42 protein-coding genes and 5 pseudogenes (1 of these 47 running past the window's edge) are annotated in these 57,671 nt (G+C 71.9%); 31 read left to right on the top strand and 16 right to left on the bottom strand.

Annotated elements, in window-relative coordinates:
- Positions 1–531 (bottom strand): annotated as a pseudogene (locus tag K4G64_RS00225) (ATP-binding protein); its annotated part reaches 285 nt to the left of the window's first position; the annotation flags it as partial.
- A gap of 296 nt (positions 532–827) precedes the next feature.
- Between K4G64_RS00225 and K4G64_RS00220 the strand changes: the two are divergent.
- Positions 828–1,076 (top strand): hypothetical protein, encoded by a 249-nt coding sequence (locus tag K4G64_RS00220; protein WP_260459776.1) that lies wholly within the window; start codon positions 828–830, stop codon positions 1,074–1,076.
- 257 nt (positions 1,077–1,333) lie between these two features.
- Here the strand turns inward: K4G64_RS00220 and K4G64_RS00215 are convergent, their stop codons facing one another.
- The 3 genes from K4G64_RS00215 to rpmF all read right to left on the bottom strand — a co-directional run bounded on the left by K4G64_RS00215 (position 1,334) and on the right by rpmF (position 3,590).
- Positions 1,334–2,155, bottom strand: a complete 822-nt coding sequence (locus K4G64_RS00215) for a class I SAM-dependent methyltransferase (RefSeq protein ID WP_260459775.1) — start codon at positions 2,153–2,155, stop codon at positions 1,334–1,336.
- Positions 2,156–2,231: 76 nt separating this feature from the next.
- Complete coding sequence (locus tag K4G64_RS00210) at positions 2,232–3,413, bottom strand: GTP-binding protein (RefSeq protein ID WP_221753971.1); 1,182 nt, start codon at positions 3,411–3,413, stop codon at positions 2,232–2,234.
- 6 nt (positions 3,414–3,419) lie between these two features.
- Positions 3,420–3,590, bottom strand: coding sequence for a 50S ribosomal protein L32 (gene rpmF / locus K4G64_RS00205; protein WP_221753970.1), 171 nt, complete (start codon positions 3,588–3,590; stop codon positions 3,420–3,422).
- A 202-nt stretch (positions 3,591–3,792) separates the two neighbouring features.
- Here rpmF and K4G64_RS00200 point away from each other — a divergent pair, with 202 nt between their 5' ends.
- Positions 3,793–4,434: an iron chelate uptake ABC transporter family permease subunit gene (locus K4G64_RS00200; RefSeq protein ID WP_308122158.1), complete on the top strand. Its 642-nt coding sequence runs from the start codon at positions 3,793–3,795 to the stop codon at positions 4,432–4,434.
- Between the two features lie 7 nt (positions 4,435–4,441).
- On the opposite strand, the gene K4G64_RS00195 is transcribed toward K4G64_RS00200, so the two are convergent.
- From K4G64_RS00195 to K4G64_RS00180, 5 genes and pseudogenes are all read right to left on the bottom strand, one after another.
- Complete coding sequence (locus K4G64_RS00195) at positions 4,442–4,753, bottom strand: metalloregulator ArsR/SmtB family transcription factor (RefSeq protein WP_221754077.1); 312 nt, start codon at positions 4,751–4,753, stop codon at positions 4,442–4,444.
- A 741-nt stretch (positions 4,754–5,494) separates the two neighbouring features.
- A complete protein-coding gene (locus K4G64_RS39680) occupies positions 5,495–5,857 on the bottom strand; it encodes a GTP-binding protein (RefSeq protein ID WP_308122157.1) in 363 nt (120 codons plus the stop codon).
- Between the two features lie 85 nt (positions 5,858–5,942).
- Positions 5,943–6,116, bottom strand: a pseudogene (locus K4G64_RS39675) (GTP-binding protein); the annotation flags it as partial.
- Entirely contained in the window at positions 6,094–6,330 is a 237-nt protein-coding gene (locus K4G64_RS00185) for a hypothetical protein (protein WP_308122156.1), read from the bottom strand. The pseudogene K4G64_RS39675 and the gene K4G64_RS00185, both read right to left, overlap by 23 nt.
- 8 nt (positions 6,331–6,338) lie before the next feature.
- Positions 6,339–6,806 (bottom strand): Fur family transcriptional regulator, encoded by a 468-nt coding sequence (locus K4G64_RS00180; protein ID WP_221753968.1) that lies wholly within the window; start codon positions 6,804–6,806, stop codon positions 6,339–6,341.
- Between the two features lie 343 nt (positions 6,807–7,149).
- Between K4G64_RS00180 and K4G64_RS00175 the strand changes: the two genes are divergently transcribed.
- Genes K4G64_RS00175 through K4G64_RS00160 form a run of 4 tightly spaced genes read left to right on the top strand, consistent with a single transcriptional unit; the run spans position 7,150 to position 12,888 of the window.
- Positions 7,150–8,721 (top strand): ABC transporter substrate-binding protein, encoded by a 1,572-nt coding sequence (locus K4G64_RS00175; RefSeq protein WP_221753967.1) that lies wholly within the window; start codon positions 7,150–7,152, stop codon positions 8,719–8,721.
- Positions 8,718–9,683 carry an ABC transporter permease gene (locus K4G64_RS00170; RefSeq protein WP_221753966.1) on the top strand — a complete coding sequence of 322 codons (966 nt, stop codon included), beginning with the start codon at positions 8,718–8,720 and terminating at the stop codon, positions 9,681–9,683. The genes K4G64_RS00175 and K4G64_RS00170 overlap by 4 nt, the downstream gene beginning before the upstream one ends.
- Complete coding sequence (locus tag K4G64_RS00165; RefSeq protein ID WP_260459772.1) at positions 9,680–12,142, top strand: ATP-binding cassette domain-containing protein; 2,463 nt, start codon at positions 9,680–9,682, stop codon at positions 12,140–12,142. Before K4G64_RS00170 ends, K4G64_RS00165 begins: the two co-directional genes overlap by 4 nt.
- Positions 12,139–12,888 (top strand): thioesterase II family protein, encoded by a 750-nt coding sequence (locus K4G64_RS00160; RefSeq protein ID WP_221753965.1) that lies wholly within the window; start codon positions 12,139–12,141, stop codon positions 12,886–12,888. The genes K4G64_RS00165 and K4G64_RS00160 overlap by 4 nt, the downstream gene beginning before the upstream one ends.
- On the opposite strand, the gene K4G64_RS00155 is transcribed toward K4G64_RS00160, so the two are convergent.
- Positions 12,875–14,497 carry an MFS transporter gene (locus tag K4G64_RS00155; RefSeq protein WP_221753964.1) on the bottom strand — a complete coding sequence of 541 codons (1,623 nt, stop codon included), beginning with the start codon at positions 14,495–14,497 and terminating at the stop codon, positions 12,875–12,877. The two genes, K4G64_RS00160 and K4G64_RS00155, sit on opposite strands and share 14 nt — an antisense overlap.
- Positions 14,498–14,625: 128 nt before the next feature.
- Here K4G64_RS00155 and K4G64_RS00150 point away from each other — a divergent pair, with 128 nt between their 5' ends.
- From K4G64_RS00150 to K4G64_RS00095, 12 genes and pseudogenes are all read left to right on the top strand, one after another.
- Positions 14,626–22,182 (top strand): non-ribosomal peptide synthetase, encoded by a 7,557-nt coding sequence (locus tag K4G64_RS00150; protein WP_221753963.1) that lies wholly within the window; start codon positions 14,626–14,628, stop codon positions 22,180–22,182.
- The gene (locus K4G64_RS00145; protein ID WP_221753962.1) at positions 22,179–23,279 is read left to right on the top strand and encodes a saccharopine dehydrogenase NADP-binding domain-containing protein; all 1,101 of its coding nucleotides are present in this window, start codon (positions 22,179–22,181) and stop codon (positions 23,277–23,279) included. The genes K4G64_RS00150 and K4G64_RS00145 overlap by 4 nt, the downstream gene beginning before the upstream one ends.
- Positions 23,276–25,486 (top strand): bifunctional Gfo/Idh/MocA family oxidoreductase/class I SAM-dependent methyltransferase, encoded by a 2,211-nt coding sequence (locus tag K4G64_RS00140; protein ID WP_221753961.1) that lies wholly within the window; start codon positions 23,276–23,278, stop codon positions 25,484–25,486. The genes K4G64_RS00145 and K4G64_RS00140 overlap by 4 nt, the downstream gene beginning before the upstream one ends.
- Positions 25,487–25,506: 20 nt before the next feature.
- Complete coding sequence (locus K4G64_RS00135) at positions 25,507–26,211, top strand: VOC family protein (protein WP_221753960.1); 705 nt, start codon at positions 25,507–25,509, stop codon at positions 26,209–26,211.
- Positions 26,212–26,214: 3 nt separating this feature from the next.
- Positions 26,215–27,612, top strand: a complete 1,398-nt coding sequence (locus tag K4G64_RS00130) for an FAD-binding oxidoreductase (RefSeq protein ID WP_221753959.1) — start codon at positions 26,215–26,217, stop codon at positions 27,610–27,612.
- Positions 27,609–33,041 (top strand): non-ribosomal peptide synthetase, encoded by a 5,433-nt coding sequence (locus tag K4G64_RS00125; RefSeq protein ID WP_221753958.1) that lies wholly within the window; start codon positions 27,609–27,611, stop codon positions 33,039–33,041. The genes K4G64_RS00130 and K4G64_RS00125 overlap by 4 nt, the downstream gene beginning before the upstream one ends.
- Positions 33,042–33,062: 21 nt before the next feature.
- Positions 33,063–34,379, top strand: a complete 1,317-nt coding sequence (locus K4G64_RS00120; RefSeq protein WP_221753957.1) for a salicylate synthase — start codon at positions 33,063–33,065, stop codon at positions 34,377–34,379.
- Between the two features lie 2 nt (positions 34,380–34,381).
- Positions 34,382–35,977, top strand: a complete 1,596-nt coding sequence (locus K4G64_RS00115) for a (2,3-dihydroxybenzoyl)adenylate synthase (protein WP_221753956.1) — start codon at positions 34,382–34,384, stop codon at positions 35,975–35,977.
- Positions 35,974–37,761, top strand: a complete 1,788-nt coding sequence (locus tag K4G64_RS00110; protein ID WP_221753955.1) for an ABC transporter ATP-binding protein — start codon at positions 35,974–35,976, stop codon at positions 37,759–37,761. Before K4G64_RS00115 ends, K4G64_RS00110 begins: the two co-directional genes overlap by 4 nt.
- Positions 37,758–39,518, top strand: coding sequence for an ABC transporter ATP-binding protein (locus tag K4G64_RS00105; RefSeq protein ID WP_221753954.1), 1,761 nt, complete (start codon positions 37,758–37,760; stop codon positions 39,516–39,518). The genes K4G64_RS00110 and K4G64_RS00105 overlap by 4 nt, the downstream gene beginning before the upstream one ends.
- Before the next feature lie 106 nt (positions 39,519–39,624).
- A pseudogene (locus tag K4G64_RS00100) lies at positions 39,625–39,813 on the top strand (hypothetical protein); the annotation flags it as partial.
- Complete coding sequence (locus K4G64_RS00095; protein ID WP_308122154.1) at positions 39,810–39,938, top strand: hypothetical protein; 129 nt, start codon at positions 39,810–39,812, stop codon at positions 39,936–39,938. The pseudogene K4G64_RS00100 and the gene K4G64_RS00095, both read left to right, overlap by 4 nt.
- 63 nt (positions 39,939–40,001) lie before the next feature.
- Here K4G64_RS00095 and K4G64_RS00090 read toward each other — a convergent pair whose 3' ends face one another.
- The 5 genes from K4G64_RS00090 to rpmG all read right to left on the bottom strand — a co-directional run bounded on the left by K4G64_RS00090 (position 40,002) and on the right by rpmG (position 42,539).
- The gene (locus K4G64_RS00090) at positions 40,002–40,562 is read right to left on the bottom strand and encodes a GNAT family N-acetyltransferase (RefSeq protein WP_221753953.1); all 561 of its coding nucleotides are present in this window, start codon (positions 40,560–40,562) and stop codon (positions 40,002–40,004) included.
- A 74-nt stretch (positions 40,563–40,636) separates the two neighbouring features.
- Complete coding sequence (gene rpsR, locus K4G64_RS00085) at positions 40,637–40,873, bottom strand: 30S ribosomal protein S18 (protein ID WP_221753952.1); 237 nt, start codon at positions 40,871–40,873, stop codon at positions 40,637–40,639.
- A 65-nt stretch (positions 40,874–40,938) separates the two neighbouring features.
- The gene (locus K4G64_RS00080) at positions 40,939–42,090 is read right to left on the bottom strand and encodes a GTP-binding protein (protein WP_221753951.1); all 1,152 of its coding nucleotides are present in this window, start codon (positions 42,088–42,090) and stop codon (positions 40,939–40,941) included.
- Positions 42,090–42,344, bottom strand: a complete 255-nt coding sequence (locus tag K4G64_RS00075; RefSeq protein ID WP_221753950.1) for a type B 50S ribosomal protein L31 — start codon at positions 42,342–42,344, stop codon at positions 42,090–42,092. The genes K4G64_RS00080 and K4G64_RS00075 overlap by 1 nt, the downstream gene beginning before the upstream one ends.
- 30 nt (positions 42,345–42,374) lie before the next feature.
- Positions 42,375–42,539, bottom strand: a complete 165-nt coding sequence (rpmG, locus tag K4G64_RS00070; RefSeq protein ID WP_221753949.1) for a 50S ribosomal protein L33 — start codon at positions 42,537–42,539, stop codon at positions 42,375–42,377.
- A 68-nt stretch (positions 42,540–42,607) separates the two neighbouring features.
- On the opposite strand from rpmG, the gene rpmB reads away from it, so the two are divergent.
- The 5 genes and pseudogenes from rpmB to K4G64_RS00045 all read left to right on the top strand — a co-directional run bounded on the left by rpmB (position 42,608) and on the right by K4G64_RS00045 (position 45,125).
- Complete coding sequence (gene rpmB / locus K4G64_RS00065) at positions 42,608–42,844, top strand: 50S ribosomal protein L28 (RefSeq protein WP_221753948.1); 237 nt, start codon at positions 42,608–42,610, stop codon at positions 42,842–42,844.
- Positions 42,844–43,149: a 30S ribosomal protein S14 gene (gene rpsN, locus K4G64_RS00060; RefSeq protein ID WP_221753947.1), complete on the top strand. Its 306-nt coding sequence runs from the start codon at positions 42,844–42,846 to the stop codon at positions 43,147–43,149. The genes rpmB and rpsN overlap by 1 nt, the downstream gene beginning before the upstream one ends.
- 134 nt (positions 43,150–43,283) lie before the next feature.
- A pseudogene (locus tag K4G64_RS00055) lies at positions 43,284–43,586 on the top strand (transposase); the annotation flags it as partial.
- Positions 43,587–44,139: 553 nt separating this feature from the next.
- A pseudogene (locus tag K4G64_RS00050) lies at positions 44,140–44,385 on the top strand (ABC transporter ATP-binding protein); the annotation flags it as partial.
- Entirely contained in the window at positions 44,382–45,125 is a 744-nt protein-coding gene (locus K4G64_RS00045) for a hypothetical protein (protein ID WP_221753946.1), read from the top strand. The pseudogene K4G64_RS00050 and the gene K4G64_RS00045, both read left to right, overlap by 4 nt.
- Before the next feature lie 340 nt (positions 45,126–45,465).
- Here K4G64_RS00045 and K4G64_RS00040 read toward each other — a convergent pair whose 3' ends face one another.
- Positions 45,466–45,945, bottom strand: coding sequence for an RICIN domain-containing protein (locus tag K4G64_RS00040; RefSeq protein ID WP_037673862.1), 480 nt, complete (start codon positions 45,943–45,945; stop codon positions 45,466–45,468).
- 444 nt (positions 45,946–46,389) lie between these two features.
- On the opposite strand from K4G64_RS00040, the gene K4G64_RS39665 reads away from it, so the two are divergent.
- The 8 genes from K4G64_RS39665 to K4G64_RS00005 all read left to right on the top strand — a co-directional run bounded on the left by K4G64_RS39665 (position 46,390) and on the right by K4G64_RS00005 (position 57,555).
- A complete protein-coding gene (locus K4G64_RS39665; RefSeq protein WP_260459771.1) occupies positions 46,390–46,521 on the top strand; it encodes a hypothetical protein in 132 nt (43 codons plus the stop codon).
- Between the two features lie 153 nt (positions 46,522–46,674).
- The gene (locus K4G64_RS00035; RefSeq protein ID WP_221753945.1) at positions 46,675–48,411 is read left to right on the top strand and encodes an ABC transporter ATP-binding protein; all 1,737 of its coding nucleotides are present in this window, start codon (positions 46,675–46,677) and stop codon (positions 48,409–48,411) included.
- Positions 48,408–50,222, top strand: a complete 1,815-nt coding sequence (locus K4G64_RS00030; protein ID WP_221753944.1) for an ABC transporter ATP-binding protein — start codon at positions 48,408–48,410, stop codon at positions 50,220–50,222. The genes K4G64_RS00035 and K4G64_RS00030 overlap by 4 nt, the downstream gene beginning before the upstream one ends.
- A 172-nt stretch (positions 50,223–50,394) precedes the next feature.
- Positions 50,395–51,132, top strand: coding sequence for a class I SAM-dependent methyltransferase (locus tag K4G64_RS00025; protein WP_221753943.1), 738 nt, complete (start codon positions 50,395–50,397; stop codon positions 51,130–51,132).
- Positions 51,133–51,193: 61 nt separating this feature from the next.
- On the top strand, positions 51,194–52,792 hold the full coding sequence (locus K4G64_RS00020; protein WP_221753942.1) for an ABC transporter substrate-binding protein: 1,599 nt from the start codon (positions 51,194–51,196) through the stop codon (positions 52,790–52,792).
- A 32-nt stretch (positions 52,793–52,824) separates the two neighbouring features.
- On the top strand, positions 52,825–53,787 hold the full coding sequence (locus tag K4G64_RS00015) for an ABC transporter permease (protein WP_221753941.1): 963 nt from the start codon (positions 52,825–52,827) through the stop codon (positions 53,785–53,787).
- Positions 53,784–55,760: a dipeptide/oligopeptide/nickel ABC transporter permease/ATP-binding protein gene (locus tag K4G64_RS00010; RefSeq protein ID WP_221753940.1), complete on the top strand. Its 1,977-nt coding sequence runs from the start codon at positions 53,784–53,786 to the stop codon at positions 55,758–55,760. The genes K4G64_RS00015 and K4G64_RS00010 overlap by 4 nt, the downstream gene beginning before the upstream one ends.
- Positions 55,753–57,555, top strand: a complete 1,803-nt coding sequence (locus tag K4G64_RS00005; protein WP_221753939.1) for an oligopeptide/dipeptide ABC transporter ATP-binding protein — start codon at positions 55,753–55,755, stop codon at positions 57,553–57,555. Before K4G64_RS00010 ends, K4G64_RS00005 begins: the two co-directional genes overlap by 8 nt.
- The last annotated feature ends 116 nt before the right edge of the window (positions 57,556–57,671 follow it).

The following is a 57,671-nucleotide window of genomic DNA, read 5'->3' as shown; positions in this document are numbered from 1 at the left end:
CGTCATGTCGAAGCGGGTGAACAGGCCGGAGGCGAAGGCGTCGGCGCCGGCGGTCATGTCGACGACGACGTACTCGCCCGCCTCGTCGACCAGGTGGTTGAGGTAGAGCTCGACCGCGCCCAGCTTGGAGTGGTAGCAGGCCACTCCTAGGTCGCTCTCGTCGAAGGCGCCGGTGACCATCAGCGGGACGCCGGCCACTTCCTGTACGTGAGGGGAGTGGACCTCGTCCTCGCCCAGCAGCCGCAGCAGACGGGAGCCGCGGCCCGGCGGGGTCGTCTTGACCATGGCGTCACGGGACGGGATCCGCGGGTTGCGGCCCCGCAGGTAGTCCTTGATCTCCCCGGTCCGCGCGCTGAGCGGCGGTGCGGTGAACAACTCGTCCTCGTCGAGGCCGAGCGCGTAGGCCAGGTGCTGGTTGATGTCGCCGTCGATCGCGACGACCGGCGCGCCCGAGCGCGCGAGGTGGCGGGAGAAGAGGGCGGACAGGGTGGTCTTGCCGCTGCCGCCCTTGCCCACGAAGGCAACGCGCATCGCTAGCGACCCCTATTGAAAATGGATGTCATGAGCATAGGCTGGTGGTGCAACGGAACCGGTGTCAAATCACTCGCGGCTCAACTTCTCCACCTGCCAGGTGAGTTGGGGTGCTCGTGACGCAAACAGGGGGTCTCTTTGGCCATCGCGAAGGAGGGGCGGAGATGAGTGACGCCGTACGCGACCCTCGGGCTCGTCCGTTCACGCTCGTCGTCTGCTGGGCATGTGACGATGCCCTTTCCGGACGAGTGAGAGGGGCGTTGCGCCGGGTGGTCCGGGGCTGCCCGCACGCCGTCATGGTTTCCACGGGCTGCCTGGAGAAGGTGCTGCACTGCCGGAGCGGGCGCGGTCTGTACGCCGCCGTGCAGCCGTGCGCGGCCGACCGCAGGCCCACCGGTGCCGTTGTGCGCCTGGGCCCGCTCGTCACCGAGGCCGATGCCGAGGAGGTCGGGAGCTGGCTGCGGGCCGGAATGCCCGACGACGGCACGCTGCCCGACCGGCTCCGCGCGGCCCCCGCTCCAGGGCGGGTGGCCCACCTCAACTGACGGGCAGTTCCTGGGCATGCCGGATGGCGTCCAGCACGATGTGGGCGACGTGCTCGTCGGTAAGGGCGCACGGCCATGGTGCCCTCGGGGCCGCCGCCGGCGAGGTTCCCGGCGTTGCCCGACCGCCGGGAGCCTGTCGGGCGCGGCCCTCCTCGGCGACACCGAGCTGCCGGGGCGGGACGGCTGGACGTCCCGCCCCGGCTCCCTTCTCAGCGGTCAGCGGCCCGGACTCGCCCTGACTGCCGGCCGACTGATACTCAGGGCAGTTGAACAAGGTTGAGCCGGTACTCCTCGACCTGCGGCAGCCGCTGCTCGGCGAGGCCGGCCAGCATCTCCCGGTATGCGGCGGGCAGCTCGTCGTACATCCGGGGTGGGAGAGCGCTGAGCCTCTGGGACGCGAGGATCCGGGCTCCCGGTCGCCACATGGTGAGTTCGGCCGGATCCGCGCAGGTCCACTGCATCCGGGCCTCGACCTTGCCCAACGCGTCGTGCTGGTCCTGGGTGTCGATGATGCCGGGGCCGGCGGTGTCCAGGGCCAGCAGCGAACCGGGGAAGCGCCCGGCGATCAGGTCGACGACGTGGCGGACCTGTGCCTCGCTCAGGAACGGCAGCACGGCCTCGGCGGAGAAGAAGTACGGGCCCGGGGACTTCACCGCGTCGGTCCATGCCTCGTCCGTCACCGACGCGGCGATCATCGTCCGGCGCGGGCTGTCGGTGAAGAAGGTCCGGCGCAGGTCGATCACGTCGGGCAGGTCGAGGTCGAACCAGTGTGCCTGGCCGTTGTCGAGGCGTTCGTGGCGGGTGTTGAGTCCGACGCCGATCTCCACCACGGTTCCGGTGGGGTGGGACGTGAGGAAGTCCGCGACCCACCGGTCGAACAGGCTGGTGCGTAGCACCGTGCCGACCAGACTGGGCAGGTTGTCGAAGCGCGCGAAGTCGTAGTCGATCGACGCGACGATGTCCTCAGCCCGGGGGTCGCGCAGCGCTGGTTGCGGTTTGCGGTTCTCCACCGCGCGGCCGTACAGCGGGATGAGGAGTGTCTCCTGGACTGTACCCAGGTGCACACCGCGTTCTGTCATGGTGGGCCTCCCTCGCTCGGGCGTGTACCGGGCCGGGCGGCGCCGTGGCTGCGAACCCCCGCCCGGCCCGGAGTCTTCAGGCCTGTGCCATCGGCACTGGCGTCTGCTGCGTGTGCTCGTGCTCGCAGGTGTCGTCGATGCCGTAGGTGTCCCATGCGGGGAACGGATCGCCCGACACGTTCTCGCCGTCCGCCATGAGACAGTCGGTGAGGGCGGATCGGAGCGCCTCGGCGTGCAAGTGCGTGCCGATGAAGACGAGTTCCTGACTGCCAGGGCTGTCGTCGTCGCGGGCGGCGGACGGCTCGAAGCGGGCGACGGAGCCGGCCTGCGACCACAGGCCCGTCACGTGCGGGCGGCTGGCGAGCGTGAAGAAGCCCTTCGAGCGCAGGATCTGCCCGTACGCGCCGCTGTCGAGCTCCTTGGTCACGAACGACCACAACCGGCCGGGGTGGAAGGGGAGTTCGGAGCGGAAGACGGTGGAGGAGATACCGTACTCCTCCGTCTCGGGGACGTGGTCGCCGTTGAGTTCCATGACCCAGCCGGGTGCCTGTTGGGCGCGTTCCAGGTCGAACAACCGGGTGCCGAGGACATCCCGGACACCGATCCGGCCGTGGACGGCGGGGACGATCCGGGCGACGGGGTTGAGGCGCGTGAGCGTCGCCCGCAGCCGGTCGGCGGTGTCGGCGTCCACCAGGTCGAGCTTGTTGAGGACGATGACGTCGGCGAACTCGATCTGGTCCATCAGCAGGTCGCTGACGGTACGTTCGTCGTCCTCGTACTGGTCGAGGCCGCGCTCGACGAGTTCGTCGCCGCCCGCCAGCTCGGGCAGGAAGTTCGCGGCGTCGACGACCGTGACCATGGTGTCGAGGCGGGCCAGGTCGTCGAGCGTGGCGCCGTCGTCGCGGGCGAAGGCGAACGTGGCGGCCACCGGCATGGGCTCGGAGATGCCGGAGGACTCGATGAGGAGGTAGTCGAAACGGCCCTCGCGGGCCAGCCGGTCGACCTCCTCCAGCAGGTCGTCGCGCAGGGTGCAGCAGATGCAGCCGTTGGTCATCTCGACCAGGCGTTCCTCGGTGCGCGAGAGGGCCGCCTCGCCGCCGCGCACGAGGGCGGCGTCGATGTTGACCTCGCTCATGTCGTTGACGATGACCGCGACGCGCAGGCCCTCACGGTTGCCGAGGACGTGGTTGAGGAGGGTGGTCTTGCCCGCGCCGAGGAACCCGGACAGGACGGTGACGGGCAGTCGTTCGTACGTCATCGCCGGTCAGTCCTCGGGGTGCAGCAGCCCGCGCTCGTACGCCTTGGCCAGCCGCTGGGGGACGAGGTAGGTGGAGCCGTCGACCGTGATCGGCACGAGTTGCGGTGTGGCGGCCTTCCACTGGGCGCGGCGGTGGCGGGTGTTGCTGCGGGACATCTTCCGCTTGGGGACGGCCATGAGAATCTCCTCGATCGGTGGGGCGCCACCAGACGCTACATGAAAATGGGATCCATTACTAAGTGGTAGGTCAAGAGCCGGCAGTGATTCGCGGGGGAGGGTGCCCATGGAATGGGTTTGAAAATCATGTTCATCTATCCTGTGGCGTCCCGCCCACAGAAGGAGATCCCCGCCATGCGCCCCGCCCTGATCCGCCGCACCCGTGTTCGCAGCCACCATCGGGGTGGCGGTGCTCATCGGGGTCCTGGGCCGCCGGGGGCGGGCCGACGACGTGGCCATCGGCAGCGCCCTGTCATGGCTGCTGGGCCTGGGGGCCTTCTTTCTCACCCTCTACACGACCTCGCGCGGCGCCGGACACGGCACGGCGGGGGTGAGCGTACTGTTCGGATCGATCTTCGGCCTGTCGGACGGTCAGGCGGGTGTCGCGGTGCTGGTGGCCGCCTGCATCTGCGCGGCCGTGCTGCTGTTGGCCCGACCACTGCTGTTCGCCTCGCTGGACGAGGCGGTCGCGGCGGCGCGCGGGGTGCCCGTACGGGTCCTGGGCATCGCCTTCCTGGTCCTGGTCGGCGCGTGTGCCGCCGAGGCCACCCAGGCCGTCGGCTCGCTGCTGCTCCTCGGCCTGCTCGCCGCACCCGCGGCACCGCGCACCGGGTCACCCCACGTCCGTACCGCGCCCTGCTGTTGTCGGCCGGGCTCGCGGTCGTGGAGATGTGGGTTGGCCTCGCCCTCAGCTGGGCCGTGCCGTCCCTGCCGCCCAGCTTCGCGATCCTCGCGGTGGCCACTGCTGTCTACACGGGTGTGCTCGCTCTCGGGCGACCGCGTCCGCGTGGTGCTGCCGCGGTGACCTGAGGTCAGCCGGGGTCATGGATGCCCAGGCGCAGGTGCTCGATGTGGTGGACGGCCTGGTCGAGGAGCTGGGCGACATGCTCGTCGTAGAGGCGGTAGACGACGCGGCGGCCGGTGACCAGGCCGAGGGCGCGCAGCAGACGCAGCTGGTGGGAGACAGCGGACTGCTCCATGCCGATGGCGGCGGCGAGTTCGGTGACCGGGTGCGGGGCCTGGCGCAGGGTGGTCAGGATCAGCAGCCGCGACGGGGTGGCAAGGGCCTGGAGCGTGGCGGCCACCGTGGCGGCGGTGGTCTCGTCGAGCGCAGCGCAGCGCAGACAGAGCGAACGGGAGTAACGCCCGCGTCCGAAGGGCTACGGGGGACGGCGGCCGCGAGGACATCGCGGCCGCCGTCGGCCTCGTAAGGGAAGTGGTACCCGGTCTCGTCGAAGGCGAGGCGGGAGACCTTCTCCGGGTAGCCGGACATGGTCAGTTCGCTGCCGATGGGGGTCCCCCGGTCGAGCGAAGCCGAGACTGGGGGAGGGTGCGCCAGATGTGGATGGAGGCGTCCTGGTTGCCGCTGCAGATCCACCTTCCGGTGGGCGCGACGGCGAGCGCGAGGTGCGAGCCGATGCAGGGGTACGTCACTACGGGCTTGGGCGTGTGCCGACTGCCGAGGCGGCCGGGTCCGTACGCCACAACTCCCCGCCGTCGGCGTCGAGTACGAGCGCACGGCGGCCGGAGGCGACCGCGATCCGCTCGTGGTCCGCCCATGCGGCGCCGCGGACCAGGCGCCGGACTCACGCATCGTCGTCCGGCCGTCCGCGCGCCGCCACAAAGCGCGTACCCCATCGGCCCGATGACCGCCAAGTGCCGTGCATCCGGCGCGAGTTCGACCCTCAGTGCGCCGCCTGGCAGGTCGAGGGCGCCGAGCTCGGCGCCCATGGCCGCGTCGAGGACGCGGACCGTTCCCTCGGCCCCGGCGACGGCCACGAGGTCGCCGCGGGCGCTCAGCGCGACGGGCGCGTCGCCGACGGTGACCTCCCAGGCGGTGGCGAGGCCGGAATCCATGGTGAGGCTCACGCGGCGGCTCCCGCCGTGGCCAGGCAGTCGGCGAAGCCGCGCTCGAGTGCATCCCGGTCGAGGTTGCGGCCGATGAAGACGAGCCGGTTGCGCCGCTCCTCGCCCTCGCGCCAATCCCGCCCGAACTCGCCGTCCAGCATGTGCACGCCCTGGAAGACGTACTGCTTGGGTGCGCCCGCGATGGCGAGGATGCCCTTGGACCGGAAGAGGTCCACACCCTTGGTGCGGAGCAACTGTCCGAGCCATGCGTTGAGCAGGTTCTCGTCCAGCTCGCCCGGCAGATCGATGCCCACCGAGGTGACGGTGAGGTCGTGCTGATGCTCGGTCTCGGTCAGGAAGGACGGGTCGTCGGCGAGCACCCGCTCCAGATCGAACGCGCCCCCGTTCGAAGATCTCTTCCTCGGCGTCGGGGACGAGGGCGTCGTCGATGCCGACCTCGCCGAACTCGTTCTCGATCACGGCGATCCGCAGGCCGTGGTTCTCGGTGAGGATGCGGTTGAGGAGGGTGGTCTTGCCCGAGCCGAGAAAGCCGGTCAGGACGGTGACGGGCACGCTCCCCCAGTCTCGGCTTCGCTCGACCGGTGGGACCCCCACGTCACGGAGTTCGGGGGCGGTCATTGACAGGTTCCTTCGTACGGGTGTCGAGCAGGGCGGCCCGCAGGTCGTCCTCGGTGAGCTGTTCGGCGGGGCGGTGCAGGGTCCAGCGGCGGGCCTCGCCGTCCATGGGCAGGACGGCGACGACCGTCTCCAGCGGCGGGCAGCCCGGCTCGGTGCAGGCGAGTTCCCGGATCACGACCGCGGTGTCCTCGTCGAGGCCGAGCAGCGTGCGCACGGTCTCCTTCAGCTCGCGCAGGCGCGGGCTCGGCCAAGGTCGTCCCGGGCGGGCTCCCAGTGGCATGGCGGCGGTTCTCCTTCGTCCGGGGCGGGTTGGCAGCCGGCGCAGATGCCGGTGAGTTCGACGGTGTGCTCCACCGCGGTGAAGCCGGTGTCGGAGGCGATCCGTCCGGCCCACCGCTCGACGACCTCCGAGTCGACCGGCCGACTGCGGCCGCAGCAGCGGCAGATCAGGTAGTGGCGGTGGCCGTCGTCGGGCCGCCGACGGTAGAGCCGCTCGCCCGCCTCGTCGCGTACGACGTCGACACCGCCGGACGACTCCAACTCCCGCAGGGCGCGGTAGACGGTGGTCAGCCCGATCCGGGTCCCGTCCGTGGTCAGCAGGCCGTACAACTCCTGGGCCGATACGAAGTCCTGGCAGCCGGTCAGGACGCGTAGGACCGCTGCTCGCTGCCGGGTCGTCCGGCCGCTCACACAGATCACCCCCAGGTGCTCGCCGACTGGTGGACTTCCCAAGTTACATGAAAATGAAATCCATTACCATATAGGGACCGGCCATCCGTCGCCGAGTTTCGGACCGGGGTCTTCGCGACTGGGGCGGCCCCGTTCTCGGGCGTTTCGCGGGGTGCTGGCCGCCGGAGGTGGCTGCTGGCGGGCGCGGCCATTGCGGGCGGCGTCGTCGAGGCGGTCGTCGCAGGCGGGCCCGAAGCGGGCGGAGTTGACTCGTGATACTTATTGAAAACCGTTTTCGTTTCCTGTTAGCTTGCGCTCGACGGCTGGACGCACTGGCTGTCCGGTTCGAGGAAAGGGAACGACGGTGGGGGAACGGCATATTGCGCGCAGGACGGTACTGCGAGGGGTCGGCGGCTCCGCGGCGGCGGTCGCGGCCGCGGGTCTGGTGACCGCCTGCGGTGGGGACGGCGGTGGCGCGACGCCGGCGGCAGACAACGGAAAGCCCCGGCACGGCGGGCGGCTGCGGGCGGCCTTCACCGGGTCCAGCGCGGAATCGGCGAGCGTGCTTCAGGCGACCTCGACGCCCGTCGACTACGTGCGGGCGCGGATCGTCTGGGACACGATCGGCGAGATCGAGAACAGCAAGCCGGTATGGCGGGTCGCCGAGTCCGTCGAGCCCAACGACGACGCGACGGTGTGGACGGTGCGCGTCCGGGACGGCATCACCTTCAGCGACGGCAAGGCCCTCACCGCCGACGACGTGCTGTTCACCCTGCGGACCTTCGCCACGCAGCCCACCACCCAGAGCGCCTTCCTGGCCGGACTCGACACCAAGGCGTCCAAGGCCCGCGACAAACGCACGGTCGAACTGCACCTGAAGGGCGCGGACGGCTTCTTCGACCTCGCGCTCGCCCAGTCGATGTTCGTGTTCCCGGACGGTACGAAGGACTTCGCGAAGGCGCCGGGCTCCGGGCCCTTCGTGCTCAAGACATGGTCCCGGGGCAAGAGCAGTCTGCTCACGGCCCGCAAGGACTACTGGGGGAGCGGCGGACCGTATCTCGACGAGATCGAGCTGCTGTCCGTCACCGAGGCCGAGGCCCGCCTGAACGGGCTCAAGGCCGGGCAGTTCGACTACGCGGGCGCCCTGTCCCTGCCCACCACCCGGGCCGAGGCGAACAACTCCCGCCTGCGCATCACCACCGCTCCGCGCGAGCTCTGGGGCGAACTGGCCTTCTCCATGAACCTCTCCACGGACCCCTTCACCCAAGCCGAGGCCGTCCAGGCGGTCAGGTACGCGATCGACCGCGAGGCCATGGTCCGCACCGTCACCCTGGGCAAGGGGGAGACCGCCGACGACGCGATGGGCCGTCATCAGGCGTGGTACGACAGCTCCTTGTCGCGTGTCCCGCACGACCCCGACCGCGCGCGGCGGCTGATGTCCTCCGGGAGTCTCAAAGGCACGAAACTGTCCATCCGGACCAGCAACTACGAGTACGGGCCCCTGGAAGCCGCCACCGCCTTCGTCGAGCAGGGGCGGGCAGCCGGGCTGAAGGTCGCCGTGGACAAGGTGCCGCCCGCCGACTTCTACACCGACATGAAATCCCTGCTGGGTGCGCCGCTGAAGACCAGCTTCTACCACCCGCTTCCGCTGCCGCTCGCCCTGAGTTCGTACTACGGGCCGCAGGCGTCCTACCCCTTCACCGGCCCGTCCGACGACACCCTGAACGGGCTGATGAACGCCATGCACGCCGCCGTCGGCGAGGACAGGCGCACCGGCGCCGTGCACGACGTTCAGCAGTACCTGTACAAGCACGGCGGTGACGCGGTGTTCGTACGGGTCCCCACGGTGGCGGGCGCGACGCCGGCCGTACGCGGGGTGCAGGCGTACGGCTTCTTCGACTACCCGTCGCTGCGTGACGCCTACCTCGCCTCGTGACCGGCGCACCGGGCGTCGCGTGGTGGCTGCGGCGGGCCGGCATCGCTGCCGCCACCCTGCTCGCGGCCTCCGTGCTGGTCTTCGGCGCGACCCTGCTCGCGCCGGGCGACGCGGCCGCGGCCCGACTCGCCGGCCAGGGCGCTAGTCCGCGGCAGATCGCCGAACTGCGGCACAGCCTGGGCCTGGACCGGCCCGCCTGGGAGCGCTACGGCAGCTGGCTGTGGGGCGCGCTCCACGGTGACCTCGGCCGCTCGTACAGCACCGGCGAGACCGTCTCCGGGCTGATCGCCGAACGGGCGGGAAACTCCCTGGTGCTGGGCGCGGTGGCGGCGGCCCTGCTGGTGCCGTCGGCCGTGGGGCTGGGGCTGTGGGCGGGGCTGCGTGCCGGGCGGTCCGCGGACCGGGTGGTGTCCACGGCCACGCTGGCGCTGGTCAGCCTCCCCGAGTTCGTCATCGGGACCGTGCTCATCCAGATCTTCGCCGTCGGGACCGGGTGGCTGCCCGCGGTGTCCTTGCCGCCTGCCGGCGAGGGGCCGTTGTCCCAGCCGCAGATCCTGGTGCTGCCCGTGCTCACGCTGCTGTCGGTCTGCCTGGCCCAGAACGTGCGCCTGATCCGGGCCGGGGTGACGGAGGCGGTGGGCTCGGACGCGGTGCGGGCGGCCCGGCTCGGCGGGGTGCCCGAACACCGTGTGGTGCTGCGGTGGGTGCTGCCGGCGGCGGTCGTCCCGGTCGTCCCGGTGCTCGCCCGCTATCTGGCGTACCTGCTCGGCGGCACGCTCGTCGCCGAGACGCTCTTCGGATATCCGGGGCTCGCCGCAGCTCTGGTGAACGCCACGGCCGCCCGGGACGCCCCCGTCGTCCTCGGCGTCAGCATGCTCGTAGCCGCCGTGACCGTGACTCTGAACCTGCTGGCGGACGCTGTCGCTGCCGCCCTCAACCCGGCAACGAGGAGGCCGAGTTGAACCGTCTGATGCGTCGCGTGGCGGCCGCCCGGTTGCCCCGCCGGACGGGCGCGGTGGCGGCGGGCGTGGTCCTGGCAACCGTCGTACTGCTGGCGCTCGTCGGGCCCTGGTTCGCCCCCCACACGCCGGGTGCCGTCCTGGACATGCCGTACGCGCCGCGCGGCGGGCACGCACCCCTGGGCACTGATCACCTCGGCTCCGACGTGCTCAGCCGCTTCCTGACGGGCGGGCGCGCTCTGGTGCTGCTCGCTGTGGGCGCCCTGGCCGTCGCGTATGTCCTGGGAGCCGGTCTGGGCATGGTCGCGGCGCTGCGGGGCGGGCTCGTGGACGCCGGCGTGCTGCGCCTGGTGGACGTGTTGCTGAGCCTGCCCTCCTTCCTGCTGCTCAGCGTGGTCGTGGTGGCCGTGGGGCGGGGCACCGGCGGGGTGGCGGTCGCCACCTCCGTCGTCCTCTTCCCCGAGATCGTGCGTGTGGTGCGGGCGGCGACGCTCCAGGCCCTCCAGCACGACTACGTCGAGGCCGCCGTCGCGCGCGGTGAGACCACCGGCCATGTCCTCGCCCGCGAGGTGCTGCCCAACCTGGCGCCGGTGCTCGCCGCCGACGCCGGAGTGCGGTTCGTGGGCGCGGCGTTCACGGTCGCCACCGCCGGGTTCCTCGGCTACGGGGCCCAGCCGCCCGCCGCCGACTGGGGGCTGATGATCCTCGAGAACCGCGACGGCCTCGCGCTGCAGCCCCTGGCGGTGATCGTGCCCGCCACCGGGATCCTGGTCCTGCTGCTGAGCGCCAACCTCCTGGTCGACGCGGTGCTTCCGGCGGCTCGTGTCCAACGGCCGGGTTCCGTCGCGGGTACGGCCATGGACGTCCAGGTCGGCGACATGGCGCTTCGCATCAGAGACCTCACCGTCGAGGCCGACGGGGTGCGTGTCCTCGACGGCATCGATCTCGACGTCCCCCGCGGCCGCGTCCTCGCCCTGGTCGGCCCCTCTGGCTCCGGCAAGACGACCCTGGCACTCGCCGCCTTCGGCGAACTCGGCCCCGGGCTCGCGGCGACATCCGGCACGGTGCATCTGGCCGGGACGTCGGTGTTCGGGCTGCGCCCCCGGCAGCTGCGGCAGCTGCGTGCCCGGCATGCCGCGTACGTCCCCCAGGACCCGCGCACCTCGCTGGCGCCGACCCTGCGGGTGGGCGACCACATCGGGGAGTTCCTGCGGGCCCGCGGCGTGCCGCGCGCCGAGCGGCGAGGCCGTGTGCGGACGGCTCTGCGCAGCGCCCGGCTCCCGGACGACGACGCCTTCCTGCGCCGCCGCCCGCACCAGCTCTCCGGCGGGCAGCGGCAACGCGTGGCCCTGGCCGCCGCCCTCGCCCACAGCCCCGGCCTGCTGGTTCTCGACGAACCCACCAGTGCCCTCGATCCGGTGACGGCCGCCGGGCTCCTGGCCGACCTCGGGCGGATCCGCGAGCAGGGCGGACCGGCCGTCGTGCTGATCGCCCACGACCTGACGCATGTGGCGGCGGTGGCCGACGACGTGGTGGTCCTGGAGCGTGGCCGAGTGGTGGAACAAGGGCCGGTGGAGGCGGTGTTGGCGCGGCCGGCGAGTGAACCGGCCCGGCGCCTGGTCGTCGCCGCACGTGCTGCCGTGGCGCCCCGGCCCGTGGGCGGTCGAGCGGAGGGCCGGACCGTCCTGTCCGTACGCGACCTGAGTGCCGACCGCGGCCGACGGAACGTGCTCAGCGGTGTCGATCTGACTGTCGCCGAAAGCGGCTGCCTGTCGGTGGTGGGCCCCTCGGGCGGCGGCAAGACGACGCTGCTGCGCTGTCTCGCCGGGCTGCACCCCGACTGGGCCGGCGAACTCCGGGTGGGCGGGCGGAGCGTGGAGCACGGCGTGCGCGGGCGGACCCGCGACGACCTGCGCCTGCTCCAACTCGTGCCGCAGGACCCGTACGACTCCCTCAACCCGCGCCACACCGCGGAGCGGATCGTCTCCCGACCGCTGCACTTGTACCGGCCGGAACTCGACGCGGATGCGCGCCGGGCCGAGGTGCACCGGCTGCTGGAGCGGGTCGGCCTGGACGCGGCCCACGCCGCCGTGCGGCCCGAACGGCTCTCCGGGGGACAACGTCAACGCGTCGCACTGGCAAGGGCTTTGGCAGCCGAGCCGCGGGTGCTGCTCTGCGACGAGGCGACCAGTGCGCTGGACGCACCCACGGCGGCCACGGTGCTGGAGCTCCTCGACGAGCTGCGACGGGACCTCGGGCTCGCGCTGGTGGTCGTCACGCACGACATGACGGTGCCCGTACGGCTGGGCGGGGAGCTCGCGGTCCTGGCCGACGGCGCGATCCGCGAGGCGGGGCCCGTCGAACGTGTCATCGCCGCGCCCTCGGACCCTGTGACCGTCCAACTGCTCACCGCCGTACCTCAGTTGCCGAGTTCGACGACCTACGAAAGGACGGGTCCGTGAACCGTCCCGAAAGCGCATGGCTGCGCCGCCCCCGTCCGCAGCGGCACCCGGCGGTGCGGTTGCTGTGCCTGCCGCACGCCGGCGGGTCGACCGCGTTGTACCGCTCCTGGAAGGACCTGCTGCCACCGGAGATCGAGCCGGTGCTGGTCTGTCCGCCGGGACGGGAGGACCGCATGGACGAACCGCTGCCCAAGGAGCTGCCTGAGCTGGTGGCGGGGCTCGCCCGGGCGGTGGAGCCGCTGCTCGACCGGCCGTGGGCGGTGTTCGGGCACAGTATGGGTGCCACGGTCGCGCACGAGCTCGTCCTGCGGCTGCTGAGAGGACGCCACCGGGCGCCGGAGCACCTTTTCGTCTCCGCGCGCGAGGCACCGCAGCACCACCGCGGCGGCACCGTGCACCTCCTGGACGACGACGCCCTGGCCGCCGAGCTGATACGGCTCGGCGGGACCTCCCCCGAGCTGCTCGCGATGGCCGAGGTACGCGGACTGGTACTGCCCGCGGTCCGAGGCGACTACCGGCTCATCGAGACGTACGCGGCGGATCCGCAGGGCCCGGTGCCGTGCCCGCTGACCGCGCTGATCGGCGAGGCGGACACCGAGCTGACCGCCGAGGAGGCAGCGGGCTGGGAGAAGTGGACCACGGGTCCCTTCCAGCTGCTGACCTTCCCCGGCGGCCACTTCTACCTCTCCGACCGGCCGCGGGCGGTGGTCGATGCCGTACGCCGCCGCCTGCTCATTCCCGCGTGACGGGTGTCTCGTAGGTGTCCTTGTCACGGACCAGCACCAGGCTCGCCGCGGCCGCCACCAGGGCCGCGATCCCCGCGATCAGGAAGATCTGCGAGAGGGCCTCGGTGTAGGCGCTGCGGGCCAGGGAGAGCACCGGGCCGCGGGCCGTCCCGGGCACGGCTGCGGCGACCGCGTCGAACTGGCCGGCCGTGACCAGGCGGCGCAGCTGCCCGGCGGCCGAGTCGGGAACGGCGTGCTCACCCAGGGCGCTCGCGGACATGACGTCGTTCACCTTGCTGGTCAATACGACGCCGAAGGCGGCCACGCCGGTGGCGGTGCCGAGCGGGAAGAAGCTGTTGGCCGCGCCCGAGGCGGTGCCGGCGCGCGAGGGCGGGACCACGTTCACCGCCAGCGACAGCAGATGCGGCAGCGTCAGACCGGCGCCGACCCCGATCAGGACCAGCATGGGAAGCAGCGCCGTCCAGTCGTCGTCCGGCGAGATGCCCACGGTCAGCAGGACGCCGGTCCCGACCGCCGCCATACCGAGGGCCAGCACGCGCGACACCGGTACCACCTTGGTCAGCAGCCCGCTCAGCGGTGCGCCGATGATGATCGCGACCGACTGGGCGAGCAGCACCAGGCCGATCTCGATCGGGGTGAGGTGCAGCATCCCGCCGAGCCACAGGGTGATGAAGGGCAGCATGCCGAAGCTGAAGATCCGGGCGGCGAAGCTGAGCAGCAGCGCACCGGCGAAGGTGGGGATCGCGAACAGCCGCAGGTCCAGCATCGCGCGCTCGCCGAGCCGCCACTGCACGGCGACGAACGCCACGGCCAGCAGCGCTCCCGTGATCAACGAGGCCAGTACGTCCGCCTGCGACCAGCCGTCCTCCGAGCCGGCCAGCAGGCCGTAGTTGAGCAGGAAGAGGGCCAGCACCGCCAGAATCGCTCCGGCGTAGTCGATCTGCCGCGAGCCGCCGGTGCCGCCGTCCTCGGGGACCTTGCGCACGGTGCCGTAGATGATCAGGAGCCCGAGCGGCACGTTGACGGCGAAGAGCCAGGGCCAGCTCAGCCACTCCACGATGGATCCGCCGACCAGCGGGCCCAGCGCCGCCGACACGGCGCCTCCGGCGGTGAACAGGCCGATGGCCGTCGTACGCGCCCGCGTCGGAGCTCCCTCGAAGACGCCGGATATCAGGGCGAGCGACGTACCCAGAACCATTGCCCCACCCGCGCCCTGAACGGCCCGGGCCGCGATCAGCACGCCGGCGTTCGGGGCCAGCGCGCAGGCCGCCGAGGCGAGGGTGAAGACCGCGACGCCGGCGAGGAAGATGCGCCGGCGGCCGATGAGGTCCGACACGGATCCCGCCGTGAGCAGCAGTGCCGCGAAGCTCAGGGTGTAGGCGTTGACGATCCACTGGAGGCTGTCCAGCGACGCACCCAGGTCGGCGCCGATCTCGGGCATCGCCACGTTGACGACGGTGATGTCGAGCGTCATCAGCGCGGCCGCCAGCGCCGTCACGGCGGTCGTCCAGTGCCGAGCGCTGCGGGCGTCCGGTGGCATCTCCTCCTGGTGCTCGAACTTCAACTCCGGTGCGTCGCCGCCCTGTTGGGTGGCTTCGGCTTCAGCCATGGCCTTCCTCTCCCGTTGATCCGTGCGAGCTGACGCTAGCGAGAAACTCAACACTTGTAAATGAAAATCGTTTCCATTAGCTTGGGCTTTGGCCGGAACGGACCGTGACGCGAGGGGGATGCATTCAGGTGGCACAGGAACGCACGGACGAGGGCCTGGATCTGCCGGGAGCCGTCGGCGAACTTCTGGGACTGCGCTCCGAAGAGATCGACGAGGACGTCCACCTCATCAACCTCGGGCTGGACTCACTGGCGATGATGCGACTGGCCGGGCGATGTCGGCGCGCCGGACTCGACATCGGATTCGCGGATCTCATCGCCGAGCCGACACTCGCGGCCTGGCGGGGACTCGTCGCCGAGCGGCGTACCGAGGGCCCGGCTTCCGAGACGGCTCACGTGGACGAGGCGGAGCCCTTCGAGCTCGCTCTCATGCAGCACGCCTACTGGGTGGGGCGGGCGGACGGGCAGCAACTCGGCGGTGTGGCAGCCCACTTCTACCACGAGTTCGACGGCCGGGACGTGGACCCGTCGCGTCTGGAGGCCGCGGTACGAGCCGTCCTCGCGCGGCACGGCATGCTGCGCGTGTGCGTCCTCGACGACGGGCGCCAGCGCATCCTGCCCGAGAGTCCCTGGCCCGGACTGCTCGTCCACGACCTCCGGGACCTCTCCGGGGTGGACGCCGAGCAACGCCTCGACGGCCTGCGCCGCGACCTCTCGCACCGCCACCTGGACATCACGGCCGCGGAGGTCCTCGACGTGCAGCTGTCGCTGCTGTCCGACACCGTGCGGCCGGGCGGCACGCGGCTGCACGTCAACCTCGACATGGTCGCCGCCGACGCGCTCAGTCTCCGGGTGCTGCTCGCCGACCTCGCCCGCGCCTACGCCGACCCCGCGACACCCCTGGCCGAGCTCGGCTACAGCTTCCCCCGCTACCTCGCCGAACGCCGCACCGCCCGTGAGTCGACGGCCCGCAAGGCCGCGCTGGAGGCCGACCGCGCGTACTGGCAGGAACGGCTGCCGGATCTGCCTGCGGCACCCCGACTCCCGGTCGCCGCCGGGGAGGCCGAGGCCGTCACCGTCGTACGACGTCATCTGCACCTCGATGCCGAGCGCACCCGGCGCTTCGAGCAGGCCGCGCGCCGGCACGGTCTGACCCCCGCCATGGCGCTCGCGGCGGTGTTCGCCGAGACGCTGCAGGCGTTCAGCGCGGAGCCCGACTTCCTGCTCAACCTTCCGCTGTTCGACCGCGAGCCGCTGCACGACGACGTGGCTGCACTCGTCGGCGACTTCACCTCGTCCGTACTGCTGGCATGGCACGGAAGGACCCCCGGAACCTTCGCCGAACGCGCCGCCCGCCTGCAGGAGCGCTTTCACCAGGATGTGGCGCACGCCGGGTACTCGGGTGTCGAGGTGCTGCGCGACGCCTCCCGGCTGCACGGCGAACGCATGCTCGCGCCCGTCGTCTACACCAGCGCTCTGGGCCTGGGTGAACTGTTCGCGCAGGAGGTGCGGGACAGCTTCGGCGAGGCGTCCTGGATCATCTCGCAGGGGCCGCAGGTCTGGCTCGACGCGCAGGTCACGGAGATGGGCGGCGGGCTGCTCGTGAACTGGGACGCCCGCGAGGACGCATTCGCGCCGGGCGTTCTGGATGCCATGTTCGCCGCCTACAGCGGTCTGCTCGACCGGCTGCCGGCCGACCCGGCGGCGTGGACCGAACCTGTGCCGTCGATGCTGCCCGACGCGCAGGCGCGAGTGCGGGCCGTGGCCAACGACACGGAGTGGCGGCCGGACGACGTGCGCCTGCACGACGGCTTCTTCGCGCGGGCGGCGATCGATCCCGACTCGCCGGCGCTGCTGTGGGGCAGTGACGAGTCACTCACCTACGGCGAACTCTCCTCGCGCGCCCTTGGGTTGGCAGGCCACCTGCGGAACCGTGGCGTCGGCCCAGGAGATCTGGTGGCCGTCACCCTGCCCAAGGGCCCCGACCAGATCACCGCCGTACTCGGTGTCCTGGCCGCGGGCGCCGCCTACCTCCCCCTCGGCATCGACCAGCCCGCTGCCCGCCGCGAGCGCATCCACACCGCGGCCCGCATACGCCTCGTACTCGACGACATCACAGTGCCGGACGGCACCCAGCCCCTTCCCGCACCCCTCCCCGGCAGCCCGGCCGACCTCGCGTACGTGATCTACACCTCGGGCTCCACCGGAGAGCCCAAGGGTGTCGAGGTGACGCACGCGGCCGCTGTGAACACGGTCGCGGACCTCAATGATCGTTTCGGGATCGGGTCCGCCGACCGGACACTGGCCCTGTCCGCGCTGGACTTCGACCTGTCGGTGTACGACGTCTTCGGCACCCTCGCGGCCGGCGGCGCACTCGTCTGCGTCGAGGAACCCGCTCGCAGGGATGCCACCGTCTGGGCGGATCTGGTCCGCACCCATGGCGTGAGTGTCGTCAACTGCGTACCGGCTCTGCTCGACATGCTGGTCACAGCGGGGGGCAGCAGCGGACTGCCCACGGTGAGGCTCGCGTTGCTCGGCGGCGACTGGGTGCCGCTCGACCTGCCCGGCCGCGTGCGGACGGTCGCACCGGACTGCCGCTTCGTGGCGCTCGGCGGCACGACCGAGACCGCCATCCACTCCACCGTCTGCGAGGTGGGCGAGGTGCCCGCCGAGTGGGTGTCGGTGCCATACGGGACGCCGCTGCGGGGCGTCCGGTGCCGTGTCGTCGATCCGCTCGGCCGCGACTGCCCGGACTTCGTGCCCGGCGAGCTGCGGATCGGCGGAGCCGGAGTGGCGCGCGGTTACCGGGGTGATCCGGTCCGCACGGCCGAGAGGTTCACCGAGGTGGACGGGGTGCGCTGGTACCGCACCGGCGACCGTGCCCGCTACGGGCAAGACGGCGGCCTGGAGTTTCTCGGCCGTGCCGACCATCAGGTCAAGGTACGCGGGCACCGCATCGAACTCGGCGAGATCGAGGCCGCGTTGGCCGCGGTGCCCGGGGTGGAGAAGGCCGTGGCGGTCATCGGCGAGGACCGGCGCCTCGGCGCCGCCGTCACCGGTGTCGCCGATCCCGCGCAGTTGCGTGCCTGGGCCGCAGAGCGACTGCCGGCGGCGATGCTGCCGGAACGCGTCGTCGTCCTGGCCGAGTTGCCGCTCACCCCCAACGGGAAGATCGACCGGAAGGCGATCGCGCGGCGGGTGGCGGCATGCGGCGCCGCGGCCACCCGGGCCGTCACACCGCCCCGCGACGAGCGCGAACGACGGATCGCCGAGGCGTGGTCGGCGATCCTCGGCGTCGGTGACATCGGACGCGAGGACGACTTCTTCGCCCTGGGCGGCGACTCGCTGCTGGCCACCCGCCTCGTCGCACGGCTGCGTACCGGGGGATGGGGCGACGTACGCCTCGCCGACCTCTTCACGCACCCCGTGCTCGCCGCCTTCGCCGCACGGCTGCGCCCTGACGGGACGGGCCGCACCGAGCGGGCGGTGACCGCCGCCCCCGAACAGCGCCACGAACCGTTCCCGCTCACCGACGTGCAGCGTGCCTACTGGCTCGGGCGCGGCGAGGACTTCACGCTGGGCGGCATCGGCTGCCACTTCTACCGCGAGTACGACGTCGAGGATCTGGACGCGGGACGGCTGGAAGCGGCCATCGACCGGCTCGTCGAGCGCCACGAGATGCTGCGCGCCGTCGTGGACGAGAACGGCGAGCAGCGCATCCTGGCCGAGGTGCCGCGGTTCGCCGTCGAGATCACCGATGCGGGCCCCGATGCCGAGGCCGCCTTCGCCGAACTGCGTGAGACCGCCTCGCACCAGGTGTTCGATCCCGCCGCCTGGCCGCTGTTCGCCGTACGCGGGGTGCGCGCGGGAGGTCGTACCCGACTGGGCATCGGCATCGACAACATCGTCCTCGACGCGCTGAGCATCTTGGTCTTCTACGCCGAACTCGCCGCGCTGTACGCCGATCCCGATGCCGAACTCCCGTCCGTGGACGTGTCGTTCCGCGACTACGTCTGCTCCACCGCCCCCGCCCCGGAAGCCATCGCCTCGGCCCGCGACTACTGGACCGAACTGCTGCCACAGCTGCCTCAGGCCCCGGCGTTGCCGCTGGCCAAGGACCCGTCCACCGTCGAGCGCCCGCACTTCACCCGCCGCGAGGCCCGCATCGCACCGGGTCGCTGGCAGGCCCTCACCGAAAGGGCCCGTGACCACGGACTCACCCCCTCCGGTGTGCTGCTCACCGCCTTCGCCGAGGTACTCGGCCGGTGGAGTGCCCGTCCGGAACTCACTCTGAACCTCACCCTGTTCGACCGCCGTGACGTACATCCCGACATCGGCCATGTCCTCGGTGACTTCACCTCACTGATGCTCGTCTCGTCCCGCCCGCAGGCCGGGGACAGCTGGCTGGCGCGGGCCCGCCGCGTTCAGGAGGAACTCTGGCGCTCCCTCGACCACCGGGAGGTCTCCGCCGTCTGGGTGCTGCGTGAACTGGCCCGTCGCAGTGGCGAGCCCGAGTTGACCATGCCCGTCGTCTTCACCAGTGCGTTGGGGGTGGGCGGCGATACTCCGCGCGCGCCCTTCGACCGGCAGGTGTGGGGCGTCTCGCAGACCCCGCAGGTGTGGCTCGACCACCAGGTCACCGAGGACGGCGACGGTGTCTGCCTCAACTGGGACGTCGTCGAGGAACTCTTTCCCGAGGGTTGCGTCGACGCGATGTTCGACGCCTATCTCCACCTGGTGGACTGGCTGGCCACGGGCCCCGGCTGGACCGCACCCGCCCCCGATCTGCTGCCCGCCCCGCAGCGCGCCACCCGTGCGACCGTCAACGCGACCGGCGCCGGCGTGCCCGGCCTGCTGCACCGCGACTTCTTCCGCCGCGCCGCCGACCAGCCGCACCGCACCGCTCTCGTCCGGGACGACGGCGAACGGACCGAACGGATGACCTACGGCCAACTCGCCGACCGAGCCTTGCGACTGGCGACCGTGCTCGCGGAGCGCGGGGTACGGCGGGGCGACACGGTCGCCGTCCGCCTGCCCAAGGGCCCGGACCAGATCGTGGCCGTGCTCGGCGTGCTGGCCGCAGGGGCCGCATACGTGCCGGTCGGCGTCGACCAGCCGCGGGCGAGGCGCGAGCGCATCCACCGCCTCGCGGGCGTACGCCTGGTCGTCGGCGAGGCGGAGACGGCCCCGACCGAGGGAGTCCCGGCGGTGCCGGTCGACGCGGCGCCCTCGACGGACGTGGCCGCCGCCCCTGTCGACGTACCCGGCGACGCACTCGCGTACGTCATCTTCACGTCCGGGTCCACCGGCGACCCCAAGGGCGTCGAGATCACCCACCAGGCCGCCGCCAACACCGTCACCGACATCAACGAGCGCTACGGCGTGACGGAGTCGGACCGGGTGCTCGCGGTGTCCGCGCTGGACTTCGACCTGTCCGTGTACGACATCTTCGGGCCGCTGTCGGCCGGGGGCGCGCTCGTCCTCATCGAGGAGGAGGACCGGCGCGACGCGCGACGCTGGCTCGACCTGGTGCGCCGCCATCAGGTGACGCTGTGGAACACCGTCCCCGCCCTGCTCGACATGCTGCTCACCGTCGCCGAGGGCGCTCAGCCGCCCGACCCGCTGCGGCTCGTGCTCGTCTCCGGCGACTGGGTGGGCCTCGACCTGCCCGGCCGGCTCGCCGAACAGTGCCCGTGGTGCCGGTTCGTCGCGCTCGGCGGTGCGACGGAGGCCGCGATCTGGTCCAACGCCTGCGAGGTCGAGGCGGTCGACCCGGAATGGCGCTCCATCCCGTACGGGCGTCCGCTGCGCGGCCAGCGCTTCCGCGTCGTCGACGCCCACGGCCGCGACTGCCCCGACTGGGTCCCCGGCGAGCTGTGGATCGGTGGTGCGGGGGTGGCCCGGGGCTATCGCGGGGCGCCCGAGCTGACGGCGAGGCAGTTCGTCGCCGAGGGAGCGGACCGCTGGTACCGGACCGGCGACCTCGGACGCTACTGGCCCGACGGCACCCTGGAGTTCCTCGGCCGTGCCGACCACCAGGTCAAGATCCGCGGTCACCGCATCGAACTCGGCGAGATCGAGGCGGCGTTGCAGGACGCGCCCGGCGTGGGGCGTGCCGTCGTCACGGTGGCCGGGGAGGGCGCGGCACGCCGGTTGGCCGCCGCGGTCGTTCCGGCCCCCGGCTCCGCACAGGGGAACGTGGCCGACGCTCAACCGGGGGCATCGACACGGGAGTTCCGTGAGCGGGCCCGTCGGGTGGAGAGCGCGGCGGCGGAGTCCTTCCTGACGCGCCTTCTGGACCTGCACGCACGCGCCGGGCAGCCCTCCGGTCTCGCTCCCGCACAGTGGGCAGCCCTTCTGGAGGTCGCCGAGGAGCACCTGCCGGTTCTGCGGCTGTGGCTGCGTTGGCTCGCGGAACGCAAGGTTCTCGTGGAGGACGGGGGAACGTACGCCGTGGGCCCCCGGCTGGGAGACGCCGAGGCGGAGGGCGCACAGGACGCCTACGGAGTTCTGATCACGCGCGTGCGTCAGCGCCTGACCGAACGCCTCGGCGACTTCCGGGACATCCTCGCCGGGCGCCTTGCGGCCACCGTGCTGCTCGAGGACGACGTGCTCGCTCCGGCGCGACTCGCCGCCGCCGACCCCGGCAGCGAGCGTTCGATGGACGAACTCGCCCGCCGGATCGACAATTTGGCCACCGAGGCAGACGGGCCCATAGAGCTCGTGGAACTCGGCGGTGGGGACGGCAGCGGCGCCGAACGCCTCCTGGGCCGCCTCGCACCCGAGAAGGTGCGCTACACGCTGCTCGACAGTGATCCGGCCCTCGTCGAGGTGGCCGAGCGCCGGCTCGCGGCCTCGCCGCACAAGGTCACCTGCCGGCGGCAGCACGGCATCGTCGTCCCCGACGACCTGCGGCACCGCTTCGACGTCGTCGTGGCCGACCAGGCACTGCACCGCAGCCCGGACCCGTCCCACGGGCCCGCCCTGGCCGGGCTGCTGGCACGCCGCGGTGGCGTCCTGCTGGCCGTCGAACGGTCCGAACTCACACCCGTCGCCCTGCTCACAGCCGCCCTGCTGGACGGCGGATACGCGCACTTCGACCGCGAGCGGCGCACCGCGGGCACGCCGATTCTGCCTCCGGCGCGCTGGGCCGAGCTGCTGGCCGGTGCCGGATTCGACGGGGTTGCGCATCAGCCCCTCGCAGACTCCTTCGTCGAGATGCTGACGGCCCGCAGGCCCCAGGACGCCGTCGACCTCGATCCGGCCGCACTGCGCGACCACGCGGCGGCCAGGCTGCCCGCGCACATGGTGCCGGAGCAGATCACCGTGCTGCCGTGGCTGCCACTCGGCGCCAACGGCAAGGTCGACCGCGCCTCTGTCGCCGCGCTCGCCGCGGCGGGGCGGGACGAGGATCCGGACGAGCCACCGCAGGGCGAGCTGGAGCAGGCCGTGGCGACCATGTGGGCGGACCTGCTGGGCGTGTCGGCCGTGGGCCGCCGGCAGAGCTTCTTCGTACTCGGCGGCGACAGCCTGCTCGCGACCCGCTTCCTGACGCTGGCGGAGCAGCGGTTCGGGGTGCAGCTGCCACTGCGGAGGCTGTTCGCGGGGCCGACACCGGAGCGGGTCGCGCACGCCCTCGCCCAGGAGTCGGCACAGAGCGCGGAGACCGAGGAGGGCGCGCTGTGATCGGCGTACTCGGGGGATACGGCGCCGTCGGCGGCCATGCGGCGCGGCTGCTGGCGCGGTGGGGGGCCGGACGCCTGCGGATCGGCGGCCGCGACAACGTACGGGCCAAGCGGTTCGTCGCCGCCCACCTGGCCGGTACGGAGGCGGAGGCGACCGCCGTGGACGTCGACGACGCGGCCTCGCTCGCCGCGTTCGTCCGGGGCTGCGACCTTGTCGTGCACTGTGCGGGCCCCTCGCACCGCACCTCGGAGCGGGTCACGTTCGCCGCGCTGATGGCGGGAGCCGACATGGTCGACGCCGGAGGCGGCGGGCGACTGGACCGCGTGCGGACGGCCGTCGGGGAACGCACCGCGCTGTACGACGCCGGGGCGCTGCCCGGTCTTTCGGGGCTGCTGCCCCGCTGGCTGGCAGCCGAACACTTCGACTCGGTGCACGGACTCACCGCGTATGCGGGAGTGCTGGACCGCTTCACCGAGACCGGCGCGCACGACTACCTCGACGGGGTGCTCGACGGCACGACCGAACCCCTCGCCGCCTGGCGGGACGGTGCCCGGCGCCGGGGCGCTCTGCAGAGGCTGAACGGGCAGCAACTGCCCCATTTCGCAAGGGAAGTGGTGACCCTGCCGTACCTGGACGCGGAAGGGGAGCGGCTGGCCCGCGACCTGTCGCTCACCCACGGGAACTGGTTCACGGCGGTGGACGGCGAACACCTGGCCGCCGCGCTCGACGCGGCCCGCTCCCTCGACCGGGCCGACGCCGTGGCCGCCCTGTGCCGGGCCGCCGCGCTGGACACCGCGGGCCGCAGCCCGTACGTCACGCTCCTCGCGCAGCTCGACGGCACCCGCGCGGGCCGGACCGTGACACGCACGGCGATCCTGCGGGCGCCGGGCATCTCACCACTCACCGGCGCCGTCACAGCCGTGGCCGCACTGGCGGCACTGCGCGGCGAGGTGCCGCGCGGCACCCACCGCGCCGACACGGCACTCGACCCGAGGTCCGCCGTCGCGCGCCTGCGCGCCGAGCCCGGGCTGTGCGACGTGACCGTGCACGACACGGCGATCTCGGAACTCGCCACGATCGAGGAAGGCGCACTGTGAACACGCGGCTGAAGACAGTGGTGTGCGGGACGACGTTCGGGCAGTTCTACCTGGCCGCCCTGGCCGGCATGCCCGCCGACTTCGAGATCGTCGGTGTGCTGGCCGCGGGCAGCGAGCGGTCCGTGGCGTGTGCCGCGCGGCACCGGGTACCGCTGTACACCGACGTCGACCAGCTGCCCGACGACGTGGACCTCGCCTGCGTGGTCGTCCGCTCCGGAGTCCTGGGCGGTGTCGGCACCGACCTGGCGCTACGGCTGCTGCGGCGCGTCGTCCACGTCGTGCAGGAGCAGCCCGTGCACCACGACGACCTGGTCGCCTGTCTGCGTGAGTCGCGCAGGAACGGCGTGCGGTACCGGCTCAGCGATCTCTACGTGCGGCTGCCGGAGGTCCGGCGCTTCACCGAGGCCGCCCGTACGGCCCTCGCCCGGCAACCCGTGGCATACGTCGACGCCGCATGCGCCTCGCAGGTCGCCTTCCCCCTGCTGCACATTCTGGGAGAGGCACTCGGCGGTCTACGGCCCTGGCAGGTGAAGGCTGCCTCCACCGACAGCGACGGTCCCTTCGCGGTCCTCACCGGCACGATCGCCGGCGCACCGCTCACACTTCGCGTGCACAACCAGGTCGACCCCGACGACCCCGACAACCACCTGCATCTCCTGCACCGCGTCACCCTCGGCACCCCCGGAGGCAGCCTCACCCTGACCGATCCGCACGGCCCGGTGCTGTGGAGCCCGCGCCTGCACATCCCGGAACCGGTCAGGAACCGCTTCGACTTCGACGCTCCCGGCACCGAGCACCTGGACGAGCCGAGCACGTCCCCGCTGGGCGCAGCCGGTCCGCCCGACTACCGGCACCTGCTGCGCGAGCAGTGGCCGGCCGCCATCGGCGCGGACCTGAAGGCGGCACGCGCCGCGATCCTCGGCGACCCGGATGCCGAGCGGCCCGACCAGTACCACCTGACGCTGTGCCGCATGTGGCAGGACCTGACGAAGGAACTGGGCTATCCGACGCTGCGACCCGGGCAGACCCATCAGCCACTCCGCACAGACGAGTTGACCAGCGCGGGATCCGACCTGCGTGAACTCGTGCGGTACGCCACGACCGCGGCCGACCGCCGCGTCGGCACCGTCGATCCCCGCCTGGCCGACGACTTCGTACGGCAGCTCGACGAGGCGGTGCTCGCCTCGATGCTTGCCGCGCTACAGCACTCCGAGGCACTGAGTGACCCCGGGCGTACACAGACCGCCGACGAGGTACTGGCCTCCGCCCGCGTGGCACCGCCACACCACACGCTGATCCGGCGCTGGCTGCGGATCCTCGCCGACCGCAAGATGATCGAGCGGGACGGAGACGGATTGCGCGGTGCCTCGCCCGTGGATCCCGCCGCGGTGCGCCGGGCCTGGGACGTGGCCGCCGCCACCTGGCGACGGGGCCTCGGCACACCGGAGTTCGTCACGTATCTGCGACGCAACGCCGAGCGGTTGCCCCAGTTGATGACCGGCGAGCAGCAGGCGGCGCTGCTGCTCTTCCCCGAGGGCCGCACCGAGGTGGCGGACGCCGTGTACCGGGACACCATCACCGCCCGGTACCTCAACACCGCCGTGGCCAGTGCCGTACGCTCCCTGGCCGCGGTGCGCGACGCCGCCCGCCCGCTGCGGGTCGTCGAGGTCGGAGCGGGGACGGCGGCAACCACGGAGGCCGTCGCCCGGGCCCTCACGGAGAACGGACCTGGCAGGCCGCCGGTCGACTACCTGTTCACCGACGTCTCGCACTTCTTCGTCACCACGGCCAAGGAGCGCCACGCCGGGCACCGCTGGATCCGCCACGGCCTGTACGACATCGACCAGGACCCGGCCGCCCAGGGGCTCGAGCCCGGCGGCGCGGACGTCGTCATCGCCGCCGGCGTCCTGAACAACGCGCGCGACACCGACGCGACAGTGCGGTCACTCGTCCGACTGCTCGCCCCGGGCGGCCATCTGTTCATCACCGAACCGACCCGCGAACACCTGGAGATCCTCGCCTCCCAGGCGTTCATGATGACCGCCTCCGAAGACGCCCGACGGACTTCCGACACCACGTTCCTCTCCCGTCGGCAGTGGCTCGACGTCCTGGCGGGAGCGGGACTCGGAGATGTCGTCACCGCGCCGGACGAGGACCATCCGCTGGCACCGCTGGGGCAGCGGCTGTTCGCGGCCCGTATCAACTGATCACGTCGGGGGAGAACACCGTGCTGAGATGCAGCCACGTCCTGTGCAAGGTCGACGATGTCCGGTCGGTCGTACGGGACTACACGGAGCTCGGCTTCACCGTCGAGTGGGGGAGCGCACCCGAACGCGCCCACAACGCGCTGGTGTGGTTCGAGGAGGGGCCCTTCATCGAGTTCTTCCAACTGCCGGCTCGCTTCCGTCTGTTGAAGTGGCCCATGAGTGCCGTCAACGGTGTGGCGGCCGGAGAGCGGCTGGTGCGCTGGGCCCGCCCGGGCGAGGGCTGGCGGGACCTGGCGCTGGAGACCGACGACACGGAACTGGCCGGCGTTCATTCGGCGCTGCGCGCCGGCCAGGTCCGCGTCTCGCGCGTCATGAAAGGCCGCCGCACCCGGCCGGACGGCGACCGCGTGCGCTACCAGTTCCTCGCCGCCCACCCGGCCCGGCTGCCGTTCGTCGTCTCCGCCTACGACCCGCCGCAGCGCCCCGCCGCCGTGCACCACCCGAACGGCGCACGGCGCATCACACGCGTGCGCATGGGGGTGGCGGACCATGACCGCGCCGCCTTCGACGCACTCACCGCCCATGTGCGCCGGGACGGTCTGCTCGCCGTGGAGGGCGCCGAGCGTACGGGCGTCGTCGCGGCCGAACTCGACGGGCTCACACATCCGTTGGACCCGGCACGGCTGCACGGAGCGGTCCTCACCTCACCCGCACGGAAGGAGTGACCGGTGACCACTGCTGCCGTGACCCTCCCGGGATTCCGCGGCCGGATCCTCACGCCGGGCACCCCCGGCTACGACCGCGCCCGCCGTGTCCGCAACGCCCGCGTCGACCGCCGGCCCGCCCTGATCGCCCGCTGCACCGACGTCGACGACGTGATCGCCGTCCTCGCCCACGCACGCACCCTGGGTCTGCCGGTCGCCGTCCGCGGCGGCGGAGCCAACGTGGCGGGCTGGGGCACCTGCGACGACGGCATCGTCCTCGACCTCGGGGCGATGAAGCGCCTCGACATCGATCCCCTGTCCCGTACCGCGGTCGCGGAGCCCGGCCTGACCTGGGGCGAATTCGACGCCGCCACCCAGGAGTTCGGGCTCGCCGTGCCCGGCCCGCGCAACACCGACGTCGGCATCGCCGGCCACACCCTCGGCGGCGGCGTCGGCGACCTGTCCCGCCAGTACGGGCTCACCAGCGACAACGTCACCTTCTTCGAGCTGGTGACCGCCGACGGAAGACACCTCAGGGCCGACGCCGAGCATCACGCGGATCTGTTCTGGGCGCTGCGCGGAGGCGGCGGCAACTTCGGCGTCGTCACCCGTTTCGGCTTCCGGCTGCACCCTGTCAGGGGCGTCGTCGCCGGAGCTCTCGTCCATCCCGCCTCCCGGACGCGCACAGCCCTGCGCACGGCCCGGGACTGGCTGGCCACGGCACCCGACGCGGCCTCGCTCGTCGCCGTCGTCTGGACCGCGCCGCCGCTGCCGTTCGTGCCCGAGCACCTGCACTTCGAGCGGTGCGCCGTTCTCATCCCGAGCTGGTTCGGGCCTCCCGAGCAGGCCGACGAGGTACTGGCACCCCTGCGGTACGGCGCCGCCCGCCCGATCGCCGACGGCGTCACCGAGCTGCCGTACACCGCCTACCAGCGACTCCTGCCATCCCCACCCGACTTCGCCCGCCAGCACGTCTACAACCGCGGCGAGCTCCTCACCGAACTGACCGACGCCACGCTCGACGGGATCCTCGGCCACTGGGAGTCCGCCGGACCGAACTTCTCCGTCGTGCTGGGGGCGCTCGGGGGCGCCATCTCCCGAGCTCCGGCCGGGCCGACCGCGTTCACGCACCGCGGCGCCCAGTGGTTCGTGGAGATCTGCGCCCAGTGGTACGGCACCGCCGACGACGGCGAGCACCTGGAGCCGGCCCGCACCGGCTGGCAGGCACTCCAGGACGTCGCCGAGGGCCCCTACGTCAACCTGCTGCCCGACCCGGAGCCGCAGTGGGTGCGCGCCGCGTACGGAGACGCCACCTACGCGCGGTTGGCCGGCCTGAAGGCCGTCTGGGACCCGGACAACCTCTTCCGCTTCAACGCCAACATCCCGCCGCTCGCGGCCGGAGCCAAGGAGACCGACCGATGACCATCGCATCCACCCCGGCCGCGCTGATCGCACACCTGCGGCAGGCGGGCGTACAGCTGTGGGACGAAGACGGCACCCTGCGCTACCGCGCCCCGAAGGGGACCCTGAGCGCCGGGCAGCTTCAGGCGCTCAAGGACCACAAGGCCGCCGTACTGGAGTGTCTGCGGGCCGAGGCCCGGCCCGCCGCGCTCACACCCGACCCGGGGGCCCGCCACGAGCCGTTCCCGCTGACCGACGTGCAGGCCGCCTACCTGCTGGGCCGCAACGAGGTCTTCGAATACGGCGGCGTCGCCTGCCACGTCTACCTCGAAGTCACCTACCCCGACCTGGACCCGACCCGCACCGAGGACGCCTGGAACCGGCTCGTCCAACGCCACGACATGCTGCGCGCCGTCATCGACCCCGCGGGTCACCAGCGGATCCTGCCGACCGTGCCGCGGCTCACGGTGGCCGTCACCGACGCGCGGGGAGCGGACGCGGAGGCCGCGTTGCTGCGGGCACGCGAGGAGATGGGCCATCGCGTGTACGACAGCACCCGCTGGCCTCTGTTCGACCTGCGCGTCACCCGCACCGACACCCGGGCCGTCCTCCACCTGTCGATGGACTTCCTGATCGCCGACTGGGCCAGCATCTGGCTCCTGCTCGCCGAATTCGAGGCCCTGCACGCCGAACCGGCCGCCCAGCTCCCGCCTCTCGACGTGCGGTTCCGTGACTACCTGCTCGCCGAACGCGGCCTGCGGGAGGCCCCGGCCCACCAGCGCGACAAGGACTACTGGTCGGCGCGGCTCGACACGCTCCCACCCGCCCCCGACCTGCCGCTCGCCGAAGCCGGAGCACGGCAGCAGCCCCGCTTCCGCCGTCGCTACCTGAAGTTGGACAGGGCCGCCTGGGAGCGTCTGAAGGACCGGGCCGGGCGCCGGGGCCTGACCCCGTCCTCCGTCGTCCTCGCCGCCTACGCCGCGGTGATCGGCCGCTGGAGCCGCAGTCCGCGCTTCTGCCTCAACCTGACGGTGCTCAACAGGCTGCCGCTGCACGAGCAGATCGACCGCGTCGTCGGCGACTTCACCACCGTCAACCTCCTCGCGGTCGAGGCGGCGAACGGCGCGCCCTTCGCCGAGCAGACGCGCACCCTCGCCGGTCAGCTCTTCGACGACCTCGACCACCGCCTGTACTCCGGCGTCGAGGTGCTGCGCGAGCTCGCCCGCAGGCGCGGCCGCGACGCCGCCCTCATGCCGGTCGTGTTCACCAGCGCCATCGGGCTCGGCGACGCCGGCACCGGCAAGCGGGCCGAGGGCCGTCTGGACGGCTTCGGCATCACGCAGACCCCGCAGGTGTTCATCGACTGCCAGGCCATGGACGACGCGGAGGGCCTTCAGGTCAACTGGGACGTCCGCGACGGGGTCTTCCCCGACGGTCTCGTGGACGACATGTTCGACGCCTTCGACACGCTGATACGGGGCCTCGCCGACTCCGACGGACTCTGGGACACCGCTGACGTCGTGGCACTGCCGACGTGGCAGGCAGAGGAACGCCGCCGTGCCAACGACACCTCCACCGACCTGCCCGACGGCCTCCTCCACCACCGCGTCCTCGACCAGGCGGCCCGCACCCCTGACCGGCCGGCCGTGATCGGCCCCTCCTCGGTGCTGAGTTACCGCGAACTCGCCACCCGCGCCACCGCCGTGGCCGAGCGACTCAGGGACGCGGGCTGCGCCCCCGGCGAGCGGGTGGCGATCGTCATGGACAAGGGACCCGAGCAGGTCGTCGCGGTCCTGGGCACCCTGCTCGCCGGTGGTGTCTACCTTCCGGTCGACACGGCGCAGCCGGCGCTGCGCCGTGCCGCCCTGCTCGCCGACGCGGACGTCCGGCACATCCTCACCCAGTCGTGGCTGGACGCCGACTGGCCCGAGGGCTGCCGGGCCGTCGCCGTGGACACGCTGGTGCCGCGTCAGGCAGCCGAAATCCCGTCCGACGGCGACCCCGACGCACCCGCGTACGTCATCTACACCTCGGGCTCCACCGGCCGCCCCAAGGGCGTCGTGATCAGCCACCGTGCCGCGCTCAACACGATCACGGACATCAACCGCCGCTTCGGCATCACCGCGGACGACCGCGTCCTGGGCCTGGCGGGTCTCGGCTTCGACCTGTCCGTGTACGACATCTTCGGCCCGCTGTCGGCCGGCGGCGCCCTCGTCCTGCCCGACCCGCAGCGGCGCACCGACCCCTCCCACTGGGCCGGCCTGATCGCCGCACACGGCATCACCGTCTGGAACTCCGTACCGGCCCTGATGCAGATGCTCGCGACCTACCTGGAGACCGAGCCGGACCTCGACCTGTCCGCACTGCGCCTGGCCCTGCTGTCCGGCGACTGGATCCCCGTCACCCTGCCCGGCGCGCTGGCCGGCCGCCTGCCGGACCTGGACGTCGTCGCGCTCGGCGGCGCCACCGAGGCGGCCATCTGGTCCAACTACCACCGTTGCAAGGGCAGTTACCCGGGCAGTCGCAGCATCCCGTACGGCCTGCCCCTCGCCAACCAGGAATTCCGGGTGCTGGACGCGAATCTGCGGGACTGCCCGGTGTGGGTGGCCGGCGAGCTGTACATCAGCGGGCACGGGCTCGCCCAGGGCTACCTGGGAGACCCGGAGACCACCGCCCACCGCTTCCTCACCCATCCCCGCGATGGCCGGCGCCTGTACCGTACCGGCGACCTGGGCCGCTATCTGCCCGGCGGCGAGATCGAGTTCCTCGGCCGCGAAGACACCCAGGTCAAGCTGCGCGGGCACCGCATCGAGCTCGGCGAGATCGAGGCCGCGCTGCTGGAGCACCCGGCCGTGTCCGCAGCGGCCGTCGTCGTCGACGGTACGGGCGAGGAACGGGCGCTCCTCGGGGCCGTCGAGGCCGCGCCCGCCGAGCGGTCCGCCGAAGGGGCCGCCACCCTGGCGCCCACGGTGCGGGTGGCCGCCGACGCCGCCGTCCCCGGAGTCGGCCGCGACCGCGTGTCCGCCCACGTCGACGCCTTCGACGCGGCCGTACTGGCGTCCATGGCCCGCACGTTGGGGGAGCTGGGTCTGTTCCCGGCCCCCCGCGACAGGGAGGTGCGGGACGCGGGGATCGAGCAGCGCCACCACTGGCTCGTACGGCGCTGGCTCGCCGTCCTCGACGAGCGGGGCGTCGGCCAGATCGACGACCGCACCGTGAACGCGCTGTGGAAGGAAGCCGAGGCGGCCTGGAGCGACGACGTCGCCTCCCGTGACTTCCTGACGTACGTGAAGAACCACGCCGACCGACTGCCGGAACTGCTGACCGGCCGCCAGGACCCGGTCGAACTCCTCTTCCCCGAGGGGAACTTCGACACCGCGCACGCGCTCTACCGCCGCAACGCCACCGCCCGCTATCTGAACCGGGCCGTGGCCGGCGTCCTCGAGCACATCGCCGCCGAGCACCCCGCCGACGGCCCGCTGCGCGTCCTCGAAGCCGGCGCCGGCACCGGAGGCACGACCGAGGACGCCCTGGCGGCGCTGGCGGACCGGGACGCCACCTACCACTTCACCGATGTGGCGGGCTTCTTCCTGCCCGAGGCCAGGCGGCGATTCGGCGACCGCGACCGCCCGGAGATGCGCTTCGACCTCTTCGACGTCGACAGCGACCACCGAGCCCAGGGACTCGCCCCGAACGCGTACGACGTCGTACTCGCCGCCGGAGTGCTGGAGAACGCCCGCGACATCAGGGCATCCCTCGCCCGGCTGGTGGAACTCGTCGCTCCACGCGGCTGGTTGATCCTTACGGAACCCACCCGCGAACACCCGTGGATCCTGGCCTCCCAGGCGTTCATGATGACCGAGCCGGAGGACGAACGGGCCCTTGGCGGCCCGTCGTACCTCGACCGCGAACGCTGGCTGGACCTGCTGGCCGAGGCCGGCGCGGAGCAGGTCCTGTGCCTGCCCGACGACGCTCACGTACTCGCTCCGCAGGGCGTCCATCTGTACGCCGCGCGGATGAAGACCGACCGGGCGCACGTCACCGAGGCGGACCTCGCCGCGCACCTGCGCGACCGTCTGCCCGCCCACATGATCCCGTCGCACCTCCAGATCGTCGACGCCCTCCCGCTGACCGGCAACGGCAAGGTCGACCGGCGCGCGCTCCAGGGCTGGCGGCCCAGCCTCACCGACACCGCACCCGAGCAGACCGCCCAGGCGCCGGCCGACGCCTTCGAATCCCGCCTCGCCGCCTTGTGGGCGGACGCGCTGCCCAGCGGACGCGTCGGCCGCACCGACAGCTTCTACGACCACGGAGCCGACTCCCTGATCATGGCCAGGATGGCCGGCCGCCTGCGCGAGGAGGTCCCCGAGGCGTCCGGCATCCCCTTCGACACGCTGCTGCGCCGGTTGCTCAACCACCCCACGCTCGCCGACCTCGCGGCCTTCCTGCGCACCAGCGGCGAGACCGGAGCCCAGCCCGCCCTCCGCCGCGCCGCCACCGGCAGCAACGCCGCCCTGATGTCCTTCAGCACCACCGGGGAAGGCCCCCTGCGCGTGATGTTCCACGCCGGACTCGGCACCATGGACTGCTACCGGCCGCTCGCCGCCCGCCTCGTCGAGCAGGATCTCGGCCCGGTCCTCGGCATCGTCATCGACGACACCGAGCGCTACCTCTCCCAGGATCCGGCCACCGTCATCGAGCGCGCCGCCGACGACTACGCCGAGCGGCTCATCGCCGAGGGGCACGACCGTGTCCAGCTCATCGGCTACTGCCTGGGCGGCCTGTACGCCACCGAGGTCGCCCGGCGCCTCGACGAACGCGGCGTGACCGTCGAGGACCTGACCCTGATCAGCAGCCATCCGGTTGTGGTCGACGTCGAGGACGACCTGATGATCGAGATCCTGTTCGTCCCCAACCTGCACATCTCGCTCGACCGCACCGGATTCGGCGACATCGACGCGGACACCGTCGTCGGAGGCTTCATGCACGTCATCGAGCAGAACGGGGGAAAGGTCCCGCTCGGTGCGCTCGCCGAGGTCGGCGGGGATCCCGAACTCGACCGGGCCGGGGAATTCTTCCGCAGGCTCGGCTCGCACACGCGCGAGGAGCGGTTCGCCGCGTACGCCCGCACGGCCACCGAGTCGAGCGGCGAGGAGATGCCGCCGGAGATGGTCGCCGCGATGTTCCGGGTCTTCCGGCAGAGCTTCCTGTCGGCCCGGTTCACCCCGCCCCCGTACGCGGGCGACATCCGCTTCCTGCTGCCTCGCGGCGCCTCCGGCTTCGCGCCGGGCATGGACGACACGACGCTCGCTTTCTGGCGCGACGTGTGCATCGGCGACCTTCCCGTCACCGGCATCGACGGCAACCACTTCAGCTGCATCGAGGAGCCGAACGTCGCCCATGTCGCCGACCTCGTGGCCGCCCCGCTGCGCGCGCCGCACAGCCGCTGACCACACCCAGGAGACCGCGCCATGGCCGAGCAGTACCACCACACACGCATCGACGGACCCTTCGACCCCCTCGCCGCCGTCGCCCACCTCGTCGGCTCCGGACTGATCACCGAGTACGTCGTCTACGAGCACGACCGCCACTGGTACGTGGCGGGCAACCCGATCGGCGAGATACGCGTCGACGCCCACACCATACGTACGCGCTTCACCGCACCCCGACTCCAGCACCAGCTCGCCTGGTCGGGCACACCCTGGGAGCCGATACGTTCCGCCCTCGACAGGACCCCCGTCGACGGCTGGAACGCCTACGGCTGGCTGTCGTACGAACTCGCGAGCGGGCACCGGGCCGGGCAGGAGAAGGACCTGCTGGCCCATCTCATCGTGCCCGGCACGGAGTTGACGGTCACCGAGGACGGCGTCGAGGTCCGCACCGTCGACCCCGACCTGCCCGACCGCCTCCGCAAGACCCTGGCCGAGGCCCCGGCGTACGCGACACCACGGTCCCCGAAGCCCGTCGACGTCCACGCGCCCCACGGCCCGTACCACGGACACGTCACCCACGCCGTGACCGAGATCGGCCGCGGCAGGCTCGACAAGGTCATCCTCTCCCGCACCGTCCCCGTGCCCTTCACCGTCGACATGCCCGCCACCTACGTGACCGGCCGCACCGCCAACACCCCCGCCCGCTCCTTCCTGCTCGACCTGGGCGGGACACAGGCCGCCGGCTTCAGCCCCGAGACCGTGATCGAGGTGTCCGGCGACGGCACCGCCGTCACCCAGCCGCTCGCCGGCACCCGCGCCCTGACCGGCGACCCGGACAGGGACGCCGCCCTGCGCGCCGAACTCCACCGCGACCCCAAGGAGGTCTACGAGCACGCCACCTCCGTGAAGCTCGCGGTGGAGGAGCTGGCCTCCGTGGGTGTCCCGCACAGCACCCGCGTGGGCGAGTTCCTCACCGTCAAACCGCGCGGCAGCGTCCAACACCTCGCCTCCCGCGTCACCACCGACCTCGCCGAGGGCCGCACCGCCTGGGACGCACTCGGCGCGGTCTTCCCTCCGGTGACCGCGTCCGGCATCCCCAAACAGGCCGCGTACCAGCTGATCCACGAGCTGGAGGAGGAGCCGCGCGGGCTCTACGCCGGCGCGGTGCTCCGGGCCGGCAGCGACGGATCCCTGGACGCGGCCCTGGTGCTGCGCGCCGTCTACCAGCGCGGCGACCGGGCCTGGCTGCGCGCCGGCGCGGGCATCGTCGGGGCCTCCCGAGCGGCCCGCGAGTACGAGGAGACCTGCGAGAAGCTCCGCAGCGTCGCCCCCTACGTCGTCCCGAAGGAGGGCTGAGCATGCTGGACGGATTCACCCCGTGGCCGAAGGAGTTCGCCGACCGCTACCGTGAACGCGGTCACTGGAGCGGCCGTACGCTCGGCTCGCTGCTGCGGCAGCGGGCCGCGGCCACCCCCGAAGCGATCGCCGTCGTCGATGGCGACCGGCGCTGGACGTACCGCGACCTCGACGAGCGCGCCGACCGGCTGGCGGCCGGACTGCACGGCCTCGGCCTCGCACCCGGTGACCGCGTGCTCGTCCACCTGCCGAACATCGCGGAGTTCCTGGAGCTGTCCTTCGCCCTGTTCCGGCTCGGCGCCGTCCCCGTCATGGCGCTGCCCGCCCACCGCGAGGCGGAGATCGGACACCTGCTGGCCCTGTCCGAAGCGGTGGCGTACGTCATCCCCGACACACACCTGGGCTTCGACCACCGCCCGCTGGCCCGTGCCGTGGGGGAGAAGGCGCCAGCCCTGCGTCATGTCCTGGTCGCCGGCGATCCTCAGGAGTTCACCGCTCTGGCATCGCTGTCCGCCGAGCCGCGCCCGCTGCCGGAGCCCGACCCGTCCGACGTGGCGCTGCTGCTCCTGTCCGGCGGCACGACCGGCGCGCCGAAACTCATCCCACGCACCCACGACGACTACCTCTACAACGCCGCCGCCGGCGCGGCCGTGACCGGCCTGACCTCCGGCACCCGTTACCTGGCGGCGCTTCCGGTCGCCCACAACTTCCCCCTCGCCTGCCCCGGGCTGCTCGGCACGCTCCACGCGGGCGGCACCGTCGTGATGTGCCCCCATCCGAGCCCGGACACGGCCTTCGCGCTGATCGCCCGCGAACGCGTCACGGTCACCGCCCTCGTGCCCTCCCTCGCCCTGCTGTGGCTGGAGGCGGCGGAGTGGGCCGATGACGATCTCGGCAGCCTGGAGCTGCTGCAGGTCGGCGGATCCCGGCTCAAGGCCGAGGCCGCCCGGCGGATCGGCCCTGAGCTGGGCTGCCGCCTCCAGCAGGTGTTCGGCATGGCCGAGGGACTGCTCTGCTACACACGCCTCGACGACCCCGACGGCCTCGTCCTCGACACCCAGGGCCGCCCGCTGTCCGAGGACGACGAGCTCCGCATCGTCGACACCGACGACCACGAGGTACCGGACGGCGAGGTGGGCGAGCTGCTGGTCCGCGGCCCGTACACACTGCGCGGCTACTACCGTGCCGACGACCACAACGCCAGGGCCTTCACCGAGGACGGGTTCTACCGCAGCGGCGATCTCGTACGGCGCCTGCCGAGCGGGCACCTCGTCGTGGAGGGCCGCATCAAGGACGTCATCAACCGCGGCGGGGAGAAGGTCCCGGTCGAGGAGGTGGAGAACCATCTGCTCGCTCATCCGGCCGTCCTCGACGTGGCCCTGGTCGGGCTGCCGGACACGCGGCTGGGGGAGCGCTCCTGCGCCTGCGTCGTCCCCCGCGGCACGCCACCCAGCCGCGCCGACCTGATCGCCCACCTCACGGGACGCGGCCTCGCCGCCTTCAAACTCCCGGATGACGTAAGGGCGTTGGCCTCCTTCCCCCGCACCGCCCTCGGCAAGGTCGACAAGGCCGCTCTCATCCGGCAGGTGAGCGCATGAGTTCCCTGCGCACCGTGGTGGACCTCGCGGCGAGCTCCCAGCGGGTCCGCCGGCAACTCGGGCAGGCCGCGACACTCGGCCTGTTGAGCGGCGTGTGCGCCGTCGCGGGCTTCGTCTGCGTGGCGTACGCCGTCGGGCAACTCCTCACCGACGACCCGTCCGGCGCCGTCGTCACCCGCTGGACGCTGGGTGCGCTCGCCGGCCTGCTCGGCGGCTTCGGCGCGCGCTGGTTCGCCGAGCACCTCGCCCACGAGGCGAGTTACGAGCTGGAGGTCGTGCTGCGCCGCCGGCTCGCCGACAGCCTGGCGCGCATGCCGCTGGGCGAGGTGCAGCGGCTCGGCGCCGGACGGATCAAGAAGATCGTCCAGGACGACGTGAAGTCCCTGCACAACGTGGTCGCCGACGCGCTGCCGTTCCTCGGCTCCGGCATCGCCCAGCCCGTGGCCGCGCTGATAGCGCTGGGCGTGGTGCAGTGGCGGATGCTGCTCGCCGTACTCCTGATCATCCCCGTCGCGTTCGCCGTCTTCTCGCTGATGGCCCGCGACTACGGGACCCAGCGCGAGCGCTACAACACGGCGAACGAGAACGTGAACGCGGCCGTCGTCGAGTTCGTCCACGGCATGCCGGTCGTGCGCACCTTCGACGACGGCCGGGCATCCTTCGGCCGCTTCTCCGCCGCGGTCGAGGAGTTCACGGACGCCGTCGCCGCCTGGATGGCCACCACCCGTTCCTCGGGCCTGCTGCACCGGCTGTTCATCGTGCCGCTGCCCACCCTGCTGATCGTCGCCACCACTGGCGTACCCATGCTCGACGCCGGGTGGATCTCCCTCACGGACCTGCTGCTCGCCCTCCTCATCGGCACCATGCCCATCGAGGCGGTTTCTCCCCTGATGCACCTGACGAACCACATCAACGATGCCAAGGCAGGCGCCGTCCGCCTGACGGAACTCCTGAACGCGCCACCGCTCCCGGAACCCGACGATCCGCGCGAACCGCACGGCTCCGCCGTCCACTTCGAGTCGGTCACCTTCCGCTACCCCGGCCGCGACGGCGGCCGCCCGGCTCTGGACGGCATAGACCTGGAGATTCCCCAGGGCACCGTGTGCGCCCTGGTCGGTGCCTCCGGCTCCGGCAAGTCCACGCTGGCCCGGCTGATCCCGCGCTTCCACGACGTCGACTCGGGCACGGTGCGCGTCGGCGGTGAGGACGTCCGGGACATCGCCACCGATGTCCTGCTGCGGCATGTCGCCCTCGTCTTCCAGGACCCGTTCCTCGTCACCGGGACCGTCGCCGAGAACATCCGGCTCGCCCGTCCCGACGCCACCGACGCCGAGGTCCGCGCCGCCGCCGAGGCCGCCGCCGCCCACGACTTCATCGTGCGCGAACTCCCCGACGCCTACGACACCCAGGTCGGCGAGCGCGGCGGTCTTCTCTCCGGCGGCCAGCGGCAGCGCATCACCATCGCCCGCGCGATCCTCTCCCGCGCCCCGATCATCGTCCTCGACGAGGCCACCGCCTTCACCGACCCCGAGACCGAGGCCGCCATCCAACAGGCCGTCGCCCGCCTCACCCGGGGCCGCACCGTCCTCGTCATCGCCCACCGCCTGTCCACCATCACCGACGCCGACCAGATCGTCGTCCTCGACCAAGGCCGCATCGCCGAACGCGGCCGCCACGCCGAACTCGTCGCCGCCGGCGGCCACTATGCCCGCCTCTGGGCCGGCCACCAGCAGGCCGCCGCCTGGGGCATGACCGGCGGCCGAACCAGGGAGGTCACCCCGTGACGCGCATCCTGCGCCTGATGCTCACCGCGGCGGGCCCGTACGCCCGGCAGTTCCGCGCCACACTCCGCACGTCGCTGCTGGCGACCATGCTCCAGGCCGCCGCGTACGCCTGCTTCGTACCCCTGCTGGCGGAGCTCTGCCGCGACCCGGTGCGCACCGGCCGCGCCTGGACGTGGATCGGCGCACTGGCCGTCCTCGTCGCCGCCGAAGGCGCGCTGCGCGTGCGCGAGATGGCGTTCACCTACGACTACTGGCACCTGGTGACGGGCTCCACCCGCCTCCGTCTGGGCGCCGCCCTGCGGGCCATGCCGCAGCAGGAGCTGAACGGGCGCGCCGCGGGCGACCTCACCCAGGTGGTCGGCGGCAACGCGACGACGGCCGCCACCGCCGTCTCCTCGCTCGCCGCCCTGTTCGTCCAGCTGGTCACCGTCCCGCTGGTACTCGGCGCGGTCGTGATCGCCCTGGACTGGCGGCTCGGTCTCGTGCTCGTCGCGGGCACGCTGGCCGCCATCCCCCTCGTAGGCCATGTGCAGCGCCGCTCCGGCTCCGGGTTCCGTGAGGTGGACGAGGCCGACGGGGAAGCGGCCGCGCGCATCGTGGAGTACGTCCAGGGCCTGCCGGTGCTCAAGGCCACCGGCCAGGCGGGCGCCGACTCGCCACGCCTGCTGCCGGTACTGGACCGCCAGCACGAGACCCAGGCCGCCACCAACAGATCCGCCGCCCTGCCCGTTGCCGGGGCCCAGCTCCTGGTCCAGCTGGCCCTCGTGGGCCTGGTCGCCCTCGGCGCCGCCCTGGTCCTCGACGCGCGGCTCACCCCCGCGACCCTGCTCGCCGTCACCGTCGCCGCCGCCCGTTTCGCCGAGCCGCTGAGCCTGGCCGCCGTCATGACCAAGCTCTTCGAACTGTCGGAGGCGGCACTCGCCCGTATCGACGACGTGCTCGCGGTGCGCCCGCTGCCGGTGGCCGAGGGCGGCCGCCCGCCCACGTCCTTCGACATCAGCTTCGAGCACGTCACGTTCGGCTACGACGGGCAGCACGAACCCACGCTGAAGGACGTCGACTTCACCATCCCCGAGCGCAGTCTGACCGCCCTGGTCGGCCCCTCCGGCTCCGGCAAGACGACCGTGACCCGGCTCATCAGCCGCTACGCCGATCCGCAGCACGGCACGGTCCGCATCGGCGGTGTCGATCTGGCCGGTCTCTCGCCGGACGAGGTCCTGCGCCACATCGCCGTCGTCTTCCAGGACGTCTACCTCTTCGACGACACGATCCGCGCCAACATCGCCCTCGGCCGGCCGGACGCCACCGACGCCGACATCGAGGACGCGGCCCGCGCGGCGGGCATCCACGACTTCGTCGACGCCCTGCCCGAGCGCTACACCACCCGCGTCGGCGAGATCGGTTCCGCCCTCTCGGGGGGCGAACGCCAGCGCATCTCCATCGCCCGCGCCTTTCTGAAGGACGCCCCGGTCGTGCTGCTCGACGAGCCCACCGCGGCGCTGGACAGCATGTCCGAGACAGTCGTCCAGCAGGCGGTCGACCGCTTGGTGGCCGGCAAGACGGTGGTCGTCATCGCGCACCGGCTGTCCACCGTGGTCGGCGCCGACCAGATCCTGGTCGTGGAGGACGGCCGTGTCACCCAGCGCGGCACCCACACCGACCTGCTCACGGAGTCCGACGGCCGCTACGCCCGCATGTGGGCGGCCCAGTCGGCCGCGCGCGAGTGGCAGATCCCGGGCGGCGCGCACGTGCTCTGACTCTTGCGTCGCTCGCGCGGACCAGAACGGCACAGAGACGATCACTGAATGGCAACAGCGGCGGGTGACCCTCCAGGCGAGGGCCGCCCGCCCTTCCTGGAAGCCGGTCGTGCACAACCTGGCGATCGCAGGGCTGTTCATCGCCGGCCTCGCCATCTGGTACCTGGTCGGCCACCTGCCGCTGCCGCTCGGTGTCGCGGGCCACGAGGGCTCGACCGTCGTCATCGGCCTCAACGGACCGCGCCTGCTGCGAGGCGCGGCCTGGAAGCGGGCCGCGTCGCAGGACACCGGGTGAGCCGTTGCGGCGACGACCTGACCGCGGCCCGGCATGGCGGACTGCTGCGGGAGGCGGGCTTCCGCCATGTCACGTCCGTCTGGCGGTTCGGCGACAGCCGAGTCCTCGTGGCGGTCAAGGACTGATCAGCACCGACCGCGTGCCCGCGAACCCATGGGGACGCCACCCGGGCCGTTCGCGGACGGTGGTCAGAGGGCGAGGCTCATCAGGATCTCGTCGCGGTCGTCACCGGGGGCGACCCGCAGTGCCCCCGGCCATCGGCCGACCTCCACCCAGCCCAGCCCGCGGTAGAAGTCCTCGAGCCCCAGGCCGGACCTCGCGGTGAGCCCCAGCCGTTCCAACCCCATCCCGTCACGGGCGACGCCGGGGACGCGGCGCATCAGCGCGGCACCGATGCCCTGGCGACGGAACCTGGTGTGCGTCTGCACGTGGTTGACCACGCCGCAGTGCGCGACGAGCGGGTGCGGATCGCGGCGAAGGAGCAGCCATCCCGCCAACACGCCGTCCACGGTGGCCACGAGCAGCCGGCTCCGTTGCGGGTCGAGTGCGTCGACGATCCGGTCGAGCACCGGTTCGACGTCCCGCGGACTCAGCGGCGGCAATGTGACGCCGTGCGGGATGACCGCTCCGCCGGCATTGCTCACCGTCACCCAGCAGTCGACCAGCTCCTGCCTCAGGCCGGAGGCCAGCTCGTGGGGCCGGGTGATCTGTGTGAACTCGGGTGACCTCACTGTCTTGAGCGCTCCCATGGCGATCAGCCTGCCAGACGGGCCCCGTCGGCGAGCCCGTCCGTCGGGTGTCCACTGACCTCCGCAGCGCTCTGTCACTTGCTGGAGTAGGGCAGGAGGGCCATTTCGCGGGCGTTCTTGATGGCTGCGGCGAGTTGGCGCTGCTGTTGAGCGGTGACGTGGGTGACGCGCCGGCTGCGGATCTTCCCCCGGTCGGAGATGAACCTGCGCAGCAGGTCGGTGTCCTTGTAGTCGATGTAGGTGATGCCGGCCGCGAGGAGGGGATTGGTGCGGGGCTTCACGGGCTTGCGGGTGTTGACGCGTCGGGTCATGCGGATTCCTCGGGTGGGGTTGTGACGGGCGACGGGCGACGGGCGACGGGTGGAGGGGCGGTGGATCACGCGGCGTCGAGCAGGGAGTCGAAGACCGCCGGCAGGCGCTGCCATCCCTCGGGTCCGGCCGCGTATTCGGCGTCGGTGAGCAGGCAGGAGTCGAGGAGCTGCTCGATGCCGGAGCGGTCGAGTCCGGGTGAGGTGAAGACGAGGTGCTGGCAGCGGTCGCCGTGCTCCGGATGCCAGTCCAGTGCGGCAGCCGCTCGCCGTACCGGGGGGACCAGCTCCCATGCGGCGTCGGGCAGGGAGGCGAGCCACGGGCCCGCGCTCTCGACGCACAGGGCGCCGCCGGCCGCGTCCCAGGAGAGCAGGGTGTCGGGGCGGTCGGCGAGCCAGAAGCGGCCCCTGCTGCGGGCGGCGGCGCAGCAGAGGTCCTCCAGGGCCTGGTAGAGGCGTTCGGGGTGGAAGGGGCGGGTGCGGTGCCAGACCAGCGTCGTGACGCCTGCTTCGTCGGCCTCCTGGGGCAGGAGTGCACAGGCCGGGTGCTGAGCCGCGGCCGCCGCTTCCACGTCGAAGCCGGCGAAGGCCAGGTGCGCGAGTTCGCCTGAGCGTGCGTCGACGTGGCGGGCGGTGGGGTGCAGCTGGGTCAGCAGGGCGCGGTCGTGTTCGTCCGCGTCCTCGCTGTCCACGAGGGCGAGGACGGGCGCGTACTCCAGCTGGCGGGCCCAGGTGTCGCCGACGGTGCGCTGGTCCGTCGCCGCCGCCGCGAGTCCCGCCTCGGCCAGGTCGTCTCCGTTGGAGAGGCACGGCAGGACCAGTGCCGGGTCCACCGCGGTGATCACGTTGGTGAGCGTCAGGTCGTCGCCGCTGTGTGCCGCCACGACCTCGGCCATGGCCTTGGGCTCGACCGAGTCCCACAACTCGACGATCGCCAGCCGTGTCAGACCGTGGTCGGCCAGCCGCTCCAGCTCCGGGACGAGGTCCTCGCGCAGTGCGCAGCAGGCGCAGTCGTTGACCAGCGGCGTCTCGCCCGACGCGAGCACGCCGGACGCGTCGCGCAGGATCCGTCGTACGGTTCCCTCGGCCGCGGTGGCGAGGTCGTGGTGCAGGGCGACGCTGCCCGGTACCGCTCGCAGGAGCCGGTCGACCACGTGCCGACGGGCGTCCGCGTGCAGGCCGGCGACGATGACGACCGGCAGTCGGCCTTCCTCGCGCATCACCGGCCCCCGGATCGGCCGTAGCGGCGTTCGAAGCGCTCGACGCGGCCCGCGGTGTCGAGGACTCGGGCGGTACCGGTGTAGAAGGGGTGGCTCGCCGAGGAGATCTCGACGTCCACGACGGGATAGGTGTTGCCGTCCTCCCACTCGATGCGCTTGTCACTGGAGAGCGTCGAGCGGGTCAGGAAGGCGAAGTCGGCGGCCTTGTCGCGGAAGACGACGGGGCCGTAGGCGGGGTGGATGCCGGGCTTCATGGCGGGCTCCCTGGAGGGTGGGTGGTCGGATCAGCGTTCTTCACGGAAGTCGACGTGCCGGCCGACGACCGGGTCGTACTTGCGCAGGACCATGCGGTCGGGGTCGTTCCGGCGGTTCTTCCGGGTGACGTAGGTGTAGCCGGTCCCCGCAGTGGAGCGGAGCTTGATGACCGGGCGGAGTTCGTTGCGAGCCATGAGCGCTACTATATGGGAATGATTTCCATTATCGATAGCCACCCGTCCAAGGAGAGGCAGGTCACCTCATGTCCGCCCGCTGCCGACTGACCGGCGCCCAGCCGGGCTTGGGCAACCACATTTCCCACTCGCACCGGCGCACCTCCCGCCGCTTCAACCCGAACATCCAGCGCAAGCGGTACTGGCTTCCCAGCGAGTCCCGACATGTGCGGCTGACGCTGAGCACCCGGGGAATCAAGATCGTCGACACCATCGGCGTGGAAGCGGCGGTCGCGCGCATCCGTGCCCGGGGAGGAAAGGTCTGATGGCCAAGCGAAGCAAGATCGCGAAGAACGAGAAGCGCAAGGCCGTCGTGGAGCGGTACGCCGCCCGGCGGGCCGAACTCAAAGAGATCATTCGACGTCCTTCCTCGACGGAAGCCGAGCGCAGTGCCGCGATCGCCGAACTGCGCAGGCAGCCCCGCGACGCCAGCGCCACCCGCGTCCGTAACCGTGACAGCGTCGACGGCCGCCCCCGGGGGCATCTGCGCAGGTTCGGGCTCTCCCGTGTCCGCGTGAGGGAACAGGCGCACGCGGGTTTCCTGCCCGGTGTCACCAAGTCCTCCTGGTGACGGCGGTTCCCACGTACTTGCCGGGCTGGGCAACGCAGAACTCTTCCGCACCCGCGCCGGGCTCATCGACGCCAGCCTGAACCACGATGCCGATGAAGGGGCGGTGCTCCATGCCACCCACGTCACCCTGGGGCACGGTGGGAGACAACCCGGAACGCCTGGGCAGTGAGGCGTCGTTCGCGGCGCTGTGCGGTGTCAGCCCAGTCGAGCGTTCCTCGGGCAGTCGGCAGTACCGTCGCCTCAACCGCAGCGGCGACCGGCAAGCCAACGCTGCCCTGCACCGGATCGTGCAGACTCGCCTGCGCGTCGACCCGAGCACCCAGGACTACTACGAACGTCGCGGCAAGGAGGGCAAGACCCGGCGCGAGAGAGTTCGAAGCCTCAAGCGCTATGCGGCCCGGGAGGTTCTCCATCTGGTCAGACCCGTGCAGTCGTAACCTCCTTTACAGGGGCAGTCGTGAGACGTGAGAGGGTCTGGGGCGTGAGTGAGACACCACCGAACACCCTGCAATACCGCTTTGACGGGCCAGAAGACGCTCCGGTCCTGATCCTGGGTCCCTCACTGGGTACCACATGGCACAGGTTGTAGAAGCCGTCCAGGGGCGTCCATGCCAGTCCAGCGCGGGCATGAAACAGCAGGTCAGGGCCTCTGGTCCGTGAGGGGGCACCCAGTTGGTGACGGCTTCGTGACAGGCGGGTGATACGGCGAGACCCCGCTGTCGTCTTGAAGGGTCAGGCTTCCGAGACTCCGTCAGCTCGGAGCATTCCCCCGAGGGGCGAGAAGGGTGGATCGGGTCCTCTCACGGCGCAAAGCGTGGGCGATGGCACGCGCCTCGATGCCCGCCTGGCGGAGAACCCCTGTGAGGGGATTGGTGTAGCCGGCGAAATAGAGGCGCGGGGCTTCGGGATGGGTTTCCGACCCTGCGACGAGGGGGAGTCCGTCCTCGTCGAGTACGCCCAGTGAACCCACCAGGTCGTACAGGTTGGTCCGGCACCCGCCAGAAGCTGAACTTGCTGATCGCTCTCATGCACGATCCTCAGCTGCTGGTCCTGGACGAGCCCTACCAAGGCTTCGACTGGGACACCCATCAGCGGTTCTGGACCCTGGCCGCCGACCTGCGTGACCGAGGCCGGTCGATCATCGTGGTGTCCCACCTGCTGCACGACCTGCACCACTTCGACGCGATCGCCCACCTGCGCCAAGGCCGTCTGCACCTCGAGGAGACCGACCGATGAGGCTCTCCTGGACGGCATTCACCCAACTGCTGCGCTGCACACTGCTGGGCCACCTGCGCAACCGGCTGGCCCTCGTCCTGGCGGTCGCGTTCATCCCCGTCTGGATCACCGTGGCACGCCTGTGCACCTCCGACCAAGTGGTGCGCATGTCGCTGGACACCATCAGCGCCCCCGTCTCCGCCCCGGCCGGCCAGGTGGGGCAGGTGGCCAGTGCACTGGGCGCCGTCACCATGGTCGCGGGCTTCATCACCTTCACCGAGACCTTCCTGTCCCGGCAGTTGGACCGCCGTCTGCTGCTGGCCGGCTATCCCCGGCTGCCGATGCTGCTGGCGAAGCTCGCTGCCGTCGCCCTCACCGCCGCGCTACTGGCGTGCTACACCACGATTCTGCTGTGCATCTCCCTGCCCGTACGCCACGCGGCACCTCTGGCGCTGGCCCTTGCCGGCGCCGGCCTCGCCTACGGCGGCATCGGCCTTCTGCTCGGCTCTCTCGTCCGCGGCGAGTTGGAGGGCTTCTTCCTCATCATCATGCTCAGCCTGGTCGACACCGGCCTGCAGAAGCCTGTCTTCAACACGCTCATGGATGTGGCGGGCGTGTCCGCGCTTCTCATCCCCTGGTCCGTCAGCCTGCTCACCCTGACCTGGTCCGCGGCAACCGGCGCCCTGGCGCTGCTCGTCCTCCACATCCAGCGCCCTTCTCGCTCCCCGTTGCAGCGCAAGGCGAGGGCCCGGACGGTCTGATCACGGCGAGCGTGGTCCTCTTCCCTCCGGGCCTGCACTGATCATTGAGACCATGTCGAGCCAGGGGAAGATCATCATCCGCCTGTCCGGATCAGCGGATGCGACCGGTGCGTCTCTCCCCGCCACCGTCTCGTCAGCCACGCGACGACGACGTGGCTTCGGGCCCGCGGGGTGTTGGCGAGGAAACCGGACCAGCGCTTTTCGCGGCCGTCCGCCGACCTGCCGACATCGCCTGCCCTGGCTGCCTGCCGGAGATGACCGCATGGCGAGCCCGCCCTCCGACGGGAGGGCCTGTCCTGCACGTCAGCCGTAGGTGTCTTCGAAGCATGCTCGGCGGCTGTCAGTCCTGGTCTTCTGACGAGGGGTAGATCCGCCACAGCTGGGAGAGGTTGGGGCCGCCCCACATGCGGGTCAGGCCGACCAGCCGGTCGTTGCCCTGGAGGTGATCGGCGATGGCCAGGGCGTAGCGCGGGTGCACGACCGAGACCAGGTAGAAGTCGTTGCCTCGCTCCGCATGGGCAACCAGCCGCCAGTGCTGGTTGAGGCTGTCGGTGCTTTCCCGCAGGGTCACGATGTCGGACGGGTTGGCCCCGGCTGTGAGGCAGCGGTGGTTGGCGTACGACTCGATGCGCACGGTGCCGCCGGTGTTCTGCCGCAGGAACCACCGATGCGAGGTGTTGTCCTTGGCGAACGGGTCCTGTGCCCAGGTCTGGGTGTGGTTGCCAACGCCGTCGTGCCAGTCGTTGCACATGAAGTAGGTACCGGTGATGTGGTGGGTCATTGTCACCGGTCCGCCCGCGAGCAGTACGAGGTCCGTCACGGCAGTGCTCCTCCGCCTCGAAGTTCGTCACAGGGGCGGGCGCCCCTTGCGACCCAGCGTAAGGATCGGCTCGCTGTTCAACAGGACGGTCAACCGGTCGTCTGCCGAGGTCAGACCCTGTCCGGGAGATCCCGAACAGGCGAACGGCCTCACTCGAACTACGTGACCGAGCGTCACCCACGTGCGTAACGGCCGACGCAGTCTTGGGGTGGGGCAGCGGTGGTTTCGAACAGGCAAGGGGGCCGGCGCGCGGCGGGCGAGGGCGGCAAGAACGAGAAAAGGGCAACCGTCTCTCAGGTCGGCTGTCTCGTTTCAGGTGTCGCTGATCAGGCCGACGCCGTTCGATGATCCTGCCGCAGGGCCCACCGGATGCGCGACGACCCCGAATTTCGCACGGCCGTGCCAGACCTTCGGAACGCTGAACACCCGGTGTCACGAAGCCGCGTGTGCAGGTACCTCAAGGCCGCGGGCGGTGACCAGGCGGGCCGTTCCAAGGCCGCGGTCACCTCCCTGCCCTCCGACGACGTCGCATGGTCGGACGAGGACCAGGCGGAGCTGCTGGAGGCCATCGAGTAGGTCATTGAAAATGACAACCATTTAACTTGCTGTCTTCGAAGTCTTGACGGCGCCACTCGCGCTGAACTACTTATTGCCAAGAGGTTGCAATAAGCCTCCGTCCGGGGCCGAGCGTCCCACGATGCCAGCCCGCCCGGGCGGAGAGGATCCTTCGTGCGATCGGCTGTCGGTCTCTTCCTGTCCTTCTCGCGACGCGCACGGATCGAGGTCGCCGCGCTGGTCGTCCTGCTCCTGCTCGTCACCGCCACCTACATCGGTCAAGGGCTGCTGATCGCGAGGCTGCTGGCGAACGTGCTCGACGGCGCCTCGGTGGGCGAGCTGGCGGGTCCGTTGGTCGGGATCGTGGCGCTGCAGCTCGCCCGGATCGCCGTGATCGTGCTCCGCGACAGCTGGGCGCCCCGCGTCTCCGGCCGGGTGAAGGAGACGGTGCGGCAGCGGCTCACGGAGAAGCTGATCGAGATCGGTCCGGGTCAGGCCCAGCAACTGCGGACCGGGGACCTGCAGTCCACTGTCGTCGACTCGGTGGAGCTGCTCGATCCCCTGATCGGCCGTTTCGTGCCGTCGGTGTACGCCTCCATGCTCGGAGCCGGCGCGGCATCGGCATGCATCATGGTGATCGATCCGCTGGTCGGTGTCATCGTGCTGGTGTGCGCCCTGCTGGCGCCGCTGTCCCAGCTGCTCGGCGCGCGGTGGATCAAGGATCGCGGTGACCGCTGGATGCAGTCCTACCGCGGCTTGTACGCCGAGAACCTCGACGCCGTGCAGGGCATGGCGACGCTCAAGGCGTTCAACGCCAGCGGGCGCCGCGGACGCGAACTGGCCGGCCGGGCCGAGGCGTTCTGCGTGGACTCGATCCGGCTCATGTGGTCCTGGGCCGCCTCCTCCAGCGTCGCGCAGCTGCTGGTGCCGATCGGTACCACCGCGGCGGTCGCGCTCGGCGCGTGGCATGCGGCCCGGGGCTCGATCAGCGTCGCCGGGCTCTTCGTCATTCTGATGCTCACGCGGGAGACGTTCCGGCCGATGCACGACCTGGAGGCCGCCTACCACGCCGCGTACTCCGCGATCCCGGCGAGCGTCGGCGTCGCGGAGCTGCTGCGGCTCGAGCCGGACGTGACCGAGCCGGCCACGGCGGCCCCCGCGCTCACCGAGGACCCGCCGGGTCTGACGTTCTCGGACGTCTCCTTCACCTACCCGACGCGAAGCGCCCCGGCCCTGCGGAAGTTCAGCCTGACGGTGGCGCCGGGTGAGCGACTGGCGGTCGTCGGCCGTTCCGGCGCGGGCAAGAGCACGCTGATCGCGCTGCTGATGCGCTACTTCGACCCCGACGACGGGGTGATCCGGCTCGGCGGGCGGGACATCCGCGAACTGCCCCTGGCACAGCTGCGCGCGCTCGTCGGCGTCGTGTCCCAGGACACGTACCTCTTCCACGGCACCGTCCGGGACAACCTGCTGCTGGCCAAGCCGGACGCGCGGCCGGAGGAGCTGGATCGGGTGACGGCGGCGGCCCGTGCCGACAGGTTCATCCGCGCGCTGCCGCAGGGCTACGACACCGTCATCGGTGAACGCGGGCTGAAGCTGTCCGGCGGCGAACGGCAACGGCTGGCGATCGCACGTGCGTTGCTCAAGGACGCGCCGGTCCTCGTTCTCGACGAGCCGACGTCCAGCGTGGACGCCGCGAACGAGGCCGAGATCACCCAGGCACTGACCGAGCTGATGCGTGGCCGGACGAGCATCGTCATCGCGCACCGGCTGTCCACGGTCCGCGACGCCGACCGCATCGTGGTCATGGACGGCGGCCTCGTGGTCGAGGCGGGCAGCCACGCCGACCTGCTCGGCTCGGCCGGTGCGTACGCCGAGCTCGTCGCCACTCAGACGGGAGCGACGCGATGACCGCTGTCACCCACGACCACGACCACCTGCACGACACCGGCGGTGAGGATCGCGCGCGGCCGCGGCCGCGATCGTTGAGTGCCCGGCTGCGGGTGCTCATGCCGCTCCTCGGGGAGCACCGGAGGCTGATCGCCGTCGCCTATCTCGCCGGCGCGGTGCACCAGTTGCTCGCGCTCGCTTCGGCCGGGATCGGCGCCTACGTGGTCGCGCTCGCGGCGACCGGTACCCCGGCCGGGGAACTCACCGGGTGGATCGTGCTGTTGGCGGTACTCATCGTGCCGCTCGCCTTCTTCAACGTGGCCGACAGCGTGTTCGCCCACGTCGCCGCCTTCCGTGCCCTGGCCGACACCCGAGGCAAGGTGTACGCGGCTTTCGAGCGGCTTTCCCCCGGGTACATGCTCGAACGCCGGTCAGGCGACCTGGGATCGGCGGCGATCGCCGACGTCGAGCAGATCGAGCTGTTCTTCGCGCACACGCTGAGCCCGCTCGCGGTCGCCACCACGATCCCGGTGGCGACCACGGTGGCGCTGGGCAGCTTCCACTGGTCACTGGCGGTGGCGTTGCTGCCGGTGCTGCTGGTGCTCGCCTCGGTGCCGGCCTGGTTGCGCCGCCGGGCCGAGGCGCACGGCCGGGAACTGCGCGAGTCACTCGGCCGGATCGGCTCCGACAGCGCCGACACCTTCCAGGGACTGCGCGAGCTGGTGAACTTCGGTGGCCGGGAGCAGCGGCTGGAGCTGTTGCGCCGGGAAGGCTCGCGGCTCGTGGCGGCGAAGGCGCGGCACGGTCGGCGGTCCGGCATCGAATACTCCGCGACGGACACCATCGCCTTGGTCGGCATCCTCGTGGTGCTGGTGCTCGGAGCCCGCCTGGTGGCGGAAGGCGAACTGGCAACCACCGCTTTCCCCGTCGCCGTCGTACTGGCCGCGATGTCGATGATGCCCGTGCTCAAGGTGACCGAGGTCGCCCGGGAGCTGTCGGTGGTGGCCGCCGCCGCGGAACGCATCGTCACACTGATCGAGCAGCCTCCCCCGGTGACCGATCTGGTCGACGCCGCACCGGCCGGCCCGATCGCGCCGGTGGTGCGCTTCGACGGGGTCGGCTTCTCCTACCGCGACGACCTGCGGCCCGCCGTCGAGGACGTCTCCTTCGAGATCCGCCCCGGGGAGACCGTGGCGCTGGTCGGGCACTCCGGGGCCGGCAAGTCCACCTGCGCCAACCTGCTGCTGCGCTTCTGGGACGCGGCCGTCGGCTCCATCACCATCGGCGGGCACGACGTGCGCGACTTCCCGGCCGAGGACCTGCGCCGGCTGATGACCCTGGTGCCGCAGGACACGTTCCTGTTCAACACGTCCCTGCGGGAGAACATCCGGCTCGGCCGCGCGGACGCCACCGACGCGGAGGTCGAGGCGGCCGCCCGGGCCGCCCAGGCGCACCAGTTCATCGCCGAGCTGCCCCACGGCTACGACACGGTGGCCGGGGAGCTCGGGGCCAGGATGTCCGGCGGGCAGCGGCAGCGCATCGCGATCGCTCGCGCGCTGCTCAAGGACGCGCCGATCCTCGTCATGGACGAGGCGGTGTCCAACCTCGACGCCGCCAGCGAACAAGCCGTCACCGAGGCGATGAACAGCGCCAGACAGGGACGCACCACGCTGGTCATCGCGCACCGGCTGTCCACCATCCGCACCGCTGACCGGATCGTCGTCCTGGACCGGGGCCGGGTCGCCGAGACCGGCACCCACGCCGAGCTCGTCGCCGCCGGCGGCCGTTACGTCAACCTGCTCGCCGCCCAGCTCGACGAGGAGTCGGTGTGACGGCCGGCACCGGCCCTCCCGCGCGAACTCCGTCGTGCAGGACGTCGCCGGCGCACCGGCCCGTCGCGCGCGACCGGACGCACCCGCTGGACGTCGTCCCCGTCAAGCACGGGCTGCAGGCCGTCGGCGGCCCGGAGCAGCTCGCCGAAGAAGAGAAAGCGGAGCAGCCGCAATGACCGATTCCGACGTGCAGGAACCCATCACGTCGTACTGGAGCGGCCACGGCCCCGACTACGACGCGCACCCGACGAGCCGGCTGCACATGGACGAGGCCGCACAGCGCTGGCAGCAGGTCTGGGCCTCGGCGCTGCCCCAGGCACCGGCCGACGTGCTCGACGTCGGCACCGGCACCGGCCAGGTCGCGGTCCACCTGTGGCAGCTGGGGCACCGGGTCACCGGGGTCGACCTCGCCGAGGGGATGCTGGACCTCGCCCGAGCCAAGGCCGCGGAGTTGGACGACCCGCCGGTCTTCCGGGTCGGGGACGCCGTGCGCCCGCCGTTGCCCGCCGCCTCGTTCGACGCCGTCACCGCGCGGTACCTGCTGTGGACGCTGCGCGAACCGGTGCAGGCGCTGCGGAACTGGCACGAGCTGCTGCGGCCCGGTGGGCATCTCGCCGTCGTCGACGGGCTGTGGTTCGCGAACGGGATCGACACGACCCGGGACAGGCCGGACGAGACCGAGTTCCACTCCGCCTACCAACCCCATGTGGTGCGGGCGCTGACGCTCGCGGAGTCCGCGGATCCGCAGGACTTCGCCGCGGCGGTCCGCGACGCGGGCTTCGTCGACGTGCGGATCCGTGACCTGCCGGAGATCCAGGCCGCGGAGCTGGAGCTGTCCCGCGATCCCGCGGTGGGCCACCGGGTGGACCCCCGGATGCAGTTCCTCATCACCGCGCGGCGGGCGCCGTGAGGAATCCACGACACCTTGCCGGAAGTACGCCCGCCGACGCCCGCACCACTGGAGAAACCACTTGAGCCCTTCACTCCGCCGCCCGCGGGCCGGTCGGCTCCGGTCGCTGACGGCCGGTCTCGCCGCGACCTCCCTCGTGTTCACCCTCACCGCCTGCCAGTCCGGCGAGCCGAAAGCGGGCACGCCGAAGGCGGGAGGCGCGCTGCGCATCGGCCTGGCCTCCGAATCCGGGGCCCTGAACCCGCACACCTTCAGCGCCAACTTCCTCGTCCTCGACGGTGTTTTCGACGCGCTCGTCGGCTACGGACCCAACGGGAAGCTGCAACCCGAACTGGCCGAGTCCTGGACCGTGGCTCCGGACGGCAAGTCGGTCGAGTTCGACCTCCGCGACGGCGTGACCTTCCACGACGGGACCCCGTTCGACGCCAAGGCCGTCAAGTGGAACTTCGACCGCTGGGTCGGCAAGAAGGACTTCTCCTTCTTCCGTGCCTCCAAGGTGATCACCGGTGTCGAGGTGATCGACCCGGACACCGTCAAGCTCAAGCTCTCCGAGCCGTACGACCCCCTGTTGCAGGAACTGTCGATCGCCCGGCCGGTGCGCTTCCTCAGCCCCGACTCGGTCGGCGCCGACGGGAAGTTCTCCGCACCGGTGGGCACCGGGCCGTGGAAGTTCGTCTCCAACTCCGCGACCGGTGCGGTCCTGCAACGGAACGACGCGTACTGGGGGAAGAAACCGCTGCTGGACCGCCTGGAGTTCAAGGTCATACCGGACTCCCAGTCGCGCCTGGCCGCGTTGCGCAACGGCGAGCTGGATGTCATCGGCGGCGCCTATCTGGCCCCGCTCACCCCGGTTGAGGCGAAGTCGCTCAGCAAGGGCGGCGGCGGAGCACGGCTTCTCACCGGCGAGCCCGACGTCACGGCCATGCTCGGCTTCAACCCGAAGGGCCCCGCCGGGGACAAGGCCGTCCGTGAGGCGGTGGCCAAGGCGCTCGACCGCAAGGCCCTCATCGAGGCGCTCTACCTCGGCTACGGCGAGCCTGCGTCGCGCTTCTTCCCGCCCGCCGTCCCCGACTCCGGCGCCGACCAGACCTTCACCTTCGACAAGGCCGCCGCCGAGAAAGCGCTCGACGCCGCCGGCTACACCCGCTCCGGCGACACCCGCAGCAAGGACGGCAAGCCGCTGCGCCTGCGGTTCTTGGTGTCCGCCAACGCCAACGGCATGCAGGACGCCCGCGGCAGCGCCGAAGCGGTGGCCGGGGCACTGAAGGAGGTCGGGATCGGCACCGACATCGTCTTCGTCGACGACACGGCCTACTACGAGGACAAAGCGGCCGGGAAGTGGGACATCGCGTTCTTCGAGACCTACGGCGCCCCGTACGACCCGTCGAGCACGGCGGTCGCCTTCCTCGCCGAGGGCGCCGAGTCACCGGTGTTCGCGACCGGCGCCTACGACCGGCTGGTCGACGCCGCGCTGTTCGCCCGCGACCCGAAGGACCGCAAGGCCAAGTACCAGGCCCTCTACGACGCGCTGTACGCCGACGCCGGCTACGTGCCGATCGCCCACCGCACGCGGTTGTGGGCCGTGCGTGACAACGTGACCGGGTTCGCCATCCCGACCACCGAGTACGACCTCGAGCTCAACGGCGTCGGCCTGAGGTGAGCGCGTCCGTATCGACCGGTCCGGGGTGTGCGGTGCGCGCGCCCCGGACCGGCGCCACGGTGGCGGGGTTCCTGGTGCGCCGCGCGGCAGGTCTCGTCGTGGTCCTGCTCGCCCTGTCGGTGGTGACGTTCGCCCTGGCCCAGCTCGCCCCCGGCGACCCGGCCCGGGCCGTGGCCGTGGGCCGGATCGGGCCTGCCGCCACCGCCGCGGACATCGAGGCGGTACGCGCCGAGCTCGGTCTGGACGGCCCGGTGGCCGAGCAGTACCTCCGGTTCCTCGGCAACGCGCTCACCGGAGATCTCGGCCAGTCGTACCGGACCGGGCAGCCGGTGACCGCCGAGTTGGCCGGCCGCGTGCCGGTCACCTTCGGGCTGGCCTCGCTCGGCGGGGGCCTCGGCGTGGCTCTCGGGCTGGCCCTCGGCCTCGCGTCGGTACGCACCCGCGGACGGTTCGTACGGGGGGTCCTGCGTACGGTCGGTCTCACCGCCTCCGCGGTGCCACCCTTCTGGCTCGGCTACCTGCTGGTTCTCTACCTCGCGTTGACGCTCGGCCTGGTACCCACCGGCGGCATGGCCGGACCGAGTACGTGGCTTCTGCCCACGGTCGTCCTCGCTCTTCCGCTGGCAGGAGTGCTCAGCCGGGTCGTCGCGGTCACCGTGGCCGACGCGCTGGCCGCACCCCACATCCAGGCCGCCGTGGCGCGAGGTGCCTCGCCGCGCCGGATCCTGCTGCGCGAGGCGCTGCCGAACGCGGCCGGGCCGGTCCTGACCGTGGCCGGATTCACCGTCGCCGGACTGCTCGTCGGCACCGTCATCGTCGAGCAGATCTTCGGCTGGCCCGGGGTCGGAGACTACTTCGCCCAGGCCGTCGCCGCGCGGGACCTGCCCGCGCTGCAAGGCGGCGTCGCCTACTTCGGGTTCGCCATCGTGGCCGCCAACGCGGCCGCCGACGCGCTGCACGGCCTTGTCGACCCGCGAGTCCGGAGCGTGCGGTGATCAGACGTCAGCGTGGGGCCGCCACGGCCCAGTCCCGTCGCCGTCGGCGCACGATGGCCGCGGCCGTACCCCTGGTCGGCTTCGTCCTGCTCGGCCTGAGCGCGCCCTGGCTGACGCCGTACGACCCCACCGCCAATGACCTGGCCGCCACACTGCAGGCCCCCGGGGGAGAACACCTGCTCGGCACCGACCAGCTCGGCCGCGACCAGCTGTCGCGGCTTCTCCAGGCGGCCCGGATCTCCCTGACGGTCACGGCTGCCGTGCTGCTGCTCTCGATCGCCCTCGGCGTGGTCCTCGGTGTCACCGCCGGTTACGTGGGCCGCGCCTTCGACCGGATGCTTAGCGGGCTGGTCGACGTCGCGATGGCCGCCCCCGCTCTGCTGGTCGCGTTGGCCGTCATCGGTGTCCGGGGCCCGGGCACGGAGAACATCGTGCTGGCCCTCTCCCTCACCGGGTGGGCGCCGTACGCGCGGATCGCTCGCGCCCAGGTACGCAGCGCTCGCAGCGGGGTGCACCTGGACGCGCTGCGTGTGCTCGGTGCGCCCCGCCGCCGGATCGTCGGGCGGCACCTGCTCCCGGCCACCATCGGCCCCTGCTTCGTCTACGCCAGCACCGACATCGGGGTCGTCGTGCTGGCCGTGGCGTCGCTGAGCTTCCTCGGGCTCGGCGTCCCGCCACCCGACGCGGAATGGGGGGCGATGCTCGTCGAGGCACGGCCTTTCCTGGACTCCGCGTGGTGGCTGGCCTATCCGCCCGGGATCGCCATCACCGCGGTCGTGCTGGCGGCGAACCTGCTGGGTGAGAACCTTACGACCGGCGACCGGGCACGGCCGTCGGCGCTCTTCGTCGGCCGACGGGTTCCGCGCCGCCGCCCGAAGCCGGCCGACCCGTCCGTGAAGGCCCCCGTCCCGGTCGGGCCCGCCGCGGACCGCGCGGAGTCCACACAGGAGAGTGCGGAGTCCGCCCAGGAGAGCGCGGTCTTCGAAGTCCGGGCACTGAACGTCTCCTACGGCGATCGGCGGGTCGTGGCCGACGTGAGCCTTCGTCTGGCGGCCGGGGAGATCCTGGCGCTGGTGGGGGAGAGCGGGAGCGGCAAGTCGAGCTCGGCGCTGGGGCCGCTGGGCCTGCTCGGTCCATCGGCGCAGGTGAGCGGCTCGGCTCTGCTGCGGACCCTGACCGGCACCCTCGACCTGATCGACGCGCCGGAGACGGCCCTGCGGCAGCTCTACGGGCGGGAGATCGGCGTCGTCTTCCAGGACAGCCTGGCCGCCCTGAACCCGCTGCGCACCGTCGGCGCATCGCTAGATCAGGCCATCCGGTTGTCCGGCTTCGCCACGGACCGGGCCGCGGTCCGGCTCCGGCGTGCCTCTCTGTTGGACGCCGTCGGTTTGCCTGACGCCGCGCCGCGCTATCCGCACCAACTCTCCGGAGGTATGCGCCAGCGGGTCCAACTCGCCATCGCGGTGGCCGGCGAACCGCGTCTGCTCGTCGCCGACGAACCCACCTCCGCCCTGGACGTCACCGTGCAGGCGGACATCCTCGACCTGCTGCGGCGCTACCGCGACCGGACCGGAGCCGCCGTCCTGCTGGTGACGCACGACCTCGGGGTCGTCGCCGAGATCGCCGACACCGTCGCCGTCGCCTACGCCGGCCGGATCATCGAGCACGGGCCGGCCCACCGGGTGCTCACCCGGCCGGACCACCCCTACACCCAGGGCCTGCTCGCCGCCGTGCCCGACCTCGACGTCGCGCCCGGAACTCCCTTCGTGACCTTGCCCGGCGCGCCCGGCGCAGGACCGGACGACGTCGCCGGATGCTCCTTCGGGCCGCGTTGCCGTCTCGTCCAACCTCGCTGTGCCGCCGAGGTGCCCGAACTGGACGCGGTGGGTGAGACCCATTGGTCTCGCTGTGTGCGCCACCCTTCGGCCGAGGTGGCCGTCCAACTCCGGCCCCGCGGAGGTGCCCGTGCTTGAGATCGACGCATTGACGGTCGGCTACCCCGGCCGGGGCGGACAGGGCGGGCCGGTGCTGACCGACGTGTCGTTGCGGGTCGAGCGGGGCGAGATCCTCGCCCTGGTGGGGGAGTCCGGCTGCGGCAAGTCGACGCTGGCCCGGACCGCGGTCGGCCTGCTCGAACCGGATCGCGGTGTAGTGCGGGTCGCCGGGGCGGACGTGCACCGGTCGCGGGGGCGGGCGGCGCGCGACGTGCGGCGCCGGTGTCAGATGGTCTTCCAGGACGCCGGGCTCTCGCTGAGCCCGCGTCTGAGCGTCCACGAGGCGATCCGCGAACCGCTGCGGATCCACAAGGCCGGTAGCCGCGCCGAGCAGAAGGCCCGAGTCGAGTACCTCCTGCACACCGTCGGGCTGGGGCCGGAACTCGCTGACCGACGCCCAGGACAACTGTCCGGTGGACAACGTCAGCGCGTCGCCATCGCGCGCGCCCTCGCTCTGGAACCGGACGTGCTGATCTGCGACGAGCCGGTCACGGCGCTCGACGTCTCCATCCAGGCCGGGGTGCTCAACCTGCTGTCCGAACTACGGGACCGGCTCGGGCTGGCGTGCCTGTTCATCGCCCACGACCTGGCCGTCGTGCAGCGGTTGGCCGACCGTATCGCGGTCATGTACTGCGGGCGGGTCGTGGAAGAGGCCGCCAGCGCGACGTTCGCCGTGGCACCGCTGCACCCGTACACCAAAAGACTGCTCGCCGCGGCACCAGCGCTGAACTCCCCTCATCGCCCGCGACCGGTCGAGGAGCCGGGGATCCGACCGCTGCCCTCGTCGGCCGCCCAGGACGGGTGCGGCTTCCGCGCCCGGTGCCCGGACCGTGTCGCGGCGTGCGAGACCCGACCGCCCCTGATCCCGCTGGCCGCCCCGCAGCCCCGCCCGGCCGCCGACGCCGGCCACTACGTGGCCTGTCACCTGCCCGGCCCAGGCCGTCCCTCGTCCGATCACCAAGGCAACCCGGAGAAGTCCATGACCGACACCGCCGAACACACCGACACCTGGACCGATCTGCTCACCCGCTGGGACCGGCAGCAGGACCTCTACATCGAACAACGCGAGCGCCGCTTCGACGTCATGTTCGACTTCCTCGGCGAACTCGCCCCAGGACCCGCCCCCACCGTGCTCGACCTCGCCTGCGGCCCCGGCGCGATCAGCGACCGGCTGCTGCGCCGGTATCCCGAGGCACGCGCCGTCGCCGTCGACGTCGACCCGGTGCTCCTGACGATCGGGCAGGGTGCGTGCGGGGACCACGACGGCCGGCTGCGCTGGGTCCGGACCGACCTGCGAAACCCCGACTGGGTCACCGCCCTCGACGAGGACGGCAGGCCAGGCACCTTCGACGCGGTCCTGTCCAGCACCGCGCTGCACTGGCTGAGCCCGCCGGAGCTCGTCGCTGTATATCGAGCCGCCGCGACTCTGCTCAAGCCCGGTGGCGTGCTGATCAACGCCGACTACCTCCCGGCCGGCCCGCGGAACAAGCGGATCAGGGGAGCCTGCGCCGCCGTCAACGCCCGCCGGCAGTCCGCCGCGCTCGCCGGCGGCGCCGAGGACTGGGAGACCTGGTGGAAGCGTGCGGAGTCCGTGCCCGCCTTGGGCGAGGCCGTCGAGACCCGACGCCGGATCTGGCCGGAGGGCACCAAGGACGAGTGGGCCTCCCCAGGCGTCGACTATCACGAGGCCGCGCTCCGCGAGGCGGGCTTCGCCGAGGTCGACGTCGTGTGGCAGGACCTCGAGGAGCGGGTGTTGATCGCGCTGATGCCGTGACGGCCGGTCGAAAACCCTTCCTCTCGTGTCGCGCCGGCCGATCTCGCGCAGCTCCTCCGGCGCGATGCGCCGGACGGGCCGGTGGTTACAGGGGTTGGGGGGCCAGGGAACGGGCG

Origin of the sequence: Streptomyces sp. WAC04114 (assembly GCF_019733245.1) — a bacterium.
Classification (GTDB): Bacteria; Actinomycetota; Actinomycetes; order Streptomycetales; family Streptomycetaceae; genus Streptomyces; species Streptomyces massasporeus_A.
Note: the sequence above shows the minus strand (reverse complement) of the source record. Positions and strands in the feature narration are given on the sequence as shown.

Coding starts and splice junctions, on each gene's coding strand:
- K4G64_RS00025 (WP_221753943.1), top strand. CDS start 50,395: ATGACCGATTCCGACGTGCAGGAACCCATCACGTCGTACTGGAGCGGC.
- K4G64_RS00210 (WP_221753971.1), bottom strand. CDS start 3,413: ATGACGTACGAACGACTGCCCGTCACCGTCCTGTCCGGGTTCCTCGGC.
- K4G64_RS00220 (WP_260459776.1), top strand. CDS start 828: ATGGTTTCCACGGGCTGCCTGGAGAAGGTGCTGCACTGCCGGAGCGGG.
- K4G64_RS00075 (WP_221753950.1), bottom strand. CDS start 42,344: ATGAAGCCCGGCATCCACCCCGCCTACGGCCCCGTCGTCTTCCGCGAC.
- K4G64_RS00090 (WP_221753953.1), bottom strand. CDS start 40,562: ATGGGAGCGCTCAAGACAGTGAGGTCACCCGAGTTCACACAGATCACC.
- K4G64_RS00215 (WP_260459775.1), bottom strand. CDS start 2,155: ATGACAGAACGCGGTGTGCACCTGGGTACAGTCCAGGAGACACTCCTC.
- rpsN (WP_221753947.1), top strand. CDS start 42,844: ATGGCCAAGCGAAGCAAGATCGCGAAGAACGAGAAGCGCAAGGCCGTC.
- K4G64_RS00110 (WP_221753955.1), top strand. CDS start 35,974: ATGAGTTCCCTGCGCACCGTGGTGGACCTCGCGGCGAGCTCCCAGCGG.
- K4G64_RS00120 (WP_221753957.1), top strand. CDS start 33,063: ATGGCCGAGCAGTACCACCACACACGCATCGACGGACCCTTCGACCCC.
- rpmB (WP_221753948.1), top strand. CDS start 42,608: ATGTCCGCCCGCTGCCGACTGACCGGCGCCCAGCCGGGCTTGGGCAAC.
- K4G64_RS00045 (WP_221753946.1), top strand. CDS start 44,382: ATGAGGCTCTCCTGGACGGCATTCACCCAACTGCTGCGCTGCACACTG.
- K4G64_RS00080 (WP_221753951.1), bottom strand. CDS start 42,090: ATGCGCGAGGAAGGCCGACTGCCGGTCGTCATCGTCGCCGGCCTGCAC.
- K4G64_RS00155 (WP_221753964.1), bottom strand. CDS start 14,497: ATGGCTGAAGCCGAAGCCACCCAACAGGGCGGCGACGCACCGGAGTTG.
- K4G64_RS00030 (WP_221753944.1), top strand. CDS start 48,408: ATGACCGCTGTCACCCACGACCACGACCACCTGCACGACACCGGCGGT.
- rpsR (WP_221753952.1), bottom strand. CDS start 40,873: ATGACCCGACGCGTCAACACCCGCAAGCCCGTGAAGCCCCGCACCAAT.
- K4G64_RS00125 (WP_221753958.1), top strand. CDS start 27,609: ATGACCATCGCATCCACCCCGGCCGCGCTGATCGCACACCTGCGGCAG.
- rpmF (WP_221753970.1), bottom strand. CDS start 3,590: ATGGCCGTCCCCAAGCGGAAGATGTCCCGCAGCAACACCCGCCACCGC.
- K4G64_RS00115 (WP_221753956.1), top strand. CDS start 34,382: ATGCTGGACGGATTCACCCCGTGGCCGAAGGAGTTCGCCGACCGCTAC.
- rpmG (WP_221753949.1), bottom strand. CDS start 42,539: ATGGCTCGCAACGAACTCCGCCCGGTCATCAAGCTCCGCTCCACTGCG.